Here is a 51,417-nt window from a genome sequence, read left to right on the forward strand (position 1 = left end):
CAGCCCGGAGCCTATGTGGATGCCGTACAGCTCGTCGGCGTACTTGTGGCCGAGCTGGCTGCTGACGATCCCGCCGATGTCACAGCCCCCGGCGGCGTACTTCTCGTAGCCCAGGGTCTCGGTCATCAGGGTGTGCCAGAGGTCGGAGACCTTCCAGAAGTTGACGTCCGGAAAGCCGGTGAGCGGGCCGGGGAAACCGAAGCCGGGCAGGGACGGCACGATGACGTCGAACGCGTCGGCGGGGTCACCGCCGGACGCGGCCGGGTCGGCGAGCGGCCCGATCACCTTCGACCAGTGCCAGAACGTCCACGGCCAGCCATGGGTGAGGATCAGCGGGACCGGGCGGGGGCCGCGGCCCGCCTTGCGCATGAAGTGCACCGGGACACCGGAGACGTCCACGCGGTAGTGCTCGTGGACGTTGATGGCTGCCTCGGCCCTGCGCCAGTCGTAGCCGTCCCGCCAGTGGTCGACCAGCTCACCGAGATAGCCGGCCGGGACGCCGTACGACCAGTCGTCGTTCCCCTCGTCCAGTGGCGGACGGGTCGCCGCGAGACGGACGCGCAGATCGTCGAGTACCGCGTCGGGCACGTGGATCGGGGTGGGCTCCAGGGGGAAGTCGTGCGAAGTGGTCATGGCATGCGTCCTATGCGTCCTATGGGTCGGCGAGGTCGGTCGGGCGGCCCGCACGTTCCCGGTGCGCTCCTACTCGGCTGGCGGCAGCGGGCCGAGGACCGGGTTGGTCAGATGCTGGTAGATGATCGAGGTGCGGAAGGCGATGATCTCGCGGCGGTTGGTGAACTGGTCCAGGAGAAAGGCGTGCAGGTGGTCGATGTCCTGGGCCGTGACATGGACGAGGAAGTCGTCGCTCCCCGCCATCGTGTACACGGAGACGACCTCCGGCAGTTGGGTCACCGACTGCTCGAACGCGGTGACGACATCGCGGCGCAGGGGGCGTACCTGGGTGAACACCATGGCCTGCACCGAGCGGTTGAGGGCCTTGAAGGAGACCTCGGCCCGGTAGCCCTGGATGATGCCGCGCCGCTGCAGGAGCCTCGTGCGTTCCAGACAGGTGGAGGGGGCGATGCCGAGTTTCGCGGCGAGGGCGCGGTTCGACTGCCGACCGTCGGCCTGCAGTTCGCGCACGATCGCCGAATCAAGTTCGTCCACGGCTTCCTCCCCTGCCCGAACACCGAATTTGATTCGGTGCGACTCCCGGTGGTCCGCGCATCAGCCTAGCTTCGGCGCCATGAGTCGAGCATTCGCACACGAAGAGGTCGTTGTCCGCCGCGGACGCCGCTCCGGCCTGCCGTTGATCGTCGCCGTCCATTCCCGCGCGCTGGGACCGGCGGCCGGTGGCTGCCGCATGCGCCGCTACGACACCTGGCAGGACGGACTGACCGACGCGCTGCGCCTGTCGGAGGCGATGACGTACAAGTCGGCGGTGGCCGGTCTGGACTTCGGGGGCGGCAAGAGCGTGATCGCCCTGGACCGGGACACCGACGTCACCCCGGAGCTGCGGGAAGCCGCGCTGGAGGACCTGGGCGAGCTGATCGCCTCCTTCGACGGCTCCTACCGCACAGGACCTGACATCGGCACCGGCCCCGAGGACATGGTGGTCCTGCGGCGCTTCTCGCCGTACGCGTACTGCGCGCCCGAGGAGCACGGCGGCACCGGGGACTCCGGCGGGCCCACCGCCACCGGTGTCCTGGCCGCTCTGCGGGCCGGCGCCCGCCACGTCTTCGGCGACGCCTCCTGCACCGGCAAGGTGGTCGTCGTCAGCGGGTTCGGGTCGGTCGGCAGCCGGGTCGCGGCCGGTCTGGCCGCGGAAGGGGCGCACGTCGTGGTGTCGGACGTGGACCACTCCCGCAAGGAGGCCGCGCTGGCGAGCGGGTACGGCTGGGTGGAGCCCGGCCGGGCTCTGTCGGCTCCGGCCGACATCCTCGTCCCGGCCGCCGTGGGCGGGGTGTTCGACGCGGAGAGCGTGGACCGGCTCACCGCGCCGCTGGTCGTCGGACCGGCCAACAACCAGCTCGCCGACGAGTCGATCGCCGACACCCTCGCGGAACGCGGCATCGTCTGGGTGCCGGACTACGTGGCAGGCGCCGGAGGGGTCGCGTACACGCTCAGCCGGGAGTCGGAGGGCTACAGCCACGAGGCCGCCCTGGAACGGGTGGAGGGCATCGGTGACACCGTCGGACACCTCCTCGGCCTCGCGCGCACCACCGGAGTCACCCCGCTGAGGGCGGCCCGGCAGCTGGCGGACCGCCGCCTCACCGCTGCCGCCTCCCCGGCAGAGGCAGTGGCAGAGGCGGCGATCAGGACAGAGACAGAGGCACGGGCGGCGGTGGGGGCAGAGGCGGCGACCGCCCGGCCGCTCAGCCGATCGTGACGACACGCGCCCAGGACGGCGGGGTGTCCGGTACGTAGTCGGGGTCCTCCTCGTCCACCGTGCGGGCGGGGCGCGGGAAGAGACCGACGACCGTACGGCAGGGCGGCGGCGCGGAGGGCCAGGGGGTCTGGCCGTCCGTGAGGGCGACGATCACGTCGGGGCGCGGCCGGGAGCGCAGTGCCCGGGCGAGACCGGAGCGCAGATCCGTGCCCCCGCCGCCGACCAGCTCGATGTTCTCCGCGCGGCAGAGCGGCACGGCGACCCCGGCCGCCGCGTCGCAGGAGATCACCGACACCAGGTCGCGCCGCCCGCCCACCGCCCGCGAGATCGCCGCCACCTCCAGCAACGCGCTGCCCAGTTCGGCGTCGCTCACCGACCCGGAGGTGTCGATCACGACGCAGACAGCGGGCGGCGTACGGCGCAGACTCGGCAGCACCACTCCGGGCACACTCGCCGAGCGCCGGGACGGACGCCGGTAGCTGTGGTTCTCGCCCGCACCCGGCGCCCCCGCCGCCGACCGCACCGCCGCACCCAGCAACCGCCGCCACGGCTGCGGCGGCTGGAACGCCTCGTCCGCCCATCGGCGCCAGCTCTTCGGCGCCTTGCCGGGCCGGCTCTTGATCCCCTCCGCGACCCGGAAGCGGACCGCGTCCTGCTGGTGCCTGCTCAGCGCGTGCGCCCCGTCGGGACCCAGTTCCCACGGCCGGTCCTGCCCGTCGGCGCCGCTGCCGCAGTCCAGCCAGGCCAGGTCGGCGGCCGCACCGGACATCGACGCCGTCCGCAGGTACTCCTCCATCAACAGCCCGCCCGGCAGCCGCAGCAGCGACGGAAGCACCGCTCCGGCGGGCCGCGGCAGACCGTCACCGTAGATGTCGTCGTTGATCTCGAAGTCCGCGGCGATGTTCCGGCGGAGCCTCCCCCAGCCTTCGGCCGGGGGGACCCCCGTCCCGCTCCGCTCGCCCGGTCCGAACTCCTCGTGCTGCCGTGCGTACCGCTCGCTCCTGCCGTGGTGGTCCCGGAGCAGATGGGAGACCTCGTGCACCCACACACCCGCCAGTTCCTCCATCGGCATGCGCGCCACGAACGCGGGGGAGACATAGCAGCGCCAGTGTGCGTCCACCGCCATCGTCGGCACCGACCGGTCCTCCACCACATGCAGGGCGAAGAGCGCACCGGCGAGGTAGGGGCGCACCTTCACCGCGTGCAGCCGGGCGGCCAGCAACTTCTCCATGTCCAGGGGGAGTCCGGCCGCTCGGTCCGCCGCACCCGAGCCGGCCGGCTGCTCCGGCAGGGCGGCCCGCACCGGGCGCGGCGGCGCGGGCCGGGGCATCGGGCGCGGCCGGGGATGCGGAGCCGCCTGTTTCGGGCTCCTCGGGGGAGTCTGCGGGGCCCCCGTCATCGGCGTGTTCCGGCCGCTGCGCGCTCGGCCGCCGCGGCCGCCGCCGCGACCCGCTCCACCGACCGGTCCGCCTGGCGGGCGAGACCCACCACCCCGGCCAGCCGGTCCATCGACGCCGGCACCTCCCAGCCGTCGCGCCGCAGCGCGGCCAGCGCCGTCGCGGGGGCGACCAGCAGGTCCGCGGTGCCGGTCTCCAGCGCCCGGACCAGCACCGCCCAGCCCGCCTCCCAGCGCTCCCGTTCCGGCCGCGCTCCGACGGCCGCCACCACCGCCTCCAGCGTGGCCTGCCGCAGATCGCCCCGCTCCGGCAGCTCGGCGGCGGCCGGGTCGGCGAGCAGGGTCTCCGGGTCCGGCAGGTCCATCCGGTCCAGATAGGCGAGGAGTTCGAGTCCGGGTCCGTCGCCGACGGCTCCCCGTACGAGCAGGGCCAGCACCTCGCGGGAGACCGAGGCCGCCGTGCCGAACGCCAGCAGCGTCAACGCGGCGTCCCAGCTCCGGGGCGAGGGCCACGCACCACCGCGCCGCGTCTCGGTGCTCGGCAGCCGGTGGACGAGGGTCGGCCTGGCGGTCAGGAAGCCGCACACCACGCGCCGCGAGAAGGCCACCGCCTCCGCCAGCAGATCCGGTGCCAGACGCGGCAGTTCGGCCCTGGGCCAGACACCGCCGAGACCGCGCACCACCACCTCCTGATCGTGCACCCAGTACAGGTGCACGAACCGGTTGGCCAGCGGCGGGCTCAGCTCCCATCCGTCCGCCGCGGACGCGCGCGGATTGGCGGCGGCCACGATCCGTACGCCCGCCGGCAGTTGGAGCGCGCCGACCCGCCGCTCCAGGACGACCCGGAGCAGCGCGGCCTGCACGGCCGGGGTGGCGGTGGAGAGTTCGTCCAGGAAGAGGAGCCCGCGACCGGCCCGTACCAGCTCGACGGCCCACTGCGGCGGCGCCATCGGCACGCCCTGCACCGCGGGGTCCTCGCCCACGATGGGCAGTCCCGAGAAGTCGGACGGCTCATGGACGCTGGCGATCACGGTAGTCAGCGGCAGGTCGAGCGAGGCGGCGAGCTGGGTCAGGGCGGCGGTCTTGCCGATACCCGGCTCACCCCAGAGCAGCACGGGCAGGTCCGCCGCCACGGCCAGGGTGAGCGCTTCGAGCTGCTCGTCGGGGCGCGGCTCGGTGGTGGTCGACCGCAGGAGGGCCAGCAGGCCGTCGGCGACGGCGAGGTGCGTGTCCGTATCCGGTACGGGGACGGGCGAGGGTACGGGGACGGGGGTGCCGGCGGCCGGGGCCGGGGTGGGCAGGAGGGTGCTGATGGCGCTGTTGGTCATGGGCATCACCTGGAGGGGGTTGAGGGGACGGGAAGGGGGCTTGGGCTGCTCGCCGGTCACGAGGCCAGACCGGTGCGGGGCCGGGACCGGCCGATGAGCTTGCTGCGCAGCGGAAGCGGCGTGAAACGGTCGAGCCGGGGGCGGTGACCGGCCTTCACCCGTCCTGCGCCCGAGCCGCCCGAGCCGCCCGAGCCGGCCGGGGCGTCTGAGCCGCCCGCGCGAGCCGGGCGGTCCTCGTCGCCCGGGGTGTCCGCGCCGCCTGCCGAACCGGCGGCGGGATGCACGGCGACCAGCCCCGAGCGGAAGAGCCCGTGGTCGAGGTGCCGGGCCGCGGCCTGTTCCAGTTCCTCGCGGAGCGGTCCGTCGCGCAGCACCGCACCGGGACCGAGCAGACCTTCGACGACGGCCAGTGCTCCGCCGACGTCACCGTGGCGGAGCCGTTCCCGGACCGCGGGCAGCGCCTCCGGATCGCGGTGCACCGTGTCGATCGCCCGCAGACAGGGCAGCGCGGGCCCGCCCAGCGCCACGAGCAGTTCCTCGCGCCGCAGTTGGAGAGGATCGTGGTCGACCGCGGTCAGCACGCCGTCCCGCAGCGCGATCCGATGGGTCTCGCCACGGCACTCCACGCGATGCGGATCACCGGGTTCGGGAACGGGACCACCCGCCGGCGTCACCCCGTACCCCGCCAGCGCTGTGGCGACGAGCGGATGCAACCGCTCGGGCGGGATGAGTCCCGTCCGCAGCAGTTCCAGATCCGGCAGGACCCGGGCCGCCGCCTCCGGCAGCACCGGAAGCGCCGCGATCTCCTGCGGCGGCAGCACACCTTCGGGCAGGGGCTGGAGCGTGGGGACATGACTGTCGTCGGGGGCGACGAGTTCGAGTACGGCCCGTCTGCGGGCGCCGAGCCGTACGGTGAAGGCCCCGCGCGGAAGCCCCTCGGCCCGCAACAGCAACTCGGCCTCGGCAGCCCAGCGGCGGCTCTCGCAAGGGGAGTCGTGCGGCGGATTCTTCTCGGCGCCGCATCGCGCCCGCAGCTCGCCGCTCCGCCCGGCGTCCCAGAGATGCCGGTGCAGATCCAGCCGGAAACGCCGCTCGGGATGTGGATGGGGGTGGTGTCCATGGGGGTGGTGTCCGGGGGAGTCGTTCCCCGATCCCTCCCACAGCGCCAGGGACATCCACTGCCCGCCGTCCGCCCAGGCCGGCGGGGTCCGCACCACCAGGTGCAGAGGCGGGTCGGCGTAACTCCCGTAGCGGGCGAGCGAGATGGTGAGTCCGGGACGGAGTCGTCCGTCCGGGGCGATGCGGGGCATGTGCCAGCGGAGCAGATCCGGCGCCAGCCGGCGCAGGTCCTCCCGGAGGCGGGTGACGACTTGGGTGCCGTGCCGACGGCGCACGGCGCGCAGATCGAGATCGACGTGTACACGGGCGGCGGCGCACGCCCCCGCCCAGTCGCCGACCGCACGTCGCGCGGTCGCGTTCTCGATCATGGACGGTGGCACGGCGTACTCACGTACGCGCCGCCACATCAGCAGGTGGGAAGGAATCTCATTCGCGAAGTGAGGTGCCATCAGCACTCACCTTGCGCGAATGATTCCCCCAATCCGGAAAAGGAGAAGGTGTTCATCGCCCGCATGGTAACCACGTCGATGACGATCTGTCTTCCCTCTTTTTCCGTGCCGGATCCCGGACGGGGGCTGCCGGCCGCGTCGCGGTGGCAGCCCCCGTCCGGGTCATGGGCGTCGCGCGTGGGCGAAGCCCCGTCGGTGCCAGAGCAGGCCGCCCGAGTGCGTGGGCTCGCCGCGCACAGCGGTCACCCGTCCCACGAGGATCGTGTGGTCGCCTCCTTCCAGGACGTCGTGGCGGACACAGTGGAGGGTCAGTGAGGCGTCCCTGATGACGGGGGCCCGGTGGGAGTCCGCGGCCAGGGGTACGCCGTCGAAGCGGTGTTCGGCCGGCCGCATGAAGCGTTTGACCAGGTGTTCCTCACCCGGGCCGAGGAGGTGCACGGCGAAGTCCTCGGCGCCGGTCAGCGTGTCGTGCGTACGGGAGTTGCGGTCGAGGCAGACGAGGAACAGCGGCGGGGTGAGGGACAGTGAGCTGACGGCGCTGGCCGTCAGGCCGCGTGGCCTGCCCAGGTCGTCGTAGCAGGTGACGAGCGTGACAGGGGCGGCCAGGGCTGACATCGCGGCGCGGAAGGCCTCGGCGAGGTCCTGGGGCGGGGTGCCGGACGGACCGCCGGTTGGAGCGCCGGCCGTGCCGGGCGGGGACTGGGATTGGGGCAGTTGGGATTCGAGCAGTGTCGAACTCATCGGGCCACCTCCAGAGGCCGGGCCGTGCCCTGCAGCCAGCGGCCCTCGGGGCGGCCGGAGAACCCGTCCCGGATGTCCCAGACGACCTGGCCGCCCTTCACCGTGCTGGTGAAGCGTCCGGTGAAGGTCCAGCCCTCGTACGCGGACCAGCCGCACAGCGCCTGGACGTCGTGCGCGGAGAACTGCCAGCGGTCGGACGGGTTCAGCAGGGTCAGGTCCGCGTCCGCACCCACTTCGAGCCGGCCCTTGCCCGCCAGGTCGAAGAGCCGGGCGGGCCCCTCGCCCATGAGCCGGGCCAGGTGCGAGGCCGCCTCGTCGGGGGCGATGTCACGGGTCCGCAGGCCGGTCCAGACGGCCGTGGCCAGCTCCTGGACGCCGGGCAGGCCGGGCGGCGCGTCGGCCGGCGGACGGTTCTTCTCCTCCACCGTGTGCGGGGCGTGGTCGCTGCCCAGGGTGGCGACCTCGCCGCGCAGCACGGCCTGCCACAGCCGCTTCTGGTCACGGCACTCGCGGATGGCGGGGGAGAGCCGGGTCCGCGGACCACGCCGGGTGGTGTCGTCGTGCGTGAACGACAGGTGGTGGCCGGTCACCTCGTAGGTGAGGGGCAGCCCCTCGGCCGCGGCGGCCGACAGCAGATCGGCCTCCTCCGCCGACGACACATGCAGGATGTGCGTCTTCGTGCCGAACTCGCGCACCAGGCGGACGACGTTGGCGACGGCGACGATCCCACCGGACCGCGGCCGGTGCGGCTCGTATCCGCCGTACGAGTCCGGGGCGCCCGAGCTCGCGTCGAGCAGGTCGAAGACGTGCTGGTCCTCGGCGTGCAGGACGAGCCGGACCCCACCGCGGGCGGCGGCTGCGAAGGCCCGCCGCAGCTGCTCGCCGTCGCGGAACACGACCGGGGCCGTGTGATGTCCCGCCATGAACACCTTCGCCGAGCCGGCTATGCGCGGGTCCAAGTCGGCCAGCAGCTCGGGATGGTCGGGGTCGGCGCCCATGTGGAAGCGGTAGTCGATCCATGAAGTGCCCTGGATCACGGCGGCCTTGGCGAGCATGCTGCTCTCGTCCAGGGACGGCGGACGGGTGTTGGGCATGTCCATCACGGTCGTCACACCGCCGACGAGGGCCGCCCGGCTGCCGTGCTCCCAGTCCTCCTTGTACTCCAGACCGGGTGTGCGGAAGTGGACGTGGGAGTCGATCAGGCCCGGCAGCACGTAACGGCCGGCGGCGTCGAGGCGCGGGCCCGGCGGCAGGGGCTCGCCCGGCGTGAGCAGGGCCGCTACCCGGCCGTCCCGCACGATCACCGTTCCGTCGCGGACGCCGTCCGGGGTGACGAGGCGGCCCCCTTCGACGATCAGCTCGGCGGCAGGACCGGCGGGCGGGCCGGCCGGCGGGCCTGTGGGAGCGGCGCCGGGAGGACCGGCGGAGAAGGCGGCGGGCAGACCGGCGGAAGGATCGGCCGATCGGGGCTTCAGCGGTTCCACGTCAGACTCACCAGTTCCTTGCAGAGGTCGTTGGTCGGTCCCATCAGGGCGACGGCACGGGCGTCGCGGCCGTAGCGGTTGATCTCGTTCGAGGCGACATAGCCGGCCGAGCCCAGCAGCCGCTCGACGGCGTTGATGACGCGCTCGGCCGCCGAGGAGGCGACGAGCTTGGAGTGGAGGGTGGCGATCCCCGGGTCGTCGGCGGTGCGCCGGCCGGCCCGCTCGACGACCGCGCGGGCGGTCTCGACCTCACCCGCGATGTCCACCAGCCGGTGCCGGACGGCCTGTTGGGCCAGCAGCCCGCGCCGCTCGGCGTGCCGGTGGGCGAGAGCGAGTGCCGCCTCGGCCAGGCCGACGGACACGGCACCGAGCGTGGCACCGCTGTCCCGGACCCCGGCGATGATCGAGGCGGCGGCGCCGACCGGGCCGAGCCGGGCGGTGTCGGGTACGTGGCAGTCCTGCACGGAGACGAAACCGGTCGCCGAACCGCGCATGCCGGTCAGCCGCATCGAGGTGTCGGGTATCAGGCCGGGCGCGTCCGCCGGTATCAGGAAGAAGGTCTGGCCGGCGGAGCCGTAGCCGGTGTCCGGGGCGGCGTCCGGCGCGGGCTCCTCGGTCTGCGCCAGCACCAGGTAGATGTCGGCGAGCCCGGCACTGGTGGTGAAGGACTTGGCGCCGTCCAGGACCCAGCCTCCGTCGGGCGTGCGGCGGGCGATCGTGGACAGCTGCTTCTTGTTTGCGCCCGCCCCCGTCTCGCTCCAGGCGGAGGCGGCGAGCCAGTCACCGCGGGCGAGTTGGGGCAGCAGGCGGCGCCGCAGAGCAGGGCTGCCGTGTTCGAGGATGCGCCTGCTGACCGCGTAGTGCTGGAACAGCATGATCGAGGCGGAGGCGTTGACCTGCGCCACCTGTGCGACCGCCGAGTTGAGGCCGTGCGCGTCGGCGCCGGTGCCGCCGTACTCGTACGGCAGTGCCAGTCCGAGCAGTCCGGTCTCGCGCAGCAGGGCCAGCGCGGGCCGGTCGGGTTCGCCGCTCGCGTCGGCGTCGCGGGCGGCGGCGGCGAGGCGTTCACGCATCGACGCGGTCAGGCCGGTGGACGGGCCCGCGGACGGACCGGTCGACGGACTGGTGGTCGGTCCGGTGGAGGGACGAGGGGAGGGGCCGGTGGTCGGTCCGGTGGACAGATCGCCGACCGGAGCGGGAAGCGGTACGTCGGTCCCGGCCAGTGCCCGGGCTTCGGGCACGGTCAGGCTGTCAGCGGAAGCCATGACAACTCCTCGGAGGTGGGGGCGGGCAGGAAGAGGCCGGCGTAGTCGACCTGCTTCTCCGCGACGGAGATCCAGGCGAGCCGGCGGTCGCCGGGGCCGCCCGCGATACGGGCCGAGGCGCGGACCGTGGCGCCCGGGGTGCGCAGGGAGAGCAGATCGCTGTCCGGCTGCTCCGAGACACCGGACAGCAGGTAGGGGATCGTGCCCTCCACGGCGGCGCCCGCGGCGAGGCAGGTGGCCCCGGTGAGCGCCACCGTCGGATGCCAGGACGGTACGGAGATGGCGCGGACCGCGAGGGCGCCCGGACCGTCCGGGAGCAGCGCGGCCACCTTGGGGAAGGCGCCGGTGGTGTCCCAGCCCAGCGTCCGGCAGACCGCGAGGCGCAGCCTGGTCATCCGGTCGAAGAGCACGAGGTCGTCGGCGAAGAGGTCCTCGACCGTGTGGACGCCGAGTTCCGCGGCGTGCACGAAGAGATACGGATTGCCCATGGAGACCAGCGAGACCGGAACCGTGCGCCCCTCGAAGGGGATGCCGGTGACGGGCTCACCGGTGATCAGGAGGTCGTTCACCGGTCGCGGCGGCGAGCAGAGAAAATGGGCCGTGAAACGGGTGCCCCCGTCGTCGGTCTCCTCCGCCTCGCACACCACGTTGTCCCCGTTGTTGAGGACGTTGACCCGGACCCGGCAGCCGGCCACCAGGGGCTGGATCATGCCGGTACGGGCCGCCGCCTCGACCGCCGCCAGGATGGAGTGGCCGCAGGAGCCGCGCAGGTCGAAACTGTCGAAACTGTCCGGCATCGACTGGACGAAGCGGTAGTCCAGGTCGAACAGAGGATGCCGGGAGGGCTGCACGAGGGCGTTCTTCAGGACGTCCGAGGCTCCCTGGTCGGCCAGGGCCGACCGTAACTCGGAGAGCCGGGCGAGGAGTTCGGGTTCCGAGTCGGGCAGGGTGCGCGCGTCCATCACGGCGGTCGGGCAGGGGGTGCCGTGCGCACGGGCGAGGCTGACGGTCACGCCGCCTCCTGGAGGACTCGGACCGGAGTGTGGAGCGTGACCGGGGCCTGGGCCGTGGCGAAGAACTCCTGGCGCCACAGCTGGTGCGACATCAGGGACCACAGAGCCAGGGAGACGGCGTCGCTGGGGCGGGTGGCCTGCTCGTCGAAGAGGGCGTCGACCCGCTCGGGGCGGATCCGGCCGTCGGCGCGCAGGGTGTGGGGCGACAGGACGTCACGGGCGAGGGTCCACAGCCGCTGGCCGGGCGTGAGCATCGCGGTGACCGGGAGGGTGAAGGGCTGCTTGGGCCGCTCCAGCACACTGCGCGGGATCAGCCCCCGCGCGGCCTGGTACAGGGCCCGCTTCACCCCCAGACCCGGTACGAGCCGCTGCTCGTCGGTGAGGGTCGAGGCGAAGCGCACGATCGACGGCTGGGTGAACGGCAGCCGCACCTCGACCGAGCTGGCCATCGACAGATGGTCGACGCGCCGCAGGTGGTAGGCGGGGAGCCGGTAGCGCTGCTCCACCGCGCCGATGCGCTGCAGCCGGGTGCCGGGGCTGCTGTGCAGGATCCGCCGGATGCCGGGCGGCAGGGCGGGACCGACCCCGTTCACGGCGAACGCGTACTCGTCGGTGTACAGGCTCTGGCGCAGGGCCCGTGGGACGGCGGCGAGATGGTCGAGGTAGCCGTCGATCCAGCCCGAACCGTGGTGTGCGGCGACCGCCTGGGTCATCCGGGAGTAGCCGCTGAACAGTTCGTCGGCCGCGTCGCCGGTGAGGGCGACCTTGAAGCCGGCGTCACGGACCGCGCGGAAGAGGGAGAAGGTGGACAGGGTGATGGGGTCGGCGTTGGGCTGCCCCAGGTGGCGTACGACGTCGGTCATGAGGTCCGGGAAGGTGGCCGGATCGACCTCGACCTGGTGGTGGGTGGTGCCCGCGGCGCGGGCGACCTCGGCGGCGTACGCGCGTTCGTCGCTGGGCCAGGTGCCGGTGTAGGCGATGTTGAAGGTGTGCAGGCTGCCGGTGCCGCCGCCGTCCCGCAGCGCCTGGGCGGCGAGCGCGGTGACGAGGCTGGAGTCGAGCCCGCCGGAGGTGACGGCCGCGACGGGGGCGTCCGCGATCAGGAGCCGCGACACCTCCTCCGACAGCAGGTCGCGCAGCTGGTCACCGGCCTCTTCCAGGGTGCGGTCCTTGTCGGGGCGCAGGCCCTGCTCGTGGGCCATCGGACGCTGCTTGATCCGCAGTCCGTCCCGGGCGTTGAGCAGGACGGTGGCGGCCGGCGGGAACACCTGGATCCCGCGGAACATGGTGCGGTTGCCGAAAGGCGTCTTCGAGGTGAGGTAGGCGTCGAGACCTGCCTCGTCCTCCTCGGCCCTCACCCCGGCGAAGCCGAGCAGCGCGGGGAGTTCGGAGGCGAAGTGGAAGCGGCCCGCGGCACGGTCCCAGTGGTAGTAGAGCGGCTTCATGCCCGAGTCGTCGGTGGCCAGCACCATGCGGGGGGTCTCCCGCAGGTCCATGACCGCCACCGAGTACATGCCGTCCAGGTGCTCGGCGAACCGGTCCCCGTACGTGATGTACAGCGCGGGCAGGATCGAGCCGTCGCACAGGTCGTCGAAGTGGAAGCCGAGGCCGGCCAGCCGCGAACGCAGCTCGCGGTGGTTGTAGATCTCACCGTTGAAGACCACGGTGACCCGGCCGAGGTGGTACGGCTGGGCGCCCCCCTCGGGGTCCATGATCGACAGGCGGTTGTTGCCCAGGGCCCAGTCGGGCCGGTGCGCGACCCCCTGGGCGTCGGGACCGCCGTGGTGCATCAGGTCGGCGACGCGGCGCAGTTCGGCTTCGTCGGAATGGACGTTGAAGGTTCCGTATATGCGGCACACGCTGCGTTCACCTGACCTGTGAGGAGTAGCCGGCGGCGGAGTAGAGCGCCGGGTCGAAGGGGCTGGGTCCGCCGCACGTCACGAAGCGGCGGGCGGTGGGACCTGTGTGCGGGTTGCGGGCGCCGTGCAGCACTCCGGGCGAGGCGTACAGGACGTCACCGGCGCTCACGTCGATCCAGCGGTCGCGCAGATACATCTGGCCGACACCCTCGAAGGCGATGAACGCCTCGTCGCTGTCGGGGTGGAGATGGACGTTGAAGGTCTCGCCGGGCTGCTGGATGCCGCAGTGCAGACACAGGCGGCTGCTGCCGTTGCCGGGCCAGAAGACGAAGTTCATGGTGGCCCGGCGCTCGGCCGCGTCGACCTGCCCGGTGCCGCCGAAGCCGCGCAGCTGGGTGGTGTCGTCCCACAGGGAGGAGTGCAGGACCGGATCGCTCCCGACGAGGGCGTCCGCGAGCGGGGTGCGCCACACGTAGGCGGTCAGGCCCCTGCTGTCGCCGTCCGCGGTGAGGGTGAGGGCGCGACCGGTGGGGGCGTAGGCGGCGGAGCCGCGCTCGACGGGGGATTCGAGCTCACCGACGGCCGCGGTGCCCGTCCCCGAGAAGACCACGACCGTGTTCTCCTCGGCCGCGCTGTGCTCGGGGGAGTACGACTCGCCGGCGGCTATCCGGACGACGTGGAGGGTGACATGGGTGGCGCCCGCGGCCGGGCTGACGGGGGTGGCGACCGTGGTGCGGGCGCCGGCTCCGGCGTCGGCGACGGGGTGGAACTCGAACTCGGCCGCGGTGATGATGCGGGCGTCACCGAGGGCGGTGGCCGGAGTGGGTGCGGATGCGGGTGCGGATGCGGTGGATGGGGGCATTCCGGTGGCTGCTTCCTGTGTACGAGGGCCGGTGCGGTGGCGTCGACCCGCTGGTGCGGTGGGGGAATCGGGGGCGGGACGAGGGAGACGGGAGGGACGGGGGGATACGGGAGAGATGAGTGGGTGGGGCCACAGTGGCCGGAGGGGCTTCTGTGGCTCCTTCTCTCTTCCTCCCGCAGGTTCGCGCGCCCGGTTCCCGGTCGTGTCCCGCGTCGCTCCCGGAGGGGGGAGCGGACGCGGGAACCGGGAGGGGGCGCGCCTGGCGGGGACCGCTCGCGCGGTTCCCCGCACCCGAAGAACAGGGCTGCGCCCCATAAGGGGCGCGGGGAACGGCGCAGTCTTTTGCCTTGAGGCGCGCGGGGAACGGCACGGCGCACCACGCATCCGGGCGCCGGCCCTCGGGGCCGGGACACGCGGGCGTTGAGCAGCTGACACACGCGAACGCCGCACGGCGCGCCCCCTGAGCAGGGGGCGCGCCGTGCGGCGTGCTGCTGTGCGGAGTTGCCTGGAGAGGCCGTCGACCGGCCCGGGCGGGCCTGAAGAAGCCGTCTCAGCAGGCCTCCTGGGCGGCCACGGGCTGCGTCCGGTCGGTGCGGTCCGTGCGGTCCGTGCGGTCGACCCGGTTTGTCGGCTCGATCGGGTCGACCGGGCCGGTCGGCGCGGCCGGGTCGGGAACGGGCGGTACCTGAGCGGCAGCCGGCGGCTCGGCCGCGCGCCGCGCGGGCAGCGGCAAGCGCCCCTCCGCCAGAGCCAGCGCCGCGATGACCACCGCGCCGCCCACCGGCACGTTCCACGTGACGGACTCGCCGAGGGCAGCCGCACCGACGATCACGGAGAACACCGGGACCAGGTAGTTGACGCCGGAGGCCGTGGTCGGTCCCGCGTCCGCGATGAGCCGGTTCATCAGGACGAAGGCGATACCCGTGGAGGCGCCGCCGAGCACCAGGAGGGACAGCAGCGGCCCGGCCGTCAGCTCGCCCGGCAGGTCCCAGCCGATGCTGAACGTGGTGATCAGACCGGTGATGACCATCGCGGAGGTGAGCTGCGCGGCGGTCACGGAGAGCGCCGGGATCTTGTACGGGGAGATGAAGCGGCGGAGGTAGACGAAGCTGATCGCGTAACTCACCGCCGCCCCGACGCACGCCAGTTGACCGCCGATGGACCCGAATCCGTCGGTCCGCCACGGTCCGACCACGACGATCAGTCCGACGAAGCCGATCACGAGACCGGTCACCTTGCGGGCCGTGGGCTTCTCCGTGCGGATGGCCAGGGCGGCGAGCCCCAGGGTCACCAGCGGTGTGGCGCCCTGGATGACCCCGGCGATGGTCGCGGTGGTGTGCTGCTCGCCGACGGCGAAGAGGGTGAACGGCACGACGTTGCCGAACACCGAGGCGACGGCGATGTGTCCCCAGACCGCGCGGTCGGGGAAGGCTCCCTTGGTCACGGCGAGGATCAGGCCGACGACGAGGGCGCCCACGAGGAGCCGCCCGAAGGCGAGTTGGAGCGGGGCGAAGGCGTCCAGCGACACCTTGATGAAGGCGAAGCTGCACCCCCACAGGGCGGCGAGCAGGCCGAAGCGGGCCCAGTTGACGGGATGCATGTGATGACTCCTGAGGGTCGTCGAACGGAAACGGGACGGAGAGCAAGGACGGGGAACAGGAACGGGGACGGGGAACAGGAACGGGGACAGGGAGCGGGAGCGGGGGAGCTGGTACGGGGAACGGCGGACGGTCGTGTTCCGGGAGGAGCGCCGGGTCAGGGCTCGTCGACCTCGAACTGGTCGTACTTCTCCATGAGCGCGACCATCTCGGCCCGCGACGGGGTGTTCCCGTCGGCCAACAGCTCCGCCAGACCCGTGAAGTAGGCCTCACGGTTCTCCGCCGGCGTGAAGATGATCAGCATCTCCGCCGGTGCGTCGCTGTCGTTGCGGAAGCCGTGCACGGCGTGCTCCGGCACGTGCAGGAAGTCGCCGGCGTGGGCCTTGTGCCAGCCGGTGCCGTCATGGACGGTGACCTCTCCGGAGATTACGTAGAACGACTCCGAGATCCGGGTGTGGTAGTGCGGGGCCGCTCCGGCGGCGCCCGGCAGCATGTGGTGGTGGAACAGGCCGAGGCGGCCGTCGGTGGTCTCGGCGAGCGCGATGTACCGGGTGGTGGTGGTCTCCCCGATACGGACCTTGACGGCGTCGCCGAACCTCTTCAGGGTCGAGACGAGCAGCGTCATGACGGGTCCTCCCACATGCTCAGGTACCGCTCGCCGGTGTCCGGCAGCACGGTGACGACGGTCTTGTCGCGGTACTCGGGGCGGGCGGCCACCGACTGCGCGGCGTGCACGGCCGCACCGGAGGACACCCCGACGAACAGGCCCTGCCCGGCGGCGAGCCGGCGGGCGGTGTGCAGCGCGTCGGCGTCGCTGACGGCGATGACCTCGTCGATCAGGGAGACGTCGGTCGTCGGGGCGATGAACCCGCCGTTGAGGCCTGGGATGCGGTGCCGTCCGGCCTGACCGCCCGACAGCAGCGGGGACCCCTGCGGCTCGACCGCGACGATCCGTACCCCGGAGTCGTGCTCCCGCAGATGACGGGCGATCCCGGTGAGGGTGCCGCCGGTGCCCACCGCGCAGACCAGGGTGTCGACGCGGCGGCCGGTCGCCGTGAGCGCGCCGGTGATCTCGGGGCCGGTGGTGGCGTAGTGGGCCTCGACGTTGTCCGCGTTCTCGTGCTGGCAGGGGAACCAGGAGCCCGGGGTGAACGCGTGGATCTCCTCGGCCTTCTCGATCGCTCCCGGGTAGCCGCGGTCGGCGGGGGTCTGGACGACCTCGGCACCCAGCGCCGCCAGCAGCCGCACCCGCTCGGTCGTCGCGTTGTCGGGCAGCACGATGACGCAGCGGTAACCGCGGGCCGCGGCCAGGGCGGCGAGCGAGATACCGGTGTTGCCGGAGGTGGCCTCGACGATCGTGCCGCCCGGCGCCAGATCGCCGCGCGCCTCGGCCGCCCTGAGCATGTACAGGGCCGCCCGGTCCTTGCTGCTGGACATCGGGTTGGCGGCCTCCAGCTTGGCCAGTATCTCGGCGCCGGCCGCCAGGCCTTCTAGCCTCAGCCGTATCAGCGGGGTGGCGCCCACCAGGTCGTCGATGCCGTCGGCGACGGCCGGCCGGACCAGGGACGGTCGGGAGGTGTGCGGTGCGAGGGTGCGCATGGTGTGATTCCTTGTCAGATCTGGGCCTGCGGGCGGAAAGGGCGGGAACACCGGTCTGCGGGCGGGGAGACCGGAGGGAGGCGGACCGGTGGCGCGCAAGGCGGACGGGCGGGAGCCGGGAGGTTCGGAGCCGCGAGATTCGGAGCGGGGGAGTCCGGAGCGGGGAGGTCCGGAGGCGGGAGGGTCGGTGGCGGGGGAGCGGCTACCAGGAACCGGCCGAGGCGATGCTCGCGATGGTGTCCTCGGCCGGGCGGCCCGGCGTGCGTCCGGAAGCGGTGGCGGCCAGCATCCGCGTCCCCTCCGGCACGTCCTTGTTGACCAGGGCCTGCGCGCCGATGATCGCGTCGTCGCCGACGGTCACCGGGCCGAGCACGGTGGCGTTGGTGCCGAGGATGACGTTCCGGCCCACGACCGGATGCCGGCGGTCGCCCTGCGGCCTGTTGTTGTCGCTCCACCAGCCGACCGCGCCGAGCGTCACCTGGTGGTAGATCGTCACGTCGTCGCCGACGGTGCACGTCTCGCCGATGACCACCGCGGCTCCGTGGTCGATGAACACCCGGCGGCCGAGGACCGCCCCGGGATGGATCTCGACCGCGGTCAGCCGCCGTGCCCAGCGGGCCAGCAGCCGTGCCGTCATCCGGTGTCCGCCCGTGTGCAGCCGGTGGGCGACCCGGTGCGTCCACAGGGCGGTCAGCGCGGGGTGCAGCGCGGCTTCGAGACGGCCGCGGACGGAGGGGTCGCGCTCGACGACGACCCGCAGGTCCTCCCGCATCACCCGCGCCAGCCGCAGCGGACCGGTACCGGGGAGGGACGGCGGCGTGGCCGTCGGCCCGGCGGTCCGGGTGCCGGCCGCGTCGGTCCGCCGGAAGGGCAGGACAGAGGCGGGCTCCTTGTCAGTGGGCTCCTTGTCGGTGGCGCTCATGGGGGCTCCAGTCGGTGAGGAAGGGCGGCCGTGGACGGGTCCGGGACGGTGTGCGGGGGCACGGTCCGCTCCCGGTGAGGAGGGGGGAGCCCGACGGCCGTTGCTGTGGTCGAGGTCCCGAGAAGACGGTGCCCGATGCCGTTCCCGCTCTCTTCCCGCCCGGTTCCCCCTGCCCACCGGCGCGCGGGAGCGGCTCGGCGGCCCGGCCGGGAACGTACGGGGAGGGATCCGGGAACGGGCGGCAGGACACTCCCGTCGAGCGCCACTCCGCGCGGAGACGCGTGGGCACGACCGGAACAGTCGGTCCGGCGCCCTCACGCAGCAAGGAAGCATCCACACATGTACGAACCATCAGCCGACCGGCCATCAGTTGCCCGGCCGTCAGTTGTCCGGGGCACGCGGGACACGGGCGTGCGCGACAGCCGCCGGATCCCGCCCGCCGTCGAGGAGACGAGGAGCCAGCCATGAGCGCGACGGCCGACCGCTACCGAGAGCCTCACCCCCCGGACAGTGCTCCGCAGCGCCTGCTGCTGCTCTGTCCTTCGACCCGCCTCGTCCGCGAGGCCGTCGCGGCGGGCTTCGCCGTACGGGTGCTCGCGGACGCCTCCCTCACCCCGGAGTCACCGGAGTCACCGGAGTCACCGGAGTCACCGGAGTCACCGGAGTCACCGGAGTCCCCGGAGTCCCCGGAATCCCTGGAATCCCCGGAATCCCCGGAATCCGGGGCGTACCCCGATACTCCGAACTGTCCGGTCGACGACATTCCCCCCGGGATACCGGTGGACCTCGTCGACCTCACCGACGAGACCGCGCTGACCGAGGCGATCGACACCTCGGTCCGCGTCCACGGGACGCAACGGCTGCTGGCCTTCGCCGGCACGGCCGCCCTTCCCGCGGTCGCGAAGACCGCGGCCCGTCTCGGCGTGACCCCCAACCCGGTCGACGCCGCCCGGCTGCTGGGCGAGCCCGCGGCGATGAGGGCCCTGCTCAACGGCAGCAGGCACTCGTACGTACCCGCCGCCCAGGCCCGTACGGCCCAGGAACTGCCCGCCGCGGTCGAGGAGATCGGCGCGCCCGTCACCGTACGCACCCTGCCGTCCTCCACGCGGACCGCGGCCTGTCCCAGCGGGTCGGCCGGTGAGCGTTCCTATCTCGTGGAGCAGTATCTGGAGGGCCCGGAGTACGGCGTCGTGACGCTCACCGTCGACGGTATGCACCGGGTCGTCGGTGTCGTGGCGCTGCACGGAGCCTGGCATCCGAGCAGCCATCTCTTCCCCGCACCGCTGGGGGAACGGGACGAGGCGGAGGCCCGCGCGATCGCGACCGAGCTGCTCGACCTCGCCGGGTACGAGTTCGGCTACGCCTACACCGTGGTCGTCCTGACGGCCGACGGTCCACGCGTGGTGCGTTCCCGGGCCGACTACCCGGACGAGCCGCTCGCCTCGCTGATCGAGCTGGCGACGAGTTTCAGCGCAGAGGCGGAACTCGTCCAGGCGCTGGCCGGTAAACCCGTGAACGTGCCGACGGCCGACCGGTACGCCGCCGTCGCGTCCTACCGGCTGCCCGTGGGGCGGCTGTTGTCGGTGTCGGGCCTCGAATCGATCTCCGAGCTGCCCGGAGTGCACCGGGTCCACTTCCCGTACGCGTCCGGGGACGACATCCCCGGCCACGGAGGCGGCGGGGACGGCTATGTGCTGCTGAGCGCGGAGTCCACGCAGGAGGCGGCCGAGACGGTCACCGAGGCGGGACGGCTGCTGCGCGCGGAGGTGAGCCGGCGCCCCGACCACCTCTGAGGTCCGGTACGCCGCTGCAGTACACCCTCTCGTACACCCCTGTCGTACGCCGTAGCCGTACGCCGCCCGCACAGCCCCGAGCAGGCCGTGCGGGCGGTCGTCGTGGGCGTGTCCGGGCCCTGCCGATGTGGTTCCCGGGTGCTTCCCCGCCGTGCCCGATGGGCCGGTAACGGAAGCGGAACGGGCCGGGAGCGCCCGGCGCGACCTTTCTTTCTGTCAGCACCGCAGATCGCGACGACAGAAGGCGGACAACATGATTCTCAAGGGCTTCGGAACCTCGGCCGGTCTCTTCGCCTCCGCGGCGGTCACCCTGGCTCTCGCAGCCGGTGTCGCCGCCGGGACGGCCGCCGTGAGCCCCGCGTCGGACGAGGGCCCGAACTTCGCCTCCGGCTTCTCGCTCGCCCTGGACACCGCCCCGGCCCGCACCCTCGCCTCCGACGAGGGCCCGAACGTCATCGCGGCCGGCACAGAAGGCGACGAGGGCCCCAACGTCGTGACGGCCGGCGTGGAGGGTGACGAAGGCCCCAACGTCGTGGCGGCGGGCACCGAGGGCGACGAGGGTCCGAACGTCGTGACGGCCGGTGTGGAGGGCGACGAGGGTCCGAACGTCGTCACGGCCGACGCCGAAGGTGATGAGGGTCCGAACGTCGTGACGGCCGGCGTGGAGGGTGACGAAGGCCCCAACGTCGTCACCGACGGTGTGAACGGTGACGAGGGCCCCAACTTCTACGCCGCCTGAGCCGCCTGAGCCGCCTGAGCCGCCTGAGGCTCGATCCCGGACCAGTCCCCGGACGTCGCGTCCGCCCCGCGCGCTGAACCGCTGAACCTCGCCCCACATGCCGATGCCCGCCGTGACGAACGGCGGGCATCGGCATGTGGCGGTTCATCCGACAGGCACGTCATCCGACAGGCACGTCAGTCGGCCAGGCGGTGACGGCCGGGGATCCCCATCGCACGGAACGCCTCCTCGGCGGCGGCCCCCCGCTCGGCCGCCCCCTCGGTGTCACCGAGCGCCGCCAGGGACCGGGCGATGCCGTCCAGGGCGTAGGCCTCCTCCACCCGGTGGCCCAGCCGGGCCGCGGACGCGTGGGCCTGCCGGTGCAGGCCCAGCGCCCGTTCGGCGTCGCCGTCCCGGTGGAAGAACCGCCCCGCGGTGTTCCACACGGTGACCTCCCGTACGGGCGCGTCCTCCAGCCCCTTGGTGGCAAGGGCCTCCTCCACCCAGGGCAGCACCTGCTGCCGCCGCCCGAGCCGGCCCTCGGCCTCCGCGGAGAGGACCAGCTGCAGCGCCCGGTCGGCCGGGGCCAGCGCGCCGGGGGCGCGCTCGCGGGCCGCCGCCAGCGTGCGGGCGGCCGTCGCCACCTCACCCATGGCCAGCTGGACCTGCGCGAGATCGCTCAGCCCCACGAGTTCCTTCTCCGACGCGCCCAGTGTGCGGGCGAGTTCGATGGACCGGGTCGCCGCGCTCACCGCTTCCTCGAAGCAGCCGCGCTCCATGTAGACGCCGCTGACGTTCGACAGGGACTCCGACTCGGCCCGCTCGGCGCCGAGTTCGCGCTTGAGGGCGATCGACTGCTCCAGCCGGGGCAGTGCCTCGTCGAAGCGGCCGGTGGTGGCGAGCAGCAGACCCAGGACGCCGGTGTCCTTGGCCTGGCCGCGCCGGTCGCCCAGTTCCACCGCCAGTTCGTGCGCCTCGACCGCCGCCGCTATGCCGTCCTCGAACCTGCCGCGCTTCCAGCAGGCCACCGCCAGGTTGGACAGGCTCAGCCGCAGGAGATCGGCCTCGTTCAGCCGGCGGGCCGCGGCGAGCGCGGTGCGGCACAGGGCGAGGAAGTCGTCGAGCCTGCCCCGCAGATCGAGGTGGAAGACGACGTTCGCCGCGAGCAGGGCGACCTCGCGGTCAAGGCCCCGGCGGAAGGCCAGGGCGATCGCCGCGAGCAGACTGTCCTGCTCGCGCTCGAACCAGTCGCGGGCGGCTTCCGGCGTGGCCAGCGGGGCCAGTTCCGGCTGGAACGAGGGCGTCGGGCGGGCCATCCGCACCCGGCCGGGGAAGAGCAGGTCGCAGGCGGCGTCCGAGGCGGTGAGGGAGAACTCCAGCAGGCGCCGGACCGCGCCCGCGGCCTCCTCGGAGAACTCGCCGGTGCCACCGGAACTCCGTGTGTGCGACAGCATGAGGGCGAAGCTGCGCACGAGGTCGTGGAACGCGTAGCGGCCCGGCTCGTGCTGCTGGACGAGATGCATGTCGAGCAGGTACTCCAGGACGTCCTCCGCGTCCCTGACCCCCAGGTCGAGCAGGGCCGCCGCCGTGTAGACGTCGAGATCGGCGCCCGGGTACTGGCCGAGGAGGCGGAAGGACTTGCGGTAGTCGGCGCCCAGTCCCTCGTACGACAGCCGCAGGGTGACCTCCACGCTGCGTTCGCCCGCGCTGAGTTCGGCGAGGCGGTGGGTGTCGTCGCGGAGCCGGTCCACGAGGTAGCGCACGGTCCAGCGGGGTCGTTTGCGCAGTCGTGCCGCGGCGATGCGCAGGGCGAGCGGGAGGTGTCCGGCGAGGTCGGCGAGGTCGGCGACGGCCGTGGGTTCGGCCTCCGCACGGCGTTCTCCGATGATGCCGACGATCAACGTGACGCTGTCCGGCGGTGCCATCGTGCCCAGGGACACCGAGTGCGCCGCGTCGAGGTCCACGAGCAGGGCGCGACTGGTGATCAGGACGACCGTGCCGGTGGGCGAGGCGAGGAGCGGCTTCACCTGAGCCTCGTCGACTACGTTGTCAAGCAACAGGATCATGCGGTGCTTGGTCATGGTGGAGCGCCACAGGTTGATACGGCCCTGCGGGTCGTCGGGGATGCGTTCGCCCGGGACGCCGAGCATGCGCAGCAGGGCCTCGGCCGCGGCGGGCGGGGCGAGAGGTTCCTCGCCCGGGGTGTAGCCGCGCAGGTCGAGGTGGAGCTGGGCGTCGGGGTACTGCTCGGTGAGACGGTGGGCGGCGCGCACGGCGAGGGAGGTCTTGCCGCTGCCTCCCATGCCGTCGATGGCGATGATCAGGGGGCCCGAACCGGTGGCGCCCTCGACGAAGCCGAGCAGCTTGTGCAGTTCCTCCTCGCGGCCGGTGAAGTCCCGCAGGTCGTAGGGGAGGGTGGAGCGGCTGCCGGTCACGGCCGGGGCCGCGGTCGGCGAGGGCGCGGCGGCGACGGTCAGGGAGGGCTCGTTGCGCAGGATGGCCTGGTGCAGTTCGCGCAGGGCGTCGCCCGGCTGGATGCCGAGTTCCTCGTCGAGCAGGGCGCGGATGTTCCCGTACTCCTCCAGTGCCTCGGCCTGCCGGCCCGAGCGGTACAGGGCGAGCATGAGCTGGCCGCGGAGGGTCTCGCGCAGCGGGTTGCCGCCGATCGCCTCGCGGATCCCGGCGACCAGTTCGGCGCCCTCCCCGGCCTCCAGTCTGAGGTCGAAGAGCTGCTCCACCGCGGTCATGCGGCGTTCCTCCAGCGAGGCGGAGGCCGCGTCGACGACCGCTCCGCCGTTGCCGGACAGTACCGGGCCGCGCCACAGGGCGACCGCTTCGCGCAGGAGTGCCGTCGCCTCCACGGCGAGGCCGGCGGCGGCGTGGTCGCGGGCCCGCCGCAGGGCGTCGGTGAACTGCAGCAGGTCCAGTTGCTCGGTCGTGACGGCGGCGCGGTAGCCGGGGCCGTCCGTCGCGATGAGGGTGCGTCCGTCGGGGATGCGCTGGCGCAGTTCGGCGACGGCCTTGCGCACCTGGTGGGCCGCGGTGGCGGGGGCGTCCTCGTCCCAGACGGCTTCGACGAGCCGGTGCACGGGCAGGACGCGCTGGGGTTCGAGGAGCAGCGTCACCAGGACGCGTTCGCTGACGGGCCCGCCGACGTGGACGCGCTCGTCACCGTCCCAACATTCCAGAGATCCGAGGATGCGAAAGCGTACGGGCGGTGTTTGGCGCATGGCGCGTGCCCTCTCCTCGGTCCGGGGGCGGCCACCACCTCGCTGCTCGCCTGCGGGGAGGAGCTCGCGGCGGTACCGCGGAGCGCTTCCCGTTCCTCGATGTTCCGCAGGGAACCGCGTCGGGCGGCCGTCGCTGTCGTGTACATCCTGACTCACAATGTGTACCGACCGGTGAGGCTTCCGGTGTCTCGTGTCGGCGGCGCGGGGCGCGCTGGTGGATATCGGACAAGTTTTTGTAGGGGTTCAGGCTTTGCGCAGGTCGCCGACGGGTGAACGGACCGGGTGCAACGGGCCTACCGCGGACGGGCGTTGGCGGTCGGCTGCCCCGGCCGCGAAGGAGCCCCTCGCGGAGCACGGGAACGGCACGACGCGAAGCATCGTTTCTGCACCGACTGTGTTGCGGAGCGTAGTTCCCGTACGTTTCCCGGCCGCGTCAGAGGTCAGGGACGCAGCCCCACCTCTGAGGGGCGCGGGGAACTGCGCGACCCGCCCCCACCGGCCCGCAGCCGAAGTCCCCCCGCCCCGCCCGGCGTTCCGTAGCGAAAACGCAACCGCACACGGCCGGTGGCCGACGGCACAAACCGTCGGCCACCGGCCGTGTGCGTCGGTTTTTGTCAAGGGCGCCTCGACAACGCGGGTTCGGCCTCCGCGGGCACCGGCGCACGGTCCGCCGGCTCCTCGATCGGGGTGTCGGCGAGGACGCCTCCACGGCCCCAGTGATCCTGCTCGACATCCCGTACGAGGACGGTCACGACGTCTCTCGGGCATCCCGCGATCCGGGCCACGGTCGTGGTCAGCTCGTCCACGAGATCGGCTCGTTTCTGTCGGTCGTTGCCCTTCCACCAGTCCACGGTCACCACAGGCATGTTTCTCTCCTCATTCGTTGTGTGCGTCGAAGGATGTGCCGGAAGATTTCTCAGGGGTTACGAGGCCCTCGGCCGCCGGGAACTGGTCGAATCTGCGCGCCAGTTCTTCCAGCATCTCGGGCGTCGGTTCGGGCGACGAGTTCAGCAGGTCGCCCAGTTCGCGGAAGTACCTCTCCCGGCCGCCGTCCGGGGTGAACATCACCAGCAGGGTGGCGGGATCGGTGCCGGGATTGCCGAACGCGTGGCTGGTGCCGGGCGGCACCATCATGAACGTGCCGGGACCGGCGACGCGCCGCTCCCCGCCCAGCGTGAGCAGGACGTCGCCGCTCGCCACGTAGAACATCTCGGTCAGTTCGTTGTGGAAGTGCAGGGGGGCGCCGGGTGCGCGGGGCGGCAACCGGTGCTCGGTGAGGCCGAAGCGGCCGGCCGTGTCGTCCCCGGTGACGAGGAAGGAGACGGGGGTGCCGCCGACGACCGTGGTGGGACCGCCCCCGGGTTCGATCACTCGGGGGAGCGTCACCGCTCGCCCCCGGCAGCCGTACGGCCGGCCGTCGTACGGGGCGACAGGGTCCGCAGTGCCACCGCGGCGGCCACCAGGGCGAGGACGGCGGTCAGCGCGTACGCCCGCCCGAACGCCCCGCCGGCTGGCGCGTCACCGAGTACGAGGACCAGTACGGCCAGTCCCGTCGCGCCGCCCGTGTACTGCGTCGTCGTCAGTACGGCGGACGCGGTGCCCTGCTCGCTGTCCGGCACGTCCTTGGTGCCCGCGATGTACATCCCCGCGAAGGCCATGCCCTGGCCCAGCCCGCTGACCAGCAGGCCCGGCAGTACGGCAGTCCAGTAGTCCGAGCCGCCCGTCCCGAGGCCTAGCAGGGCGAGGCCCGCCGCGCCGACCGCGAATCCGGTGGCGAGGGTGCGGCGGATGCCCCACGGCCCGGCGAGCCGCCCGGTGACGAGGTTGCCCGCCACCACGCTCAGCGCCAGCGGCAGGAAGGCGATACCGGCACCCAGCGGACCGTAGCCCCACACGTCCTGGAGGAAGAGCGTGATCAGGAAGAACTCGGCGCCGACGCTCGCCATGTAGAGCGCCGACATCGCGCTCGCACCGGCCAGCGAGCGCACCCGCAGCAGGGCCGGCGGGATGAGCGGGGTGGCGGCCGGACGCCGGTCGTACGCCGACCAGGCCGTGCCCAGTGCGCCGGCCGCGGCGAGGCAGCCGAGGCACGACGCGGAGGCCCAGCCGTCGACCGCGGCCTGGGTGAGCGCCGCCACCAGGAAGAGCACAGCGCCGGTGAACAGGGCGGCGCCGGGGATGTTGAGGTGCCTGACCGAGGCCTTGGTGCGCGCGCCGGCCGGCAGGACCCGCAGTGCGAGGACGACGGTGAGCGCGATGAGCGGCACGTTCACGAAGAACACCCACCGCCAGGAGAGCGCGGCGGTCAGCACACCGCCGATCAGTACACCGGCCGCGAGTCCCACCGCACCGATCGCGCCCCAGATCGCGAGGGCCCGGGAACGGACGGGACCCGCCGGGAACGCGGCACCGATCAGGGCCAGCATCGCCGGGGTCAGGGCGGCGGCGCCGATGCCCTGGGCGGCACGGGAGGCGACCAGCAGCCACTGGTCCCCGGCCAGTCCGGCGGCGAGCGAGCCCAGACCGAACAGGCCCAGCGCGCCGAGGAAGAGCCGGCGCGGACCGGTCAGGTCGGCGGCCCGGCCCCCGACCACGAGGAAACTGGCGAAGAAGACGGCGTACGCCGACACGACCCACTGGAGCCGTTCCGGGGCCAGGCCGAGACCTGATCCGATGCTGGGCAGCGCCACGTAGATGATCGAGTAGTCGAGTGCCACCAGGAACTGGGCGATGGACAGGGCCAGCAGCGCGGCCACCTTACGGCCGGTGAACCGGGTGGACGTGGGGGCGGGGGAGAGCGCGGGGTCGGAGGTCTCGGGGGAGGGTTGGGGGGAGGTCTGAGGGGTCTGGGCGGTGGTCATGACAGGGCTCCGGTCGGTTCCGGGCTGGTCCCGGTGAGGGCTCGGGTGGTGACGCGGGTCGTGGCGTGGGTCGAGGCGCCGGCCGTGGCGGGGGTCGTGACGCGGGCGGTGAGCGGCGTTCCGCGCAGGAGGACGTCGATCACCGAGGGGAAGTCGGCCACGACATGGTCGGCGCCGGCGGCCTTGAGCGCCTCGGCGGTGTCGACGCCGTAGGAGACGGCCACGGTCCGCAGGCCGGCGGCACGGGCCATCGTCATGTCGGTGACGGTGTCGCCGACGTACCAGGACCGCGAGGCCTGTGCGCGGAGGTCGGCCAGGGCCCGCAGCGCCATGTCGGGGTGGGGCTTGCCGCGTTCGACCATGTTGTGGCAGACGACGGTGTCGAACCGATTGAGGATGCCGGTGGCGTCCAGCAGCGCGTGGGCGCTCGCATAGATCTTGGAGGTGGCGATGCCGAGCGGATGTCCCGCCGACCGCCGCAGCCGCTCCAGCCCTTCGGTCACGCCCGGCAGCAGCAGCTCAGGCCCCCTGCTGAGGACGTCCGTGGTGAAGCGGCGGCGGTAGCGGGCGGCGGCCTCGGCGGTCACGGTGTCGTGGACGCACGTGCCCAACAGCCCCGCCAGAGAGGCCTCCAGCGGCTTGCCCACCGTGGCCAGCACGTCCGCGTGCGAGGGATCGGCGCCGAGACCGCGCACCACGTCACCGATCAGCGCGGCGATGGCGGACGGGGTGTCGGCGAGGGTGCCGTCGATGTCGAAGACGAACGCGGTAGTCATGCCGCGGCCACCTGCCCGTCCGGCTCGGCGGTGGCGGCGTACGCGACCGCGAGGTGCCCGGCGAGCCGGGCGGTACTGATGAGGACCTCGCGGTTGGCCGCGGCGGAACGGCCCTGTGTCGCCCGCGAGACGGCCTTCATCAGATACGGGGTCGCGGCGGGACCGCGCACCCCGTCGTCCTCGGCGGCACGCAGGGCCTCCTGGATGACCCCCTCCATCAGGTCGCTGTCCAGGGCGTGTTCCTCGTCGATGGGCGCGGTGATCAGGGCGCCACCGGGCAGCCCGGCCGCCCAGTGCATCCGCACCGCGCGGGCGATGTCGCCCGGGTCGTCGATCCGCCGGGGGACGCGCAGACCGCTGGAACGGCAGTAGAAGGCGGGGAAGTGGTCGAAGCGGTAGCCGATCACCGGCACACCGAGCGTCTCCAGGTACTCCAGCGTCAGGCCCAGGTCCAGGATGCTCTTCGCGCCGGCGCAGACCACGGCGACCTTGCTCCGCGTGAACTGCACGAGGTCGGCGGAGATGTCGAAGCTCTCGCCCGCACCGCGGTGGACACCGCCGATGCCCGCCGTGGAGAAGAACGGGATGCCCGCGAGATCCGCGGCGACGATCGACGAGGCCACCGTGGTGGCTCCCAGGCCGCCACCGGCCAGTACGACACCGACGTCCCTGCTGGACACCTTGGGCACCTCGGTGCCGACCGCGAAGCGCTCCATGTCGTCGGGGGACATGCCCACGGTGAACCGCCCGCCGTCAAGACCGACGGTCGCGGGGACGGCACCCGACTCCCGGACGGCCTTCTCGATGGCGAGCGCCGTCTCCACGTTGCCCGGGTAGGGCAGTCCGTGGGCGATCACCGTCGATTCCAGGGCGACAACGGGCCGGTTCTCGGCCAGCGCGTCACCTACTTCCTCACTTGTACGCAGCAATGGGTGCACGAGGGGTCTCCTGAACGGTTCGTCGTACGGCGATTGGGGGCGGAGGCGGTGCGTGCGACCCGGTCGGCGCGGGACTGCGCAGCTCCCCGGGTCACCAGGACTGTCCCGGAACCCGTTCCCGTTCCGTTCCCACCCCGCGATCACCCGGTTTCACGCGTTGTCAGTGCCGGGCGCTTGAATGGCCGCATGAACCTCCACGACGTCGCGCTGCGGCTGCCGGACACCGCCGAAGTCCTCGACCGCTGCGGCTCGTTGGCGGTTCTGCACGCGATCCTCCAACCGGACCCCGCCCGTCGGGGCTGCACACTCACCGCTGCGCAGGAGGGGACGCAAGCCGCGCGGCTGCTGCACCCGGACGGCAGATGGCTGAGCGTCGGCTTCTCCGGGGCCGAAGCCGAGGCCGAAGCCGGGACTGCTGGTGGGACCGGTGGCGGGGCACTGCTGCACTGGCACCAGGTGCCGGGGAAGGGGCGGCCCGGAGTGCTGGACGACGTCCCCAAGTCGCTGTGGCGGATCCTGGAGGACGTCTCGTGCGACTGCCTGGGCGACCCGCGGCTGATGGCCGCCGCGATCTGGCGGGAGCCGGGCGACGACACCTGGCGGGCGACCGACGACTCGGCCCCGGGCGCGGCCCCGTCCCTGCTCCGCTGCCTGACCGGCCGTTCCCCCGAGCGCGCGCGCCGGTTCGCGTTCAAGCACTACGGCACGCGCGCGGGTCGTGAGGCGGTCCACCACCTGATGGCCCTGCGGACGGACCGCGGGCCGGGGCCTGGCGCGTCGGCCGGGACGGCGAGCGCGGCGCCGACCGCAGGGCCTGCCGCGCGGGCGTTCCCGGCGGCCGGGCGTCTGCCGTCCCCGGCTACGCTCCGGCGGAGCAGCGAACTGTTCCGCCGCCGTGACGCCTCCGGGCTGATCACCACCGCGGCCTTCCGGCACCGAGCAGGCCACGACCAGCAGCACTTCACCGACCTCGCCGCCGAGGTCGACGGCGACATGGTGGCGATCGGCGGCGGCGCGACCGCCGTGGACGCACCGCAGGGCGCGCTGCTCACCGCCTCGTACCCGGCGGACGACGGATCGGCCTGGCTGGCGTCGTCAAAGGACCACAACATCCCGCAGCCGCACCGGCTGACCGCCTTCGCGATCGGCATGAGGATCGACGGCGTCAGCCGTGACCGACTGGCCGGGGAACTGCTGACCGTCGTCCGGAACCGGAGCCGGCACGCGGCGCACCCCTTCGCCTCCGCCCGGGTCCCGGAGGGGCACACGCTGATCGGCGGGGGCTTCCGCGTCAACTGGCGCGATCCCAGGGGCGGTCACACCGAGGGGAACCTCGCCACCGCCTCCTTCCCACGGGCCGGCGGCGCCTGGACCGCGCGCTCCAAGGACCACCGGGTCTCCAGCCCGTGCACCATCGACGCGTACGCGGTCTGTCTGAAGTCCTCTTTCGTGGTCGACGGCGTCCGGTACACCGTGGATGTCCGGACGGACTTCGCCGAGAGCGACGGGGGCCCGGTGCCGCACCCGTCCGCCGTGCTCCCGCTCCCCGCGAGCGGACACGTCCTGACCGGCATCGGCGCCGAGGCGCTTCCCACCGAACCGGGCTCCCTGCTGTGGCAGTTGGAGCCCACGGCGGACGGCACGGGCCCGGGTGTCAGGTCAGGGTCGAAGGATCACGGGGAATGGTCCCCCGACACGTTGTGCGCGTGGGTGCTGGGCATCCGTCTGATACGAAGCTGACGACGGGCCGGTACCGGATCCGGTGCCGAAGCCGAAGCCGAAGCTGACGCAGAAGCCGATGTCGATGTCGATGTCGGAGCCTACGAGCAGGAACTCCGCGGACGGCGCCGTCACTTGCCGAACAGGCCGGTGACGATGTCTCCGATGCCGCCGAGGAGACCGCCGGAGGACGTCTCGGTCGGCGCGGGCTCGGCCGAGGTGTCCGGGGGAGTGGAGTCGGCCTGACTCGGAGCCGCGGTCGGCTCCTGTGCCGAGTCGGGGGACGCCGTCCGGCTGGGCTGCGCGGCGACCGCTTCCTCCTCATCGGCGGGCACCACCCCGGTGTTGCCCGCCTTTGAGGACGCGCCGGCCTCGGTGGGCTCGGCGGCCGAGGTGTTCGAGCCCTTCTCCTTCGACGGCGAACCGCCCATCGCCTCCGGGGCCGTGTCCGCGGACGGCTGCCGGATCAGTGACCCCGCGGCGGTGGACGAGGGGCTGTCGGCGGTCGGCGTGCCGGACTCCGGCCGTTGCGACTGCTGCGCCTCGTCCACGCTCCGGTTCTGGCTGCTGCCGCCGAGCACGCCGGGTATCTGGAGCCAGGGCGCGGTGGAGTTGCCGTCGGCGATCGCGACGCCGAGGGTGGCGGCGGAACACACGCACCCGGCCGCCACGAGCCAGCCCATCCGGCGCATCCGGCTGGCCCGCCGGCCGCTGGGATCGACGAATATCGGTGCGCCGCCGGCCGGGTCGGAGCCGCTTTCCGCGTCGCGGTCCAGGACGTCCGTACCGTGCTCCGGGCGTATGTGCCCTTCCTCGCCCGCCTTGCCTGTCATGCAACTGCCCTTTCACCGTGCTGTGGTTCGCGTGGGGGCCGTGTGTCACCGGCCTGCGAAAGTGATCCGTTGCCGTGGTGGTGTACGGATTGGTCCAAAGAGGAAAAGATTTGTCCGAGCCTGTCGTCACCACGGGGCGGCCACGGATCCGTCCGCTTCGAGGCCGTACCGCTCGAAGCCGTTCCACTCCGTGATCCCGGCTTCCGCCCGGTGCCGGGCGAAGTCCGCGAGTGCCGTCGTGGCGCCCGCGTCGGCCGCCGCGCGCGCGAGCCGCTCGGCGGCTTCGAGGTCGTGGGACTGCTGGCGGAGTTTGGCGAGCGCCACGAGGGCCGAGACGTCCCCGTCGGCGACCGCCGCTTCGGCCAGTCGCTCGGCTCCGGCGAGATCGCCGTTCTGGTGGCGCAGCCGCATCAGGAAGGCGAACGGGTAGGCGCCGCCCGCCTCTGCGGTCGCGTGGGCGAGACGCTCGGCCTCCGCGGGCCGTCCGGAACGCAGGACGGCCAGGCCGAAGAGGCCGGACGTGTCGCCGCTCGCCGCCGCGGCGCGGGCAAACTGTTCCGCGGCCTCCGGACGGCCGTCCTTCTCCTGCATCCAGGCGAGGAAGACCAGCGCCGCGGTGTTTCCCTCCGCGGCGGCGTCGGTGGCCAGTTGCTCCGCCGTTTCGAGGTCACCGTCCAGGTGTTTCAGCTCCGCGAGCTCCACGAGTGCGTAGGGTTCGCCGCGTTTGGCCACATCCCAGTACAGACGTTCCGCCTCACAGGTGTCACCTGCCTGCCGGCGCAGCTCGGCGAGGTCCAGCAGCGCAGCGGAGTTGCCGGCGTCCGCCGCGGCCCGGGCGAAGCGCTCGGCGGCGCTGTGCTGTCCGGCCTGCTCACGCAACTGCGCGAGTTCGAGGAGGGCCGAGGTGTCGCCGAGGGCCGAAGCAGTGAGCGCGAGGCGTTCGGCCTCGTCGAGGTCCCCCGTCATGTCGCAGGACCTGGCGAGCACCGCGTAGGCGAACGTGTCACCGGTGCCGACGGCACGCCGGCCCATCCGCAGGGCGGCGGAGTGGTCGTTCTCGTCCTGGCGCAGCAGGGCCAGGTGGATGAGAGCGGTGGCGTCCCCGGCCTCGGCGGCCACCTCAGCCAGCTGTTCGGCCAGGGCCCTGTTGCCCGTCTTCTCGTGGAGGTAGGCCAGTTCGACCAGGGGCGCGGTGTTACCCCGGTCGGCGGCGTCCCGTGCGTGCCGCTCGGCCGAGGAGAGTTCGCCCGCCTGACGGGCGACCCGTGCGAGCGCCGCGGACGCGGCCGGTTCCGCGCTGTCGGCGGCGGCCCGGTACAAGGAGGTGCCGCCCGCGCCGTCGCCCGTCCGTTCACGCAGCTTGGCCAGCTCCAGGAGTGCCGTGCTGCTGCCCTGCCCCGCGAGTGCTTCGTACAGGGCCGCGCCGTGGCGGAGGCGTCCGCGGCGGACGGCGGAGTCCGCCAGTGCTTCGAGGTCCTGGGGCCGGGTGACGTGGACGGCGGCGGCGTCCCAGAACGACTTGGGAGGGCAGAGCATCCGCCGGGCCGTGCGGGCGTGCTGATCGAGATAGCCGGCCAGCCGGTAGGCCGGGCCTGCCGACTGCTCGTGGCGTTTGCGGCGGATCGGGGCCAGGAGTCCCGGCACACCGTTGCAGGGGGCGGCGCAGTAGTCGAGCGCCGCTTCCACCCAGTGCTCGTCCAGGGCGCCGTCGTCCCTGTCGGCTATGTAGTCCTCGGCGGCGTCCGCGAGGAGGGCCCGGGGCAGGGCGATGCCGTGCCCCAGGCGCCGGAAGTCCATGGCCGCCTTGATCAGAGCCGTTGCCCCGGGCGGCGCGGTGTCGAAGCGGGCGAGGAGTTCCGGGGCGCCGGCCAGGAACTGGGTGATCTCGCCCGTGGTGGTGTGCGCCAGGGCCTGCGTCAGGCGGGCGTCGCGGTGGGCCAGTTCTCGGGTGGCCCTGAGGTCCGCCCCGTCGAAGGTCGCGGGGATCGTCAGCCGCCGCCCGCCGGTGGCCAGGAGTTCCCGCTGCTGGGCGAACGGATCGCTGTCCTGGGCGGCGGGCCGGGCGGTGAGCCGGTGCCAGTGCTGCGGCCACAGGGTGGCCAGGACCAGCACGGGCCTTCGGCTCGCGTCGCGGAGCGTGCTGCGCAGGGCTGCCGTGATCCGCTCGGCGGTGTCCGCGTCGGGGATGAGCAGGTAGTGCTGCGCGTCGTTGAGCCAGATCACGGTACGCGGCCCGACCCGGGAGATCCCGTCCAGGGCCGCGGCGGGCCGGGTGGGGTCGAACGGATGCCATACCCGCCACTCGCCGGGCAGCGGCTCCAGCGCCTCCCAGCACGCCCGTGTCTTGCCCGTCGACGACTCGCCGACCAGCGTCACCAGACTGCTGGTCCCCGACAGGGCGGCACGGACGATCTCGGCGAGCCGCCGGTCGTGCTCCCGCTCCACGTACACGGGAAGCTGCGGCAGACCGTCACCGCCGGGCACGCCGACCGCCCGGTGGACCTCCAGATCGAAAGGGTCCAGCAGTGCGACGGGGGCGCCCAGCGGCTGGACCAGCTGGGCGTTCATCCAGGCTCCTGCCGTCTGCTCCATCGCCTCCTCGGCGGGCCACCCGGCCAGTTGGGCCAGTGCCCCCGCCACGGACACCACGTCGGCCCGCACCGCGGGGATCTCGGACGAGCCGATGATCCGGTGCACGGAGTCCTTGGAAGGGCTGCCCGGCAGGGAGTCGTCCCGCGCGACCGCGGCGGCGATGGCCTGCACGCTGGGGGCACCCGCGTCCAGGTACAGCCGGTAGAGCAGGTCCTTGAGGTCGGCCGGCGGTCCCGGCGCGACGCATGGCCGAGCGATGCGCCGCTGGCTGCCGCGCGGCCGGCCGCCGCGCCGCGCCCTGGACTCGTCGTGACTCATCTCAGCATCGTGACTCACCAACTGCCTGTCCGACAGTAGGACTTGACACATGCGCCCGAGCCTGCATCGGGTCGTCGCAACTCGTCGGGGACTGCTCGGCAGGTCCCACGCTGGTCGTCACGGAGCAGTGCACCACCGCAGGTCTCTCCGCCCTCAGCCGTCTGCCACGGGCCCCGCCCTGCCCTGTCCTGCCCTCACGCGAAGGAGTTACGCCGATGCCGACCCCGCCTCCCGACACGCCGAACGCACCCGACACGCCGAACGCACCGGCCGCAACCAACGCACCGGACACGTCGGCCGCACCGGATACGTCGAACGCACCGGCCGCACCCAACACGCCGGCCCCGCCGGCACCAGGCCCGCCGCCGCCCCTGATCGCGATCGTCGCCGTCCTCGCCGCGGGGTTCGTCCTCCTCGTCTGCGGCGCCGTCGCGTACATCGCGTGGCGGCACCCGGCCACGGCGGTCCCCCTCTGTGCGGCGATCGCGCTCGCCGCCGTACTGGCACCCCTCTGCCTCGCCGCGTTCCGTCGCTGAGTACGTCTTCCCGAGACCGCCATTGACAGGTTCGGCTAATGGGATTAGCTTCTGGCTAACAAGATTAGCCAACGGGGCGGCCGACCGAGAGGGCCGGCCCACGCGACCTGGGAGATGTCATGACCGAGTACCTCGCCGTCGACGGCGGCACGATCGCTTACGAGGTGGCGGGGTCCGGCCCGCTGATCGTCCTCGCGCACGGCATGGGCGACAGCCGCGCCGCCTACCGCGCGCTGATCCCGCCGCTGGTCGCGGCCGGCCACCGCGTCGCCGCCGTCGACCTGCGCGGCTGCGGCGAATCCAGTACCGACTGGCCCGCCTGGAGCCGCACCGCGATCGCCGGCGACCTGCTCGCCCTGATCCGCCACCTCGGCGGCCCGGCCGTGCTCGTCGGCCACTCGATCTCCGGCGGCGCCGCCACCATCGCCGCGGCGCAGGAGCCTTCACTGGTCACCGCGGTCGTCGAGCTGGCGCCGTTCACCCGCAAGCAGTCGGTCAGCCTCGGCGGCATGCGCGTCAAGCGCTACCGGCAGGGCATGTTCCGCCTGCTCGGCACCGGCGTGTTCGGCAGCGTGGGGCAGTGGCGCTCGTACCTCGACGTGGCCTACCCCGGCGCGAAGCCCGCCCACTGGGCCGAGCGGCTCGGCCGTATCGACGCCCTGACACGCGAGCCGGGCCGGATGAAGGCAATGCAGGGCATGGGCCGCAGCGCCCCGACCGACGCGGGCGCGCAGCTCGGCAACGTCCGCTGCCCGGTCCTGGTCGTGATGGGCACCCTCGACCCCGACTGGGTCGACCCGCACGCCGAGGGTTCGGCGATCATCGGTGACCTGCCGGCCGGCCTCGGCCGCCTTGAGATGATCGAGGGCGCCGGACACTACCCGCACGACCAGTTCCCCGACGAGGTGCTTTCGCTCATGCTCGACTTCCTGCGGACGGACGCCGCCCGTGCCTAGGGCGGGACTGGACCCGGCGGCCGTGGTCGCGGCCGCCGCCGCCCTCGCCGACGAGGTGGGCTTCGCCCATCTGACGATGGGGCTGCTGGCCGAACGGGTGGGGGTGCGCACACCGTCCCTGTACAAGCACGTGGGCGGCCAGGAGGACCTCAACCGGCGTATCGCGGCGCTGGCGATGAGCGAGGCCGCCGACGCGGTCGGCGGCGCGGTCCAGGGGTACGCGGGCCGCGACGCCCTGGCGGCGGCCGCGCGGGCCTTCCGCGCCTTCGTCCTGGAGCACCCCGGCCGGTACGCGGCGACGATCGGCGTGGAACCGGCCGACCGGGACGATCCGATGGCCGTCGCGAGCCGGCGGCTGCTCGGCGCGTTCAGGGCGGTCCTGCGCGGCTACGAGACCCCGGAGTCCGACGTGGACCACGCCCTGCGCATGCTCCGCAGCCTCTGCCACGGGTTCGCCACGCTGCAGGCGGCCGACGGCTTCCAGTGGAGCGCCGACATCGACGAGAGCTTCGAGTGGCTGATCGCCTTCGCCGACCGGGGCCTGCGCGCGGTCGCGGCCCCCGAGGTCAGTTCGCCGGCCCCGCCCCGGTGAGCGAGGCCCGCTGCCGTGCGGCGCGCACCGCCGCGGACAGCGCGGCGATGTCGTAGGCGCCGTGGTGGCGGCGCCCGTTGACGAAGAAGGTGGGTGTGCCCGACACCCCGCTGAGGTCGGCGGACTCCACGTCGGCGGCGACCCTGGCGGCGCCCGTACCGGCCCGCAGGTCGGCGCGGAAGCGGTCGGTGTCGAGGCCGATCTCCCCGGCGTAGCGCAGCAGGTCCTTCGGCAGCAGATCTCCTTGGTGCCGCATCAGCTGCTCGTGCATCTCCCAGTAGCTGCCCTGGCGGTCGGCGGCCTCGGCGGCCTCCGCCGCGAGCTGCGCACCCGGGTGCACGTCCGGGAGCGGCAGGTGCCGCCACACGTACCGTACGTCGCCGAAGTCGGCGAGCAGTTCGCGCACCACGGGCTCGGCCAGCCCGCAGTAGGGGCATTCGAAGTCCCCGTACTCCAGGAGCGTCACGGGCGCGTCCCGGGGGCCGCGTACGTGATCACGCTCCATGTCGACGGGGTCGCTGAGGTCGACGATGGTCTGGCCCGTGCCCAGCAGGGCGCGGGCCCGGGACGGCGCGGACAGGGCGCCGGTGACCGCGGTGACCAGCCAGGCGAGCAGGAACGAGCAGAGCACGGCGCCGAGGATGCCGATCTTCGCCTGCTCCAGCCGGTCGCCGTCGAAGGCGAGTGTGGCGATCAGCAGGGACACCGTGAAGCCCACCCCGGCCAGCGTGCCGCCCGCGGAGATGGCGCCCCAGCCGACCGGCGGATGCAGGCGCCCCTTGCTGAGCCGTGTGGTGAGCCAGGTCGCGCCGATGATGCCGACCGGCTTGCCGAGCACATAGCCGAGGAGGATGCCGAGGGTGACCGGGGAGGTGAACGCGCCGGTCAGCTGGTCGGCGCTGAGGGTGATCCCGGCGTTGGCTAGGGCGAACAGCGGCACGATCACATAGCTCGTCCAGGGGTGGAGCATGCGCTGGAGCCGGTCGTTGGGGGAGAGCGTCGAGGCGATCTGCCGCCGTACGGTGCGCTCCAGTTCGGCGGTCGGCTGCTCGCGGAAGCGCCGGAACTGCCTGCTGGCCTGTTCCAGGTCACCGCGCTCCGCCGGGCGGGCGTACGTCAGCAGTCCCATCGCGAGGCCGGTCACCACCGGGTCCACCCCGGACTTCAGCAGCGCCACCCAGATGGCCACGCCCAGGACCGCGTACAGGGAGGGGACGCGCATGCCGAGGGTGCGGCGCACCACCAGGACGACGGCGAACAGGCCGAGCGCGGTCAGCAGCGCGGGCAGGGCGATGGCTCCGCTGTACGCGAAGGCGATGACGGCCAGGGCCAGGAAGTCGTCGACGACGGCGACGGTGAGGATGAAGACCCGCAGGCTGCCGGGCAGCCGGTTCCCGAAGACGGCGAGCATGCCCAGCGCGAAGGCCGTGTCCGTGGACATGGCCGCGCCCCAGCCGTGCGCGGTGTCCTCGCCCGCGTTGACCGCCAGATAGATCGCGACGGGTACGAGCATGCCGCTGAGCCCCGCGAGCAGCGGCAGGGTGATCCGCCGCCGCTCCCGCAGCTCGCCCATGTCGAACTCGCGGCGCGCCTCCAGACCGACCACGAAGAAGAACAGCGTCATCAGCCCGCTGTTCAGCCACTCGCGCAGTTCGAGGGAGACGCCGCCCGAGCCGACGCGGACCGACAACTCGGTCTCCCACAGGGAGTCGTACGACCCGGCGCCGATGTTGGCCCAGACGAGCGCGGCGAGCGCGCCGGCCAGCAGGACCGCGGCACTGCCGGTCTCCGTCCGCAGGAAGGCGCGCAGGGGGCTGCGGGGGGCGGTGCCGCACAGGGTCTGCAGCGCCGGCGGTGGGGTCTCGGATGGCACGGTCACCCCCTGATTCTGACCCCACTCATGATCCGGCACCCGGCGGGGGCGCGTCCGGTGACGTCAGCGGCGTCCGGTCGACGACACGAGCATCGGCAGCGAGACGTAGTCGGCGAGCGCCCGCTGGCCCGCGATGTTGGCGTGGATGCCGTCGCCGGTGTCGTACGCGGGGTTGATGCTGTTGGGCTTCAGCGGGTCCTTGAGGACCTGGTCGAAGTCCGTCACGCCGTCGCACGTCCCGTCGCAGGTGTTCCCCTTCTTCACGTGGGTGCCGACGGCGTGCCGGTCGAGGTTGTTCCGGTCCGTGTAGCCGGGACGCGAGGTGATCGGTGTGACGTAGACCTTGATCCCGGCGGCCCGCAGCCGCTGGAACACCTCGTCGTAGCTGCGCAGGATCAGCTCGGCGTCACAGCCGTTGGCGAGGTCGTTCGTGCCGTAGTAGTAGAAGACCCCGGTCACCCCGTGCAGGGCGAGCACATCGCGGTCCAGCCGGGACACCGCGTCGAGGCCCCGGATACCGGCTGGATTGCGGGGGCAGTCGGCGGAACTGGTCGTGCCGCCGATGCCCGCGTTGGCGATCGCGAGCTGCCGGGTGCGGGGGAGCTCGGCGGTGACGCGGCGGGCGAGGTCGTCCGTCCAGCGGTGATCGGTTCCCTCGGGCGTGCAGCCGGGTCCGCAGTCGGTGCTGCCGGTCCCGTCGACCACCGAGCTGCCGTACGCGACGATCGTGCCCCTGAGCTTCGGGTTGTGCACGTCGACGGCGCTGACCAGGTACGTGGAGCCGACGGTCTGCGTGTACGCGGAGCCGCTTGCCTCGGCCGTGCGGTCACCCGAGCCGGGTGCGGTCAGGTAGTTGGAGCGGAAGGCGCTGGTGTGCCGTCCGGGTGTGACCGTGCCGGACACGGACAGGGAGACCGCGACGTCGTCCTGCGCGGCGGTCTTCAGCGCCGCCGCGTCGCTCCACACCTCACCGCCGGCCGGTACGACGACCTCGCGCCGCCCGTCGAAGGTGACGGCGAGGACATCGCCCTCGACGGCCGCGTCCTGTCCGCCGCTGTGGCCGACGGTGGCGGCGTCCACGGTGAGCGGGGTCGTGCCGAAGGTGTTCTGGATCCTGATCCGCAGCGCGCCGCCGCCCTGGCCGAGATGCGTGATCATGCGAACGGACTGATCGCGCAGGGGAGTCGGGGCGAGATCCTGCTGGGACTGCGCCCAGGAGGTGAACCAGGCGCGTCCGGCCGCCACGGTGTCGGCGGTCACGGTGGTGCCCGGTGTGGCGGCCGTGGTCGCGGAGACCGCCGACCCCGACGCCAGGAGCGTCAGGGTCAGGGCCAGCGCGGCGCGGCGCAGGGAGGGCGTACGGAAAGGGGGCATGGGGGTCCCTTCGGTGACGTACGGTCCCGGCGCGCAGGCGGAACCTCCGGGACCACGGCGGCTCATTCCCGTATGGCCTGCCCGTGGGGCCCCTGCGCCAGACGTGACGGCCGGTGTCAATTACCGCATCAGGTAAGGGACTTGCCGTCTCGTCCGGTTCGTACCGACCGCCCGTGCCCCAGGCCCCGCGGTCAAGAGACGCGGGCCACACCCGTGTAGATGCCGCTGCCCTCGGCGTCCTGCACCTTGCCCGAGGCGTCCCACTCCGTCGCCGTCACCAGGCCCGGCGCCACGAGTTCGAGTCCTTCGAAGAAGCGCTCCACCTCCGCGCGGGTGCGGAAACCGAGCTGGATACCGCCCTTGGCGTACTCGGCGGTGACCTGCGCCGCCAGTTCCGGATACAGGTCGGAGGCGGCGTGCGACAGCACCAGATAGCTGCCCGACGGCAGCGTGGCGACCAGGTCGCGGACGATGGAGTGGGCGTCCTGCTCGTCGGGGATGAAGTGCATCAGTGCGATCAGCGACAGCGCGATGGGACGGCTGAAGTCCAGGACGCGCCGGGCGTGTTCGACGATCGCCTCCGGCTGCCGCACATCGGCCTCGATGTAGTCGGTGACCCCGCCGGGACGGCTGACCAGCAGCGCCTCGGCGTGACGCAGCACGATCGGGTCGTTGTCGGTGTAGACGACCTTCGCCGTCGGCACGATCTCCTGGACGATCTGGTGGAGGTTGGGCTCGGTGGGGATACCCGTGCCGATGTCCAGGAACTGGTCGACGCCCTGGGTGGCGAGCCAGGCGGCGGCCCGGTGCATGAACTGCCGGTTCTGCCGGGCCGCGTCCTTCGCCTCGGGCGGCAGCTTCTCGCCCACCGCCTCGTCGACCGGATAGTTGTCCTTGCCGCCCAGCAGCCAGTCATAGACACGCGCGGGGTGCGCCTTGTCGGTAACGATCTGCGAGTACCGCTGTGGGCCGGTCGACATGACAAGCAACTCCATCGCGCCAATGAACGGGTTGGATCAACTATTCGATCACGTATGGGGAGTACATCATGTGCTTCGCGCGTCGGGGAAGCACCGGGCGTACGAGACCATCGCCAGTGCCACCGTCAACGCGCCCAGGAGCCAGCCGCCGAGCACGTCCGTCGACCAGTGCACGCCCAGCCAGATCCGGGTGAACCCCACACCGGCGACGGACACCACCGCCACGGCCGCGGCGATACGCCACAGGACGCGTCCGGCGCCGTACAGGCGCAGGACCCACAGCAGCAGGCCGCACGCCACCATGGCGGTCATCGCGTGCCCGGAGGGGAAGGCGGCGAAGTGGGCGGAGTCCACCGGGTCGGGCCAGACGGGGCGGTCGCGGTCGACGGCCGCCTTGATGCCCTGCGAGAGGAGCGCGGCGAGGAGGCAGGACGCCGTCAGCCACAGCGCGAGCCACCACGCTCCGTGGTGCAGCACCAGCCAGAGGACGGTGACGGCGATCAGGGCCCGCATCGTCCAGGGGTCCCACACCCAGTCGGTGAGGATGCGGAACGCCTGGGTCAGGCCGGGGTCGTCGACCGCCCAGCGGTGGGTGGTGCGGGCGATGTCGCCGTCCAGGGCCATGAGCGGGTCCCAGGAGGCCGTGACAAGGACGATCAGCAGCACGGTGGGCAGAGCGAGAGCCGTGGCAACGCGCAGGGCGATCCCGGGGCCGGTCGCGTGGGGCGGCGAGTCGACGGGAGAGTGCATACGCCGATCCTCGCCGAAGGACGGGGTCCGAGGCGAACCCGGGGGTTTCCCGCGCGTTCCGCTCCCGTTTACCCGAGCGCCCGCAGCCCCGGCCCGAAAGCCACCAGGACCGGGATCACCGGCACCAGCGCCGCCGCGGCGGTGAGCTTCAGCCGGCGGGTGGGCGGCAGGCGGTCCGGAGGAGTGAGCAGCCGGTGGACCCGCTGCGGAACATGCGCCTGCGGGGTCGGACAGGGGCCGAACACGCCGCGGTCCTCGTTGAGTTCCACCAGCGCGAGAGCGGTCGTCAGCCGGCCGAACCGACGTGACGCCATGTCGTCGGCGGCGAGCTCCACCAGCCGGTGCATCTCGTCGCGGAACGCAGCGAACACCGGGACCTGCGGAAAACCGCCCGCCAGCGCCGCCGAGGAGTGCAGCAGCCAGTTGTGCCTGGCGCGCGCGTGGCCCTGCTCATGGGCGAGCACGGCGTCCAGCTGCTGTCCCTTGAGGCGGCGCAACGCGGCGGTGGTGATGACCAGTCGGGGTGCGGCGCCGGGCAGCCACCAGGCGTCGGGGCGTTCCCCCTCCAGGACGACCAGCCGCTCACCACCCGGCTCCTCCCCGGGCAACAGCGGTGCGCGTACGACGAGTTCGGCGCGGCGCCGACGGCGCCGGGCCGCGGCCCGGCCGATCTCACGGGCCAGCATGGCCGCGGTCCACACCCCGCCGAGCGCCAGCGTCACCGCCGTCGCCGCGGCCCAGGGCCCTCCGGTGAGCGCGTAGGCCTCCACCACGGCGTGCGGGGCGGGGGCGAAGAGCCTGCCACGCACCGCCTGCCAGGCGGCGGCCGCGCTGAGTGCCATCGACAGCGCGCAGCAGAGCAGGACGGCCACCACCACGCACTGCCACGCCCACAGGGCGACCACCGGTTCGCGGTCCTGCCATCGCGCCCGCGCGAGCAGCCGCGGAGCGAGAACGGCGGCCAGGGCGCCGAGCAGCAACAGCGCTGCGGGGACCATCATGGACGCAGCCTATGAGCGGGGCGGCGCCGCCGGATACGACTGGTCGCGGCAAGTGACGCAGACCACGGTTCCGTACAGCCGCGAATCCCCTCAGAGGGTGCCGTCAGGGGCGCGCGCGGGTGGCGGCTGCGGCTGGTGCGTGCCCACGGTGAGTGTCCTCAGAGGGTGAGAAGCATCGCCAGCATTCCCATGCCCATGGAGAGCCGGCACGCCCGCGCCAGCTCCAGCCGGTCGCCCCAGCCGGGCGCACCCGGACCTCCCGCCGGAGCTCCCGCCGGGCCGTCGGCCGCCGCGACGGGTATGAGCCGCGTCCCGGTCCACAGCACGTACGCCGTGAAGTACACGAGCAGTACCCCGGTCAGGACGGGGATCCCCGCGTGCGCCCCACCGGCCATCATCGCGGCCATGTAGACCATGGCGAAGGCACCCACCAGGTGGTGCAGATGGTGGGCGCTGCTCCGCGCCGCCCACAGGGCGTGCAGGGCGGCCGCCCCGAACACGGCCGCGCAGACGACCCAGGCCCAGCGCGGTGGCGCCAGTACCGCCGCGGGCACGGCCATCGCGGCCATGCCGAATCCCATCAGCGCCTCGCCGCCCGCGGTGCGGCGCTGCTCCTCGACCCTGCTGCGCATACGCAGCAGGCAGTAGGCCCCGGTCGCCGTGCACAGCGCGACGAGCAGCCAGCCGGACGGTCCCGCCCCCGGTCCGTGCACCGCGCACCTCCCCGCTCGACCTCGACGGTGTTCGGACAGTCCGGTCGAAGTGATGCCCCGGCCGGACGGGACACAAGCGGAGGCAAGCGGGCGCAACGGCGTACGGGGGGAGCGTGCGGGGGTGCGCGGCGGGCCGGAGCCGCGATACCGGCCATTATCTTTTACGAGTAAAACACCTGCTAACCTTATGGGTATGAGCAGTGTCCGTCCCCGCCATCGCGCCACCCCCGTCCGCCGCCTGCCCCTCGCGGGCGTCCTGCGCCTCAACCGCCCCTCCGACATCTGGTTCAAGCCCGCGCTGAGCGTGGTCGTCGCCGTCGGTGTGCCGAACCTGACACTGCTGGCGCTCGGCCGCCTGGACCTCGCCCTGTACTCCATGGCCGGCTCGCTCTGCGCCCTCTACGCCCACAACCTGCCGTACGCGGCCCGCAGCCGCGCCCTCGCCCAGGTCGTCCTCGGCATGCTCGCCTCCGTCGCGATCGCCCTGGTCACAGCGTCGCTCACGTCCTCCGCCGTGGTCCTGGTCGCGGTCGGCGCGCTGCTCGCCGCCGCACACAAGGCGGTGAGCGACCTGACGCGGATCGGACCGCCCGGACCGGTCATCTTCACCTTCATCAGCTCCGCCTCCCTCTTCGCGCCCCAGACACTCGGCCAGGTCCCCGGCCATCTCGCCCTCGCCGCCGGGGCGGGCGCCTGGGCCTGGCTCGTCGGTATGGCGCCGGGCCTTCTGCGCCCGCACGGCCCCGAGCGCCGGGCCACGGCCCGCGCGCTGAACGCGGCCGCCGGGTTCGTGGACGCGTACGAGGCGGGGGCCACCTCCGGCGTGCGCGACGAGGCGGGCCACGAGCGGGCCCGTGCCGCCGGTGCGGCCACCGCTGCCGCCGCCGTGCACGCGGCCTGGCAGTCGCTGCTCGCCACCGGCGCGCGCCCGGAGCCCCGCCGCGCCCTCGAACGGCTCGTCGTGCGGGCCGAGGTCGCGCTGGCGGCCCCCGCCGACACGGATGCCGCCCGGCTGCGCACCTGGGCGCGCGACCTGCGCGGCACGAACCCCGTACCCCGGGTGGCGTCCGGGGAGGACGCCGACGAACTGCTCGGCGTGGAGACAGAGCTGCGGGAGACCGGACCGGCGGCCCGGATGAGCGGAAAGGGCGGGAAGGCCGGACGGAGCGGGAACAGGTGGTGGACGTGGAACGACAGAATGAGCCCCCTCCTCCCGCTCGCCCTGCGCACCGCACTCGGGTGCGCCCTCGCCGGTTACGTGTCCCTGGCGCTCGGCGTCGGCCGCCCGTACTGGGCGCTGGTCACCGCCGCCTCGCTCTACCAGGCGAACCTCACGCTGACCTGGAGCAGGGGCGTCCAGCGCGTCGTCGGCAACCTCGTCGGCGTCCTCCTCTTCGCGGCCGTCGCCCCGCTCGCCCACCTCGGCCCCACCGCCCTGGTCCTGTGCTGCCTCGCCTTCAACTTCGGCGCGGAAGCACTGATCACCCGCAACTACTGGCTCGGCAGCATCTGCGTGACCCCGATGGCACTGCTGATCACCGAGTTCACGGGCTTCCAGGAACCCGGCGGGCTGATGACGGACCGCGTCGTGGACACGCTGGTCGGCGCGGTCGTCGGTTTCGTGGCCGCGGTGGCCGTCACCAACCGGCGCGCCGCGGACCGTATCGAAACCGCTCTCGACACCGTGGAGTACGCACGCGAGCACGCGGCACGGCTGATCGCCGCCGAACGGCCCGGGTCCGGCACCGGTGCCGGACCCGCTGCCGGACCCGCAACCGGCGCCCTGGAGGCCGCCCGCCGGCGCCTGGCCGCCGCGCTCGTGGAGCTGCGCGCCACGGCCGACGCGGCGGCCGGCGAATGGTGGCAGCGCGCCCTGCCGCAGGAGCGCATGATGCTGGCGGAACAGGCCGGACACCGTACGCTCGCGGCGACGGTACGACGGCAGGGACCGCACGTTCTGGAGGACGCAGAGGCATGACGGCAGCGAACGGTCGGAGGACGGTCGGAGCCGACGCCGCCGGGGGCGACACTGTCGCCGCGGTGGTCCGGCAGTGGCGGGCGGTCCACCCCGAGCTGGACACCGGGCCCATGGAGGTCATCGGCCGTATCAACCGGTGCGCCGCGCTCCTGCAGCAGGCCGAGGACGCGCCGCTGCGGCACGCCGGACTCACCCGCCCCGAGTTCGACCTCCTCGGCGCGCTGCGTCGCACGGGCCTCGAACTGACACCCGGCGAGCTGGCCAGGGAGACCTTCTCCTCCGGCGCGGCCGTCACCAAGCGGCTCAAGCAGCTGACCGAGCGCGGTCTCGTCGAGCGGCGCGGCGACGCCAGGGACCGCCGCGTGGCCCATGTCCGCCTCACGGACACCGGCCGCACCCTCGTGGACGGCATCCTCCCCGAGCAACTCGCATACGAGACAACGGTCCTGTCCGGCCTGGAAACCACCGACCAGCGCGAACTCGCGACCCTCCTCGGCGCCCTACTGCTCCAACTGGAGGGCCGCCTGAACACCACACGCTCCTGAGCGGCGCCGACCTGGCCGCGGTCGAGACCGAAAGGGGGCTGTAAACCGCCCCCGACAGCGGGCGCGTTCCGGAGCGCGGGCCGGTGGGGGTTGGCCGCGCAGTTCCCCGCGCCCCTGGGCGGTGCTTTCGTGGGCGTGGTTGAGGGTTGGGAGGGGGTTCGGCGTCCCGCTCCGGCAGCCGGCATGATTCGGAGTGCCGCCCGGTGGGGTCAAGGGGCGCGGGGAACGGCGCCACCCGCCCCCTCCGGCCCGCACTTCGAACCGTGCCGGGTGCCGGCGCAGGGGGCGCCGCCCCCGCCCTCGGTCGCACCGCAGTCGGCCAGGCGCCCCTCAAGGGGCGCGGGGAACTGCGCGGCCAGCCCCCACCGGTCCGCACTCCGAAACGAACCTCGCCCCGGAGGGGCCGCACCTCAAGCGAACCCCCGCCCCGGAGGGGCCGTGCTGGATCGTACGATCAGGTCCGTGGCCAGTTCCACCCGGGGCGAGTCGAGCGGCTCGCCCCGGGTGAGCCGAAGGACCGTGCGGACCGCCAGCTTCCCCATCTCCGCGAGCGGCTGACGGACAGTCGTGAGCGGCGGAGCGGACCACCGGACTTCCGGAAGGTCGTCGAAACCCACCACACTCATGTCCTCCGGCACCCGCAGCCCCCGCCGCCGCAGCGCCTCGACCGCCCCCATCGCCATCTGGTCGCTCGCCGCGAAGAGCGCGGTCGGCGGCCGGTCCAGGTCCAGGAGAGCGGCGCACCCGGTGAATCCGGACTCGGGATAGAAGTCGCCCGGCACGATCAGCGACTCGTCGATGGGGATCCCCGCCCGGTCGAGCGCCGCACGGTACCCGTCAAGGCGGGCCCGCGAGCAGAGCAGCCGCGGCGGCCCCGCCACGAACCCGATCCTGCGATGACCGAGCCCCACCAGATGTTCGGTGGCGGCCATCCCGCCGGCCCAGTTGGTGACCCCCACCGTGGGCGCGTCGAGCGCGGGCGAGCCCGCCGGATCGACCACCACGAGCGGCACCCCGAGCCGTCGCAACTCGTCGTGCAGTACGGGTTCCAGGACGGACGTCACCAGGATCACGCCGTCCGAGGCGCGCGCCCGCAGGTTCGTCATCCACCGGCGCGCGTCCCCCGAGCGTCCATGGATCGCGGAGACGACCGTCCCGACGCCCCCAGCGTGCGCGACCTCCTCCACGCCCCGGATGATCTCCACCGCCCAGGGACTGTCGAGGTCGTCGAAGACCAGGTCGATCAGCGCGGCCCGCACCCGCGCCCCGGGCGGCCGCCAGCGGTAGCCGTGCAGGTGCAGCAGGTCCTCCACCCGCGCACGCGTACCCGGCGCCACGTCCGACCGCCCGTTGACCACCCGCGACACGGTCGGTACGGACACTCCGGCCTCCCGGGCGATCTCCGTGATCGTGACCCTGCCCCGCCGCTGGCGAGCCCCACCGCCCACGGCGTCCCCGGTGTCCTCCTCGGTCAACTGCCCCACCTCCGTTGACGGTCACCCCGTACGCCTCTACCGTTCCGGACGCACTCTCGAAACTTTGCAGAGGTCTTCCGGAAATTCCGGAAGCGACGTGAAGCCATCATGAGAGGGACGTCCATGAAGCCCCAGAGCTTACGGAGAGCTGCGTCCGCATTCCTGGCCGCGGCCTCGCTCGTGATCGGGGGAGCCACCTCCGGTCACGCCGCCACCGGCCCCGAACCGGCCGCCACGGAGCGGCAGGCCGCCGCCGAGCCCGTACTGAGGGATCTCGCCGCCGCCAAGGGCATCTACTACGGGACGGCCGTCACGGCCTCCAAGCTCAACGGCACCTACGGCACGATCACCGGCGAGCAGTTCGACTCCATCACGCCGGGCAACGAGATGAAGTGGGGCTCGGTCGAGGCGACCCGTGGCAGTTTCACCTGGTCCGGCGCCGACGCCGTGGTCGCCTTCGCCGAGGCGCACGCCCAGAAGGTCCGCGGCCACACACTCGTCTGGCACAGCCAGCTGCCCAACTGGGTCAGCAACGGCTCCTGGACCGCCGACACCCTGCGGACCGTGATGACCGACCACATCGCCACCGAGGCCGGCCGCTACCAGGGCCGCATCGACCACTGGGACGTCGTCAACGAGCCGTTCAACGAGGACGGTACGCGCAGGCAGTCGGTCTTCCAGACGGCGATCGGCGACTCGTACATCGCCGACGCGCTGCGGGCCGCCCGCGCCGCCGACCCGGCCGCGAAGCTGTACGTCAACGACTACAACGTGGAGGGCGTCAACGCGAAGAGCACCGCGCTCTACAACCTCGTCAAGTCGCTCAAGGAGCAGGGCGTCCCGATCGACGGTGTGGGACTGCAGGCCCACCTGATCCTCGGCCAGGTGCCGTCCACGCTCCAGGCCAACATCCAGCGCTTCGCCGACCTCGGCGTGGACGTCGCGATCACCGAACTCGACATCCGTATGACCGTCCCGCCCACGACCGCCCAACTCGCCCAGCAGAAGGCCGAGTACAAGGCCGTCACCGCCGCCTGTGCCGCCGTGGCGCGCTGCGAGGGCGTCACCGTCTGGGGCTTCACGGACTCCGACTCATGGATCCCGGACGTGTTCACCGGGTACGGCGCGGCGACCCCGTACGACGAGAACTTCCAGCCCAAGCCCGCCTACTACGGCATCGCCGAGGCGCTCGGCTGGGTCGACGACGGCACGCCCGAACCGGTGGGCGCCTGCGTGGTCACCTACGCCGTGCAGAGCCAGTGGAACACCGGCTTCACCGCGCAGGTGACGCTCAGGAACACGAGCACCACCGCCGTCAACGGCTGGCGGCTGGCGTGGACCTGGCCCGCCGGGCAGAGCGTGACGCAGGCGTGGAACGCGACCGTCACCCAGTCCGGCTCCGCCGTCACCGCCGCCAACGCGAGCTACAACGCGGCCGTCCCACCGGGCGCGGCCGTCACGTTCGGCTTCAACGGCTCCTGGTCCGGCGGCAACACCGCACCGACGGCCTTCACCCTCAACGGGACGGCCTGCACCACGTAGAGGGCCGCGCGGCGGGAACGCCGGTCACCACCCCGGGCGTCGACGGTCGTCACCGGGGCGTCGACGGTCGTCAGCCCGGGCGTCGAATCGAGGCCGACGAGGCCGGCGCGGCGGACGCGGACTTCGGCTCGGCGCCGTGCAGGGGGCGGAGCACCAGCGGCGTCGCGCCCCGCGCCGCGCCCTCCTGGGCCTCCAGGCCGTACGAGTCCCACCACTCGGAGTTGCCGTCCTCGATACAGCGCAGCAGCACCCCTTCGCGGAGCGCCCAGGGGCAGATGGTCACCTCGTCGATGCCCATCAGCTTCATCGTGGTGTGCGCGACGATCGCTCCGGCCAGGGACTGCCCGGAACGCGCGAGGGAGATACCGGGCAGGAGGGCGCGCTCCGCGGCCGGCAGCGCCGCCAGCTGGTCCACGGCCCTGCCCAGGTCGGAGCGGGTCATGGTCCGGGTGGTGAAGGGTCCTGACCGGCCGGGAGCGGCGCCGCACAGGCGGCCGAGCTGCTGGAACATCCGTGAGGTGACGACCGCCGTCCGCGGTGCCTCCCACCGGATACGGGCCGCGACATCGCGCAGCTGATGGCGTACGTGCCGACGCAGCAGCCGGGTCCGCTGCGGCGACGGCGGGTCCTGGCCGCGGAAGAACTCCCTGGTGAGCCGGTTGGCGCCCAGGGGAAGCGCGATGGCGAAGTCGGGCAGCCTGCTCCGGCCGAAGGCGACCTCGAACGAACCGCCGCCGATGTCGAGCAGGGCCAGCGGTCCGGCGCGCCAGCCCATCCAGCGCCGGGCGGCCAGGAAGGTCAGCTCGGCCTCCACCTCGCCGGGCAGCACATGCAGCGGCACCCCGGCCTCGGCGGCGATCCGGCCGAGGATCTCGTCGCGGTTCGGGGCGTCCCGCACGATCGCGGTGGCGAACGCGAACGGCTGGCCCACCCCCCACCGCCTGCCCTCCGCGCGGGTGTCCCTGACCGCTTCCACCAGCCGGTCCACCTGTTCCGTCGGCAGATGGCCGCCCCGTTCCACATGGGCGGAGAGGCGCAGCTGACGCTTGGCGGTGTGCACGGGAAGCGGAACAGCTCCATCCGTTTCCGCGATCACAAGTCGCACCGTGTTCGAGCCGACGTCGAGTACACCCATTCGCATCCCTTCCCCGTACCCCCGGCGGCCCCCGGCACACCGCGACACACGTACCGATCCCGCCTTGTTTGGGTTGTTCTGTCCGGGTACTCGCACGTTCATGGAGAGCTTCGGCAGGGACGCAGCGATCCCGCACGAGGTCGTGGCCGGTTCGGCGCCCTTCGTCGTGGGACCCCTCGTGGTGGGACTTCTGGTCACGGCCATGCTGGTCGTCGCGGTGTGGTGGGGCATGCGGGTGCGCAGCCGTGAGCCCGGTCCGCCGCGCCCCGAGGACCAGCCCCGGCTGCCCGAGGGCGGCGCGGTCCACGAGATCTCGGAGATGCGTGAGCCCGACGAGATGCCGCACGACGGCAGCGTGCTCACTCCGCACGAGCTGCGCTCCTCGGGAAACGTGTCCACGCGGCGGGCGAGGGACCAGAAGCGGCGCCGGTGGAGCCGGAACAGCAGCGGCGGCTTCGGGAGCGGTGGCCTCGGCAGCCACTGAACGGCGTCCATCGCGGTGAGTGGATCCGTCGAGTACGGGCACCCGGGTGCCGCCCGCGGCGAGAACGTTTCGGGTCACCCCGACCGGCTACTAGGAACGTATGGTGCAAATCGGATACACGATGATGACCGAACAGGCCGGCCCCCGTGAGCTCGTACAGCACGTGGTGGCCGCCGAAAGGGCGGGCTTCGACTTCTCGGTCACGTCCGACCACTACTTCCCCTGGCTGGCCGAGCAGGGGCACGCGCCGTACGCGTGGAGCGTGCTGGGGGCCGCCGCGCAGGCCACGTCCACGATCCCCCTCATGACCTACGTGACCTGTCCGACGACCCGCTACCACCCGGCGGTCGTCGCCCAGAAGGCCGCCACCACGCAGCTGCTCGCCGAGGGCCGCTTCCGGCTCGGGCTCGGCTCCGGCGAGAACCTCAACGAGCACGTGGTGGGCGGCGGTTGGCCCGCCGCGCACGTACGCCTCGACATGCTGGAAGAGGCCATCGAGATCATCCGCGCGCTGTTCGAGGGCAAGAACGTGAACCACCACGGCACGCACTTCGACGTGGAGAACGCCAAGCTCTTCGATCTGCCGGACGAGCCGACACCCATCGGTGTCGCCGTCTCGGGCGAGCGCTCCTGCGCCCTGGCGGGCCGGCTGGCCGACCTGGTGATCGCCACCGAGCCGAAGGCCGAACTGATCGAGTCCTTCGACCGGCACGGCGGCAGCGGCAAGCCCAGGGTGGGCCAGCTGCCCGTCTGCTTCGACACGGACAAGGACGCCGCCGTGGCGCGGGCGCACGAGCAGTTCCGCTGGTCGCTCGGGGGCTGGCCGGTCAACTCCGAACTGCCGGGTCCGGCGGCCTTCGACTCGGCCACGCAGTTCGTCCGGCCCGAGGACGTCGCCGGGAGCGTCCCGTGCGGCGACGACGTGGAGGCCTTCGTCGACGCCGTCCGCCCCTACGCCGAGGCGGGGTTCACCGAGGTCGCCCTCGTCCAGATCGGGGGAGACCACCAGTTCCCCTTCGTGGAGTGGGCCGAGAAGAAGCTGCTGCCCGCGCTGAGGGATCTGTGAACTCCGAAGTGAAGGGATCACCATGGCCATCGCCACGTACGCCCTCGTAGCACTCGACTGCCCGGATCCGCCCGCGCTGGCGGAGTTCTACGCGGGCGTCCTGGGCGGCGAGGTGAAGCGGTACAGCGACGACTGGTACGACCTCTACGCCCCCGGCGGTCACCGCGTCTCCTTCCAGCGGGCCCCGGACCACCGCCCGCCGGACTGGCCGAGCGCCGACGGCGACTCCCAGCAGCTGCACCTGGACTTCGACGTGCCGGACCTCGACGAGGCCGAGGCCCAGGTGCTGGCCCTCGGCGCCACCCCGCTCGACCTGGACGACGAGGGCGGCCGCCGCGGCTTCCGCGTGTACGCGGACCCGGCGGGCCACCCGTTCTGCCTCTGCCGCCAGTGACACCGGACCGACCGACGAACGAACGCCGAGCCACCACCACCTCCGCCGGCCACCACCTCCGCCGACTGCGTCCGCCGAGCGCTGGCCGGCGCCGACCGCCGTCGTCCGCGACCGACCGCTGCGGCGACTGACCGCCGGCCGCGAGCACCCGGCGCTGACGGCCCGGCCCGGCACCGGCCGCGCGGCCGGTGCCGGGCCTGCCGGGCCTGCCGGGCCTGCCG

44 protein-coding genes (1 of these 44 only partly in view) are annotated in these 51,417 nt (G+C 72.9%); 13 read left to right on the forward strand and 31 right to left on the reverse strand.

Annotated features, from left to right (window positions below):
- A protein-coding gene (locus tag C6Y14_RS38955; protein WP_107021642.1) for an epoxide hydrolase family protein crosses the window boundary here: on the reverse strand, positions 1-633 show its 5' portion. 603 nt of this gene lie to the left of the window's left edge; the window shows 633 of its 1,236 coding nt (coding positions 1-633); its start codon is at positions 631-633; its stop codon lies beyond the left edge, outside the window.
- A gap of 69 nt (positions 634-702) precedes the next feature.
- On the reverse strand, positions 703-1,167 hold the full coding sequence (locus C6Y14_RS38960; protein ID WP_107021643.1) for an Lrp/AsnC family transcriptional regulator: 465 nt from the start codon (positions 1,165-1,167) through the stop codon (positions 703-705).
- Positions 1,168-1,246: 79 nt separating this feature from the next.
- Between C6Y14_RS38960 and C6Y14_RS38965 the strand changes: the two genes are divergently transcribed.
- Positions 1,247-2,389 carry a Glu/Leu/Phe/Val dehydrogenase dimerization domain-containing protein gene (locus C6Y14_RS38965; protein ID WP_107021644.1) on the forward strand — a complete coding sequence of 381 codons (1,143 nt, stop codon included), beginning with the start codon at positions 1,247-1,249 and terminating at the stop codon, positions 2,387-2,389.
- Here C6Y14_RS38965 and C6Y14_RS38970 read toward each other — a convergent pair.
- The 13 genes from C6Y14_RS38970 to epsC form a co-directional block, all read right to left on the reverse strand.
- Entirely contained in the window at positions 2,376-3,620 is a 1,245-nt protein-coding gene (locus C6Y14_RS38970; protein WP_107021703.1) for a vWA domain-containing protein, read from the reverse strand. The two genes, C6Y14_RS38965 and C6Y14_RS38970, sit on opposite strands and share 14 nt — an antisense overlap.
- Before the next feature lie 164 nt (positions 3,621-3,784).
- Positions 3,785-5,119 carry an AAA family ATPase gene (locus C6Y14_RS38975; RefSeq protein ID WP_404828900.1) on the reverse strand — a complete coding sequence of 445 codons (1,335 nt, stop codon included), beginning with the start codon at positions 5,117-5,119 and terminating at the stop codon, positions 3,785-3,787.
- Positions 5,120-5,169: 50 nt separating this feature from the next.
- Positions 5,170-6,681 (reverse strand): hypothetical protein, encoded by a 1,512-nt coding sequence (locus C6Y14_RS38980; RefSeq protein WP_107021646.1) that lies wholly within the window; start codon positions 6,679-6,681, stop codon positions 5,170-5,172.
- A 162-nt stretch (positions 6,682-6,843) separates the two neighbouring features.
- Positions 6,844-7,422, reverse strand: coding sequence for a flavin reductase family protein (locus C6Y14_RS38985; RefSeq protein WP_225891503.1), 579 nt, complete (start codon positions 7,420-7,422; stop codon positions 6,844-6,846).
- Entirely contained in the window at positions 7,419-8,906 is a 1,488-nt protein-coding gene (locus tag C6Y14_RS38990; protein ID WP_404828901.1) for a dihydroorotase, read from the reverse strand. Before C6Y14_RS38990 ends, C6Y14_RS38985 begins: the two co-directional genes overlap by 4 nt.
- Positions 8,894-10,171, reverse strand: a complete 1,278-nt coding sequence (locus C6Y14_RS38995; RefSeq protein WP_318658083.1) for an acyl-CoA dehydrogenase family protein — start codon at positions 10,169-10,171, stop codon at positions 8,894-8,896. Before C6Y14_RS38995 ends, C6Y14_RS38990 begins: the two co-directional genes overlap by 13 nt.
- Positions 10,150-11,184 carry a PrpF domain-containing protein gene (locus C6Y14_RS39000; protein WP_225891504.1) on the reverse strand — a complete coding sequence of 345 codons (1,035 nt, stop codon included), beginning with the start codon at positions 11,182-11,184 and terminating at the stop codon, positions 10,150-10,152. The genes C6Y14_RS38995 and C6Y14_RS39000 overlap by 22 nt, the downstream gene beginning before the upstream one ends.
- A complete protein-coding gene (gene asnB / locus C6Y14_RS39005; protein WP_107021647.1) occupies positions 11,181-13,043 on the reverse strand; it encodes an asparagine synthase (glutamine-hydrolyzing) in 1,863 nt (620 codons plus the stop codon). Before asnB ends, C6Y14_RS39000 begins: the two co-directional genes overlap by 4 nt.
- Positions 13,044-13,050: 7 nt before the next feature.
- Positions 13,051-13,905: a cupin domain-containing protein gene (locus C6Y14_RS39010; protein ID WP_107021648.1), complete on the reverse strand. Its 855-nt coding sequence runs from the start codon at positions 13,903-13,905 to the stop codon at positions 13,051-13,053.
- Positions 13,906-14,455: 550 nt separating this feature from the next.
- Complete coding sequence (locus tag C6Y14_RS39015; protein ID WP_107021649.1) at positions 14,456-15,505, reverse strand: DMT family transporter; 1,050 nt, start codon at positions 15,503-15,505, stop codon at positions 14,456-14,458.
- A gap of 155 nt (positions 15,506-15,660) precedes the next feature.
- On the reverse strand, positions 15,661-16,128 hold the full coding sequence (locus C6Y14_RS39020; RefSeq protein WP_107021650.1) for a cupin domain-containing protein: 468 nt from the start codon (positions 16,126-16,128) through the stop codon (positions 15,661-15,663).
- The gene (locus C6Y14_RS39025; protein ID WP_107021651.1) at positions 16,125-17,102 is read right to left on the reverse strand and encodes a PLP-dependent cysteine synthase family protein; all 978 of its coding nucleotides are present in this window, start codon (positions 17,100-17,102) and stop codon (positions 16,125-16,127) included. Before C6Y14_RS39025 ends, C6Y14_RS39020 begins: the two co-directional genes overlap by 4 nt.
- Before the next feature lie 202 nt (positions 17,103-17,304).
- On the reverse strand, positions 17,305-17,886 hold the full coding sequence (gene epsC, locus C6Y14_RS39030) for a serine O-acetyltransferase EpsC (protein WP_107021708.1): 582 nt from the start codon (positions 17,884-17,886) through the stop codon (positions 17,305-17,307).
- A gap of 602 nt (positions 17,887-18,488) precedes the next feature.
- On the opposite strand from epsC, the gene C6Y14_RS39035 reads away from it, so the two are divergent.
- Both C6Y14_RS39035 and C6Y14_RS39040 read left to right on the forward strand, forming a co-directional pair.
- Positions 18,489-19,817, forward strand: a complete 1,329-nt coding sequence (locus C6Y14_RS39035; RefSeq protein WP_107021652.1) for a hypothetical protein — start codon at positions 18,489-18,491, stop codon at positions 19,815-19,817.
- 253 nt (positions 19,818-20,070) lie between these two features.
- Complete coding sequence (locus tag C6Y14_RS39040) at positions 20,071-20,556, forward strand: hypothetical protein (RefSeq protein WP_107021653.1); 486 nt, start codon at positions 20,071-20,073, stop codon at positions 20,554-20,556.
- A gap of 176 nt (positions 20,557-20,732) precedes the next feature.
- Here the strand turns inward: C6Y14_RS39040 and C6Y14_RS39045 are convergent, their stop codons facing one another.
- From C6Y14_RS39045 to C6Y14_RS39070, 6 genes are all read right to left on the reverse strand, one after another.
- Positions 20,733-23,765, reverse strand: a complete 3,033-nt coding sequence (locus C6Y14_RS39045; protein ID WP_107021654.1) for an AfsR/SARP family transcriptional regulator — start codon at positions 23,763-23,765, stop codon at positions 20,733-20,735.
- A 614-nt stretch (positions 23,766-24,379) separates the two neighbouring features.
- Entirely contained in the window at positions 24,380-24,631 is a 252-nt protein-coding gene (locus C6Y14_RS39050; RefSeq protein WP_107021655.1) for a tautomerase family protein, read from the reverse strand.
- Between the two features lie 10 nt (positions 24,632-24,641).
- Entirely contained in the window at positions 24,642-25,136 is a 495-nt protein-coding gene (locus C6Y14_RS39055; RefSeq protein WP_159074396.1) for a cupin domain-containing protein, read from the reverse strand.
- A gap of 11 nt (positions 25,137-25,147) precedes the next feature.
- Positions 25,148-26,626 carry an MFS transporter gene (locus C6Y14_RS39060; RefSeq protein ID WP_107021657.1) on the reverse strand — a complete coding sequence of 493 codons (1,479 nt, stop codon included), beginning with the start codon at positions 26,624-26,626 and terminating at the stop codon, positions 25,148-25,150.
- A complete protein-coding gene (locus C6Y14_RS39065; protein ID WP_107021658.1) occupies positions 26,623-27,402 on the reverse strand; it encodes an HAD family hydrolase in 780 nt (259 codons plus the stop codon). Before C6Y14_RS39065 ends, C6Y14_RS39060 begins: the two co-directional genes overlap by 4 nt.
- Positions 27,399-28,340, reverse strand: a complete 942-nt coding sequence (locus C6Y14_RS39070) for a pseudouridine-5'-phosphate glycosidase (RefSeq protein WP_107021659.1) — start codon at positions 28,338-28,340, stop codon at positions 27,399-27,401. Before C6Y14_RS39070 ends, C6Y14_RS39065 begins: the two co-directional genes overlap by 4 nt.
- A gap of 186 nt (positions 28,341-28,526) precedes the next feature.
- Between C6Y14_RS39070 and C6Y14_RS39075 the strand changes: the two genes are divergently transcribed.
- Positions 28,527-30,080, forward strand: a complete 1,554-nt coding sequence (locus C6Y14_RS39075) for a hypothetical protein (protein WP_107021660.1) — start codon at positions 28,527-28,529, stop codon at positions 30,078-30,080.
- A gap of 110 nt (positions 30,081-30,190) precedes the next feature.
- Here the strand turns inward: C6Y14_RS39075 and C6Y14_RS39080 are convergent, their stop codons facing one another.
- The gene (locus C6Y14_RS39080) at positions 30,191-30,892 is read right to left on the reverse strand and encodes a hypothetical protein (RefSeq protein ID WP_107021661.1); all 702 of its coding nucleotides are present in this window, start codon (positions 30,890-30,892) and stop codon (positions 30,191-30,193) included.
- A 126-nt stretch (positions 30,893-31,018) separates the two neighbouring features.
- Positions 31,019-33,802, reverse strand: a complete 2,784-nt coding sequence (locus C6Y14_RS39085) for an ATP-binding protein (protein WP_107021662.1) — start codon at positions 33,800-33,802, stop codon at positions 31,019-31,021.
- A 215-nt stretch (positions 33,803-34,017) separates the two neighbouring features.
- Between C6Y14_RS39085 and C6Y14_RS45635 the strand changes: the two genes are divergently transcribed.
- The 3 genes from C6Y14_RS45635 (at position 34,018) to C6Y14_RS39100 (ending at position 35,886) form a co-directional block, all read left to right on the forward strand.
- Entirely contained in the window at positions 34,018-34,338 is a 321-nt protein-coding gene (locus C6Y14_RS45635) for a hypothetical protein (RefSeq protein WP_159074397.1), read from the forward strand.
- 119 nt (positions 34,339-34,457) lie between these two features.
- A complete protein-coding gene (locus C6Y14_RS39095) occupies positions 34,458-35,294 on the forward strand; it encodes an alpha/beta fold hydrolase (RefSeq protein WP_107021663.1) in 837 nt (278 codons plus the stop codon).
- Positions 35,295-35,316: 22 nt separating this feature from the next.
- Entirely contained in the window at positions 35,317-35,886 is a 570-nt protein-coding gene (locus tag C6Y14_RS39100) for a TetR/AcrR family transcriptional regulator (protein ID WP_107021664.1), read from the forward strand.
- Here C6Y14_RS39100 and nhaA read toward each other — a convergent pair.
- From nhaA to C6Y14_RS39130, 6 genes are all read right to left on the reverse strand, one after another.
- Positions 35,861-37,759, reverse strand: a complete 1,899-nt coding sequence (nhaA, locus tag C6Y14_RS39105; protein WP_107021710.1) for a Na+/H+ antiporter NhaA — start codon at positions 37,757-37,759, stop codon at positions 35,861-35,863. The two genes, C6Y14_RS39100 and nhaA, sit on opposite strands and share 26 nt — an antisense overlap.
- Before the next feature lie 63 nt (positions 37,760-37,822).
- Positions 37,823-39,133, reverse strand: coding sequence for an SGNH/GDSL hydrolase family protein (locus C6Y14_RS39110; protein WP_107021665.1), 1,311 nt, complete (start codon positions 39,131-39,133; stop codon positions 37,823-37,825).
- A gap of 191 nt (positions 39,134-39,324) precedes the next feature.
- A complete protein-coding gene (locus tag C6Y14_RS39115; RefSeq protein WP_107021666.1) occupies positions 39,325-40,113 on the reverse strand; it encodes an SAM-dependent methyltransferase in 789 nt (262 codons plus the stop codon).
- Positions 40,114-40,179: 66 nt separating this feature from the next.
- Positions 40,180-40,863, reverse strand: a complete 684-nt coding sequence (locus C6Y14_RS39120) for a phosphatase PAP2 family protein (protein ID WP_107021667.1) — start codon at positions 40,861-40,863, stop codon at positions 40,180-40,182.
- A gap of 68 nt (positions 40,864-40,931) precedes the next feature.
- A complete protein-coding gene (locus C6Y14_RS39125) occupies positions 40,932-41,864 on the reverse strand; it encodes a M56 family metallopeptidase (RefSeq protein WP_107021668.1) in 933 nt (310 codons plus the stop codon).
- 158 nt (positions 41,865-42,022) lie between these two features.
- Entirely contained in the window at positions 42,023-42,577 is a 555-nt protein-coding gene (locus tag C6Y14_RS39130) for a DUF5134 domain-containing protein (protein WP_107021669.1), read from the reverse strand.
- 193 nt (positions 42,578-42,770) lie between these two features.
- On the opposite strand from C6Y14_RS39130, the gene C6Y14_RS39135 reads away from it, so the two are divergent.
- Together C6Y14_RS39135 and C6Y14_RS39140 are read left to right on the forward strand one after the other, a co-directional pair.
- Positions 42,771-44,555, forward strand: coding sequence for an FUSC family protein (locus C6Y14_RS39135; RefSeq protein ID WP_159074398.1), 1,785 nt, complete (start codon positions 42,771-42,773; stop codon positions 44,553-44,555).
- Positions 44,552-45,100: a MarR family winged helix-turn-helix transcriptional regulator gene (locus C6Y14_RS39140; RefSeq protein WP_199855020.1), complete on the forward strand. Its 549-nt coding sequence runs from the start codon at positions 44,552-44,554 to the stop codon at positions 45,098-45,100. The genes C6Y14_RS39135 and C6Y14_RS39140 overlap by 4 nt, the downstream gene beginning before the upstream one ends.
- A 410-nt stretch (positions 45,101-45,510) precedes the next feature.
- Here C6Y14_RS39140 and C6Y14_RS39145 read toward each other — a convergent pair whose 3' ends face one another.
- Entirely contained in the window at positions 45,511-46,575 is a 1,065-nt protein-coding gene (locus tag C6Y14_RS39145; protein WP_225891505.1) for a LacI family DNA-binding transcriptional regulator, read from the reverse strand.
- A gap of 123 nt (positions 46,576-46,698) precedes the next feature.
- Between C6Y14_RS39145 and C6Y14_RS39150 the strand changes: the two genes are divergently transcribed.
- Positions 46,699-48,117 (forward strand): endo-1,4-beta-xylanase, encoded by a 1,419-nt coding sequence (locus C6Y14_RS39150; protein WP_225891506.1) that lies wholly within the window; start codon positions 46,699-46,701, stop codon positions 48,115-48,117.
- Positions 48,118-48,187: 70 nt separating this feature from the next.
- Here C6Y14_RS39150 and C6Y14_RS39155 read toward each other — a convergent pair whose 3' ends face one another.
- The gene (locus C6Y14_RS39155) at positions 48,188-49,258 is read right to left on the reverse strand and encodes a Ppx/GppA phosphatase family protein (RefSeq protein WP_107021671.1); all 1,071 of its coding nucleotides are present in this window, start codon (positions 49,256-49,258) and stop codon (positions 48,188-48,190) included.
- A gap of 94 nt (positions 49,259-49,352) precedes the next feature.
- On the opposite strand from C6Y14_RS39155, the gene C6Y14_RS39160 reads away from it, so the two are divergent.
- The 3 genes from C6Y14_RS39160 to C6Y14_RS39170 all read left to right on the forward strand — a co-directional run bounded on the left by C6Y14_RS39160 (position 49,353) and on the right by C6Y14_RS39170 (position 51,196).
- Entirely contained in the window at positions 49,353-49,736 is a 384-nt protein-coding gene (locus C6Y14_RS39160) for a DUF6479 family protein (protein ID WP_107021672.1), read from the forward strand.
- A gap of 100 nt (positions 49,737-49,836) precedes the next feature.
- Positions 49,837-50,802, forward strand: coding sequence for an LLM class F420-dependent oxidoreductase (locus C6Y14_RS39165; protein ID WP_107021673.1), 966 nt, complete (start codon positions 49,837-49,839; stop codon positions 50,800-50,802).
- A gap of 22 nt (positions 50,803-50,824) precedes the next feature.
- Entirely contained in the window at positions 50,825-51,196 is a 372-nt protein-coding gene (locus C6Y14_RS39170; protein WP_107021674.1) for a VOC family protein, read from the forward strand.
- Positions 51,197-51,417: the final 221 nt, after the last annotated feature.

The organism is Streptomyces dioscori, from assembly GCF_003024195.1.
GTDB lineage: Bacteria > Actinomycetota > Actinomycetes > Streptomycetales > Streptomycetaceae > Streptomyces > Streptomyces dioscori.

What these genes read in the sequence shown, in the direction of transcription:
- C6Y14_RS39050 (WP_107021655.1), bottom strand. Translation starts at nt 24,631, where the DNA reads ATGCCTGTGGTGACCGTGGACTGGTGGAAGGGCAACGACCGACAGAAA.
- C6Y14_RS39015 (WP_107021649.1), bottom strand. Translation starts at nt 15,505, where the DNA reads ATGCATCCCGTCAACTGGGCCCGCTTCGGCCTGCTCGCCGCCCTGTGG.
- C6Y14_RS39140 (WP_199855020.1), top strand. Translation starts at nt 44,552, where the DNA reads ATGACGGCAGCGAACGGTCGGAGGACGGTCGGAGCCGACGCCGCCGGG.
- C6Y14_RS39080 (WP_107021661.1), bottom strand. Translation starts at nt 30,892, where the DNA reads ATGACAGGCAAGGCGGGCGAGGAAGGGCACATACGCCCGGAGCACGGT.
- C6Y14_RS38965 (WP_107021644.1), top strand. Translation starts at nt 1,247, where the DNA reads ATGAGTCGAGCATTCGCACACGAAGAGGTCGTTGTCCGCCGCGGACGC.
- C6Y14_RS38985 (WP_225891503.1), bottom strand. Translation starts at nt 7,422, where the DNA reads ATGAGTTCGACACTGCTCGAATCCCAACTGCCCCAATCCCAGTCCCCG.
- C6Y14_RS39065 (WP_107021658.1), bottom strand. Translation starts at nt 27,402, where the DNA reads ATGACTACCGCGTTCGTCTTCGACATCGACGGCACCCTCGCCGACACC.
- C6Y14_RS39155 (WP_107021671.1), bottom strand. Translation starts at nt 49,258, where the DNA reads ATGCGAATGGGTGTACTCGACGTCGGCTCGAACACGGTGCGACTTGTG.
- C6Y14_RS39170 (WP_107021674.1), top strand. Translation starts at nt 50,825, where the DNA reads ATGGCCATCGCCACGTACGCCCTCGTAGCACTCGACTGCCCGGATCCG.
- C6Y14_RS39040 (WP_107021653.1), top strand. Translation starts at nt 20,071, where the DNA reads ATGATTCTCAAGGGCTTCGGAACCTCGGCCGGTCTCTTCGCCTCCGCG.
- C6Y14_RS39020 (WP_107021650.1), bottom strand. Translation starts at nt 16,128, where the DNA reads ATGACGCTGCTCGTCTCGACCCTGAAGAGGTTCGGCGACGCCGTCAAG.
- C6Y14_RS38975 (WP_404828900.1), bottom strand. Translation starts at nt 5,119, where the DNA reads ATGCCCATGACCAACAGCGCCATCAGCACCCTCCTGCCCACCCCGGCC.
- C6Y14_RS39010 (WP_107021648.1), bottom strand. Translation starts at nt 13,905, where the DNA reads ATGCCCCCATCCACCGCATCCGCACCCGCATCCGCACCCACTCCGGCC.
- C6Y14_RS45635 (WP_159074397.1), top strand. Translation starts at nt 34,018, where the DNA reads ATGCCGACCCCGCCTCCCGACACGCCGAACGCACCCGACACGCCGAAC.
- C6Y14_RS39060 (WP_107021657.1), bottom strand. Translation starts at nt 26,626, where the DNA reads ATGACCACCGCCCAGACCCCTCAGACCTCCCCCCAACCCTCCCCCGAG.
- C6Y14_RS38995 (WP_318658083.1), bottom strand. Translation starts at nt 10,171, where the DNA reads ATGGCTTCCGCTGACAGCCTGACCGTGCCCGAAGCCCGGGCACTGGCC.
- C6Y14_RS38980 (WP_107021646.1), bottom strand. Translation starts at nt 6,681, where the DNA reads ATGGCACCTCACTTCGCGAATGAGATTCCTTCCCACCTGCTGATGTGG.
- C6Y14_RS39110 (WP_107021665.1), bottom strand. Translation starts at nt 39,133, where the DNA reads ATGCCCCCTTTCCGTACGCCCTCCCTGCGCCGCGCCGCGCTGGCCCTG.
- C6Y14_RS39035 (WP_107021652.1), top strand. Translation starts at nt 18,489, where the DNA reads ATGAGCGCGACGGCCGACCGCTACCGAGAGCCTCACCCCCCGGACAGT.
- C6Y14_RS39025 (WP_107021651.1), bottom strand. Translation starts at nt 17,102, where the DNA reads ATGCGCACCCTCGCACCGCACACCTCCCGACCGTCCCTGGTCCGGCCG.
- C6Y14_RS39125 (WP_107021668.1), bottom strand. Translation starts at nt 41,864, where the DNA reads ATGATGGTCCCCGCAGCGCTGTTGCTGCTCGGCGCCCTGGCCGCCGTT.
- C6Y14_RS39085 (WP_107021662.1), bottom strand. Translation starts at nt 33,802, where the DNA reads ATGAGTCACGACGAGTCCAGGGCGCGGCGCGGCGGCCGGCCGCGCGGC.
- C6Y14_RS39165 (WP_107021673.1), top strand. Translation starts at nt 49,837, where the DNA reads ATGGTGCAAATCGGATACACGATGATGACCGAACAGGCCGGCCCCCGT.
- C6Y14_RS39135 (WP_159074398.1), top strand. Translation starts at nt 42,771, where the DNA reads ATGAGCAGTGTCCGTCCCCGCCATCGCGCCACCCCCGTCCGCCGCCTG.
- C6Y14_RS39075 (WP_107021660.1), top strand. Translation starts at nt 28,527, where the DNA reads ATGAACCTCCACGACGTCGCGCTGCGGCTGCCGGACACCGCCGAAGTC.
- C6Y14_RS39150 (WP_225891506.1), top strand. Translation starts at nt 46,699, where the DNA reads ATGAAGCCCCAGAGCTTACGGAGAGCTGCGTCCGCATTCCTGGCCGCG.
- C6Y14_RS39115 (WP_107021666.1), bottom strand. Translation starts at nt 40,113, where the DNA reads ATGTCGACCGGCCCACAGCGGTACTCGCAGATCGTTACCGACAAGGCG.
- C6Y14_RS39095 (WP_107021663.1), top strand. Translation starts at nt 34,458, where the DNA reads ATGACCGAGTACCTCGCCGTCGACGGCGGCACGATCGCTTACGAGGTG.
- C6Y14_RS39160 (WP_107021672.1), top strand. Translation starts at nt 49,353, where the DNA reads ATGGAGAGCTTCGGCAGGGACGCAGCGATCCCGCACGAGGTCGTGGCC.
- C6Y14_RS38970 (WP_107021703.1), bottom strand. Translation starts at nt 3,620, where the DNA reads ATGGAGAAGTTGCTGGCCGCCCGGCTGCACGCGGTGAAGGTGCGCCCC.
- C6Y14_RS39045 (WP_107021654.1), bottom strand. Translation starts at nt 23,765, where the DNA reads ATGCGCCAAACACCGCCCGTACGCTTTCGCATCCTCGGATCTCTGGAA.
- C6Y14_RS39120 (WP_107021667.1), bottom strand. Translation starts at nt 40,863, where the DNA reads ATGCACTCTCCCGTCGACTCGCCGCCCCACGCGACCGGCCCCGGGATC.